This window comes from Cyanobacteria bacterium FACHB-DQ100, from assembly GCA_014695195.1.
Classification (GTDB): domain Bacteria; phylum Cyanobacteriota; class Cyanobacteriia; order Leptolyngbyales; family Leptolyngbyaceae; genus Leptolyngbya.
Genome location: JACJNW010000022.1, coordinates 1 through 57671 on the forward strand (window position 1 = coordinate 1; position 57671 = coordinate 57671).

General features: G+C 48.7%; 51 protein-coding genes (1 of these 51 running past the window's edge). 25 read left to right on the forward strand and 26 right to left on the reverse strand.

Features of this window, described 5'->3' with window-relative positions; genetic code table 11:
* The 3 genes from H6F51_06825 to H6F51_06835 all read right to left on the reverse strand — a co-directional run.
* A partial coding sequence (locus H6F51_06825; GenBank protein ID MBD1822208.1) for a hypothetical protein occupies positions 1–379 on the reverse strand: 379 nt, incomplete at its 3' end.
* Positions 380–403: 24 nt separating this feature from the next.
* Positions 404–1015: a hypothetical protein gene (locus tag H6F51_06830; protein MBD1822209.1), complete on the reverse strand. Its 612-nt coding sequence runs from the start codon at positions 1013–1015 to the stop codon at positions 404–406.
* Positions 1016–1137: 122 nt separating this feature from the next.
* The gene (locus tag H6F51_06835) at positions 1138–1812 is read right to left on the reverse strand and encodes a PTPA-CTERM sorting domain-containing protein (GenBank protein MBD1822210.1); all 675 of its coding nucleotides are present in this window, start codon (positions 1810–1812) and stop codon (positions 1138–1140) included.
* A gap of 1315 nt (positions 1813–3127) precedes the next feature.
* On the opposite strand from H6F51_06835, the gene H6F51_06840 reads away from it, so the two are divergent.
* From H6F51_06840 to H6F51_06850, 3 genes are all read left to right on the forward strand, one after another.
* The gene (locus H6F51_06840) at positions 3128–4933 is read left to right on the forward strand and encodes an SLBB domain-containing protein (GenBank protein MBD1822211.1); all 1806 of its coding nucleotides are present in this window, start codon (positions 3128–3130) and stop codon (positions 4931–4933) included.
* A gap of 4 nt (positions 4934–4937) precedes the next feature.
* Positions 4938–7100 carry a capsular biosynthesis protein gene (locus tag H6F51_06845; GenBank protein ID MBD1822212.1) on the forward strand — a complete coding sequence of 721 codons (2163 nt, stop codon included), beginning with the start codon at positions 4938–4940 and terminating at the stop codon, positions 7098–7100.
* A gap of 190 nt (positions 7101–7290) precedes the next feature.
* Positions 7291–7989: a cistern family PEP-CTERM protein gene (locus tag H6F51_06850; GenBank protein MBD1822213.1), complete on the forward strand. Its 699-nt coding sequence runs from the start codon at positions 7291–7293 to the stop codon at positions 7987–7989.
* 293 nt (positions 7990–8282) lie between these two features.
* Here the strand turns inward: H6F51_06850 and H6F51_06855 are convergent, their stop codons facing one another.
* The 6 genes from H6F51_06855 to H6F51_06880 are packed head-to-tail and all read right to left on the reverse strand — an operon-like array spanning position 8283 to position 15458.
* Entirely contained in the window at positions 8283–10613 is a 2331-nt protein-coding gene (locus H6F51_06855; GenBank protein MBD1822214.1) for a response regulator, read from the reverse strand.
* Positions 10614–10623: 10 nt separating this feature from the next.
* Positions 10624–12753, reverse strand: coding sequence for a response regulator (locus H6F51_06860; protein MBD1822215.1), 2130 nt, complete (start codon positions 12751–12753; stop codon positions 10624–10626).
* On the reverse strand, positions 12750–13751 hold the full coding sequence (locus tag H6F51_06865; protein MBD1822216.1) for a SpoIIE family protein phosphatase: 1002 nt from the start codon (positions 13749–13751) through the stop codon (positions 12750–12752). Before H6F51_06865 ends, H6F51_06860 begins: the two co-directional genes overlap by 4 nt.
* A 34-nt stretch (positions 13752–13785) precedes the next feature.
* The gene (locus tag H6F51_06870; GenBank protein ID MBD1822217.1) at positions 13786–14184 is read right to left on the reverse strand and encodes an anti-sigma regulatory factor; all 399 of its coding nucleotides are present in this window, start codon (positions 14182–14184) and stop codon (positions 13786–13788) included.
* Entirely contained in the window at positions 14171–14587 is a 417-nt protein-coding gene (locus H6F51_06875) for an STAS domain-containing protein (GenBank protein MBD1822218.1), read from the reverse strand. Before H6F51_06875 ends, H6F51_06870 begins: the two co-directional genes overlap by 14 nt.
* A 10-nt stretch (positions 14588–14597) precedes the next feature.
* Entirely contained in the window at positions 14598–15458 is an 861-nt protein-coding gene (locus H6F51_06880; GenBank protein ID MBD1822219.1) for an STAS domain-containing protein, read from the reverse strand.
* A 353-nt stretch (positions 15459–15811) separates the two neighbouring features.
* Between H6F51_06880 and H6F51_06885 the strand changes: the two genes are divergently transcribed.
* The gene (locus H6F51_06885; protein ID MBD1822220.1) at positions 15812–17842 is read left to right on the forward strand and encodes a PAS domain-containing sensor histidine kinase; all 2031 of its coding nucleotides are present in this window, start codon (positions 15812–15814) and stop codon (positions 17840–17842) included.
* A gap of 28 nt (positions 17843–17870) precedes the next feature.
* On the opposite strand, the gene H6F51_06890 is transcribed toward H6F51_06885, so the two are convergent.
* The 6 genes from H6F51_06890 to H6F51_06915 form a co-directional block, all read right to left on the reverse strand.
* The gene (locus tag H6F51_06890) at positions 17871–18059 is read right to left on the reverse strand and encodes a 30S ribosomal protein S21 (protein ID MBD1822221.1); all 189 of its coding nucleotides are present in this window, start codon (positions 18057–18059) and stop codon (positions 17871–17873) included.
* A 146-nt stretch (positions 18060–18205) separates the two neighbouring features.
* A complete protein-coding gene (locus H6F51_06895) occupies positions 18206–18496 on the reverse strand; it encodes an RNA-binding protein (GenBank protein MBD1822222.1) in 291 nt (96 codons plus the stop codon).
* Between the two features lie 181 nt (positions 18497–18677).
* Positions 18678–19802 (reverse strand): RNA methyltransferase, encoded by a 1125-nt coding sequence (locus tag H6F51_06900; GenBank protein MBD1822223.1) that lies wholly within the window; start codon positions 19800–19802, stop codon positions 18678–18680.
* Positions 19799–20416, reverse strand: a complete 618-nt coding sequence (locus tag H6F51_06905; GenBank protein ID MBD1822224.1) for a Uma2 family endonuclease — start codon at positions 20414–20416, stop codon at positions 19799–19801. Before H6F51_06905 ends, H6F51_06900 begins: the two co-directional genes overlap by 4 nt.
* A gap of 10 nt (positions 20417–20426) precedes the next feature.
* Positions 20427–23135, reverse strand: a complete 2709-nt coding sequence (locus tag H6F51_06910) for a zinc-dependent metalloprotease (protein MBD1822225.1) — start codon at positions 23133–23135, stop codon at positions 20427–20429.
* Positions 23136–23334: 199 nt separating this feature from the next.
* The gene (locus tag H6F51_06915; GenBank protein MBD1822226.1) at positions 23335–25689 is read right to left on the reverse strand and encodes a bile acid beta-glucosidase; all 2355 of its coding nucleotides are present in this window, start codon (positions 25687–25689) and stop codon (positions 23335–23337) included.
* A gap of 86 nt (positions 25690–25775) precedes the next feature.
* On the opposite strand from H6F51_06915, the gene H6F51_06920 reads away from it, so the two are divergent.
* Positions 25776–26297: a GIY-YIG nuclease family protein gene (locus H6F51_06920; protein MBD1822227.1), complete on the forward strand. Its 522-nt coding sequence runs from the start codon at positions 25776–25778 to the stop codon at positions 26295–26297.
* A 124-nt stretch (positions 26298–26421) separates the two neighbouring features.
* Here the strand turns inward: H6F51_06920 and H6F51_06925 are convergent, their stop codons facing one another.
* The 3 genes from H6F51_06925 to H6F51_06935 form a co-directional block, all read right to left on the reverse strand.
* The gene (locus tag H6F51_06925) at positions 26422–27474 is read right to left on the reverse strand and encodes an LOG family protein (protein ID MBD1822228.1); all 1053 of its coding nucleotides are present in this window, start codon (positions 27472–27474) and stop codon (positions 26422–26424) included.
* 188 nt (positions 27475–27662) lie between these two features.
* Positions 27663–28016: a thioredoxin gene (trxA, locus tag H6F51_06930; protein MBD1822229.1), complete on the reverse strand. Its 354-nt coding sequence runs from the start codon at positions 28014–28016 to the stop codon at positions 27663–27665.
* Positions 28017–28447: 431 nt separating this feature from the next.
* Positions 28448–29611 carry a GuaB3 family IMP dehydrogenase-related protein gene (locus H6F51_06935; GenBank protein MBD1822230.1) on the reverse strand — a complete coding sequence of 388 codons (1164 nt, stop codon included), beginning with the start codon at positions 29609–29611 and terminating at the stop codon, positions 28448–28450.
* A gap of 169 nt (positions 29612–29780) precedes the next feature.
* On the opposite strand from H6F51_06935, the gene H6F51_06940 reads away from it, so the two are divergent.
* The 6 genes from H6F51_06940 to H6F51_06965 all read left to right on the forward strand — a co-directional run bounded on the left by H6F51_06940 (position 29781) and on the right by H6F51_06965 (position 35706).
* A complete protein-coding gene (locus tag H6F51_06940; GenBank protein ID MBD1822231.1) occupies positions 29781–30098 on the forward strand; it encodes a hypothetical protein in 318 nt (105 codons plus the stop codon).
* 23 nt (positions 30099–30121) lie between these two features.
* Positions 30122–30640 carry a Ycf51 family protein gene (locus H6F51_06945; GenBank protein ID MBD1822232.1) on the forward strand — a complete coding sequence of 173 codons (519 nt, stop codon included), beginning with the start codon at positions 30122–30124 and terminating at the stop codon, positions 30638–30640.
* Between the two features lie 21 nt (positions 30641–30661).
* Positions 30662–31819 (forward strand): iron-containing alcohol dehydrogenase family protein, encoded by a 1158-nt coding sequence (locus H6F51_06950; GenBank protein MBD1822233.1) that lies wholly within the window; start codon positions 30662–30664, stop codon positions 31817–31819.
* A gap of 36 nt (positions 31820–31855) precedes the next feature.
* Entirely contained in the window at positions 31856–33040 is a 1185-nt protein-coding gene (locus tag H6F51_06955; protein MBD1822234.1) for an aspartate aminotransferase, read from the forward strand.
* A gap of 76 nt (positions 33041–33116) precedes the next feature.
* On the forward strand, positions 33117–34751 hold the full coding sequence (locus H6F51_06960; protein MBD1822235.1) for an alpha/beta hydrolase: 1635 nt from the start codon (positions 33117–33119) through the stop codon (positions 34749–34751).
* Between the two features lie 58 nt (positions 34752–34809).
* Positions 34810–35706, forward strand: a complete 897-nt coding sequence (locus H6F51_06965; GenBank protein ID MBD1822236.1) for a DMT family transporter — start codon at positions 34810–34812, stop codon at positions 35704–35706.
* Positions 35707–35754: 48 nt separating this feature from the next.
* On the opposite strand, the gene H6F51_06970 is transcribed toward H6F51_06965, so the two are convergent.
* Positions 35755–37005 carry a methionine gamma-lyase family protein gene (locus H6F51_06970; GenBank protein MBD1822237.1) on the reverse strand — a complete coding sequence of 417 codons (1251 nt, stop codon included), beginning with the start codon at positions 37003–37005 and terminating at the stop codon, positions 35755–35757.
* A 119-nt stretch (positions 37006–37124) separates the two neighbouring features.
* On the opposite strand from H6F51_06970, the gene H6F51_06975 reads away from it, so the two are divergent.
* The 10 genes from H6F51_06975 to H6F51_07020 all read left to right on the forward strand — a co-directional run bounded on the left by H6F51_06975 (position 37125) and on the right by H6F51_07020 (position 47967).
* Complete coding sequence (locus tag H6F51_06975; GenBank protein MBD1822238.1) at positions 37125–37943, forward strand: acyl-CoA desaturase; 819 nt, start codon at positions 37125–37127, stop codon at positions 37941–37943.
* 149 nt (positions 37944–38092) lie between these two features.
* Positions 38093–39676, forward strand: a complete 1584-nt coding sequence (locus H6F51_06980) for a protein kinase (protein ID MBD1822239.1) — start codon at positions 38093–38095, stop codon at positions 39674–39676.
* Between the two features lie 85 nt (positions 39677–39761).
* Positions 39762–40094: a hypothetical protein gene (locus H6F51_06985; protein MBD1822240.1), complete on the forward strand. Its 333-nt coding sequence runs from the start codon at positions 39762–39764 to the stop codon at positions 40092–40094.
* A 109-nt stretch (positions 40095–40203) separates the two neighbouring features.
* Entirely contained in the window at positions 40204–42024 is a 1821-nt protein-coding gene (locus H6F51_06990) for an AarF/ABC1/UbiB kinase family protein (protein MBD1822241.1), read from the forward strand.
* A gap of 94 nt (positions 42025–42118) precedes the next feature.
* Positions 42119–42844, forward strand: a complete 726-nt coding sequence (locus tag H6F51_06995; GenBank protein MBD1822242.1) for a Stp1/IreP family PP2C-type Ser/Thr phosphatase — start codon at positions 42119–42121, stop codon at positions 42842–42844.
* Positions 42845–42985: 141 nt separating this feature from the next.
* Complete coding sequence (locus H6F51_07000) at positions 42986–43450, forward strand: response regulator (protein ID MBD1822243.1); 465 nt, start codon at positions 42986–42988, stop codon at positions 43448–43450.
* 180 nt (positions 43451–43630) lie between these two features.
* A complete protein-coding gene (locus tag H6F51_07005; protein MBD1822244.1) occupies positions 43631–44404 on the forward strand; it encodes a Crp/Fnr family transcriptional regulator in 774 nt (257 codons plus the stop codon).
* 120 nt (positions 44405–44524) lie between these two features.
* Positions 44525–45256 (forward strand): Crp/Fnr family transcriptional regulator, encoded by a 732-nt coding sequence (locus tag H6F51_07010; GenBank protein MBD1822245.1) that lies wholly within the window; start codon positions 44525–44527, stop codon positions 45254–45256.
* Between the two features lie 308 nt (positions 45257–45564).
* Complete coding sequence (locus tag H6F51_07015) at positions 45565–46821, forward strand: methionine adenosyltransferase (protein ID MBD1822246.1); 1257 nt, start codon at positions 45565–45567, stop codon at positions 46819–46821.
* Between the two features lie 186 nt (positions 46822–47007).
* Positions 47008–47967: a glycosyltransferase family 9 protein gene (locus H6F51_07020; protein MBD1822247.1), complete on the forward strand. Its 960-nt coding sequence runs from the start codon at positions 47008–47010 to the stop codon at positions 47965–47967.
* Here the strand turns inward: H6F51_07020 and H6F51_07025 are convergent.
* The gene (locus H6F51_07025) at positions 47964–48398 is read right to left on the reverse strand and encodes a pentapeptide repeat-containing protein (protein MBD1822248.1); all 435 of its coding nucleotides are present in this window, start codon (positions 48396–48398) and stop codon (positions 47964–47966) included. The genes H6F51_07020 and H6F51_07025 overlap by 4 nt on opposite strands.
* A 379-nt stretch (positions 48399–48777) precedes the next feature.
* Here H6F51_07025 and H6F51_07030 point away from each other — a divergent pair, with 379 nt between their 5' ends.
* From H6F51_07030 to H6F51_07040, 3 genes are all read left to right on the forward strand, one after another.
* Positions 48778–49191: a hypothetical protein gene (locus H6F51_07030; GenBank protein ID MBD1822249.1), complete on the forward strand. Its 414-nt coding sequence runs from the start codon at positions 48778–48780 to the stop codon at positions 49189–49191.
* A 138-nt stretch (positions 49192–49329) separates the two neighbouring features.
* On the forward strand, positions 49330–50646 hold the full coding sequence (locus H6F51_07035; protein MBD1822250.1) for a four-carbon acid sugar kinase family protein: 1317 nt from the start codon (positions 49330–49332) through the stop codon (positions 50644–50646).
* A gap of 4 nt (positions 50647–50650) precedes the next feature.
* Positions 50651–51526, forward strand: coding sequence for a 2-hydroxy-3-oxopropionate reductase (locus tag H6F51_07040; GenBank protein MBD1822251.1), 876 nt, complete (start codon positions 50651–50653; stop codon positions 51524–51526).
* On the opposite strand, the gene H6F51_07045 is transcribed toward H6F51_07040, so the two are convergent.
* The 5 genes from H6F51_07045 to accD all read right to left on the reverse strand — a co-directional run bounded on the left by H6F51_07045 (position 51515) and on the right by accD (position 54649).
* A complete protein-coding gene (locus H6F51_07045) occupies positions 51515–51907 on the reverse strand; it encodes a c-type cytochrome (GenBank protein ID MBD1822252.1) in 393 nt (130 codons plus the stop codon). The two genes, H6F51_07040 and H6F51_07045, sit on opposite strands and share 12 nt — an antisense overlap.
* A gap of 94 nt (positions 51908–52001) precedes the next feature.
* Positions 52002–52415 (reverse strand): plastocyanin, encoded by a 414-nt coding sequence (gene petE / locus H6F51_07050; GenBank protein ID MBD1822253.1) that lies wholly within the window; start codon positions 52413–52415, stop codon positions 52002–52004.
* 120 nt (positions 52416–52535) lie between these two features.
* Positions 52536–53039 carry a photosystem II cytochrome PsbV2 gene (gene psbV2 / locus H6F51_07055; protein MBD1822254.1) on the reverse strand — a complete coding sequence of 168 codons (504 nt, stop codon included), beginning with the start codon at positions 53037–53039 and terminating at the stop codon, positions 52536–52538.
* A 23-nt stretch (positions 53040–53062) separates the two neighbouring features.
* Positions 53063–53554, reverse strand: a complete 492-nt coding sequence (locus tag H6F51_07060; protein ID MBD1822255.1) for a cytochrome c-550 — start codon at positions 53552–53554, stop codon at positions 53063–53065.
* 174 nt (positions 53555–53728) lie between these two features.
* Positions 53729–54649, reverse strand: coding sequence for an acetyl-CoA carboxylase, carboxyltransferase subunit beta (gene accD / locus H6F51_07065; protein ID MBD1822256.1), 921 nt, complete (start codon positions 54647–54649; stop codon positions 53729–53731).
* A gap of 379 nt (positions 54650–55028) precedes the next feature.
* On the opposite strand from accD, the gene H6F51_07070 reads away from it, so the two are divergent.
* Positions 55029–56027: a squalene/phytoene synthase family protein gene (locus H6F51_07070; protein ID MBD1822257.1), complete on the forward strand. Its 999-nt coding sequence runs from the start codon at positions 55029–55031 to the stop codon at positions 56025–56027.
* Between the two features lie 77 nt (positions 56028–56104).
* Here the strand turns inward: H6F51_07070 and H6F51_07075 are convergent, their stop codons facing one another.
* Positions 56105–57671, reverse strand: partial view of a flavin reductase gene (locus H6F51_07075; GenBank protein ID MBD1822258.1) — the 3' portion only. The gene runs 155 nt beyond the window's last position; only the last 1567 of its 1722 coding nucleotides appear in the window; its start codon lies beyond the right edge, outside the window — the gene reads right to left on this strand; it ends in the stop codon at positions 56105–56107.

Sequence of the window (57671 nt, forward strand, 5' to 3'; positions counted from 1 at the left end):
CGCTCAGGATCAGAATGAAGATCAATCGTTGCGCCCATTCGGAGAAGAAGCCTAGCGGAGATAGAACAATTCCACAGCTAATTATGATATGCCCGAGTAAGCGATCGTCCTCAGAGGCTCCAAGAACCAAGATTTGCTTTCGTTGCTGCCAAAGACGATAGCCGCCGAGTCCAATCATGGTTGCCATCAACACACTTGCCGAACCGTGAAAGGATCGAACAGTCAAGTTAAACAACCAGACCGGAAAATAAGCAACTCCGACCAGTAATCCTCCTGCAACGAGACGAGTATGTAGAGTCTTGATACTTGTTCGCCAGAGATGGTGCGCGATCGCTTTTAGCTTCACAGAGTTGATTGCGCTTGCTTTTTGCCAGTTCATGATGATTTCCCAAGCAAATCGGGACTAATATTTGCGGCTCAGTTGCAGCCCGATTCGCCCTAAGCCGAGTAATCCTAAGCCCACTACTGCTAGGTTTCCGACGGTCGAAGCTCCTGTTTTAATTACGGTACGCTTCGCATTCTCTTTAACGGTTAAAGCTTGCCCATTCAGTTGATTCGAGACTCGCTTAATGTCTTCTAAGCTGACATTTGCACCGAGCGAAGCTGGGTTTGCTTGAGCGTTGCGGAGTTGGGTTTGCAGTTGGGAAGCTTGGGAGTCGATCGTAGAAACCGCTTGCTGTTGTAAAGATAATGTGTCGCCGATCGCAAGAAAGCAAGACAGTAGATAAATCACACCGATCGCTAAACAAAACGTCGAAAACTGTCTGAGCCGACGACGTGCGCCAATACTACCGAAGATTGTTAGAGCAGCTCCCAGAATGAAAATCAAACTACGATCGCTAAATTGTTGCAGAAATCCAACGCGCCATTCGATGCTGCCGAGTTGGGGTGGAAGCAGGACGATCAGCATATCGATCGTGAAACCCACTAGACAGACGAGACCGACAATTTGAGCGATACCTTTACCTGTCGGAGCCGATGCAAGTTTTTGAGGAGCCGAAGAAAGAGAAGCCATAATAACGATGAAACCAACTGTGGGATGTAGAAGACAAACATTTAAGTGAGCTAAGCTGCTCTGAAAAATCCGGCTAAAAGATTAATCCGACTCTCAGAGCAGCGGCTCAGAAGAGAAAGGGATTAAGCCTTTACCTCTACTGTTTCAGTTTCTGCTTCAGGCGATGTTTCGCCTTTACGCTTGCGAAGAGCGGCAACACCAAAGCCAATCAAACCAGGTAGTAAAGCAGGAGTGGGAACAGTTGCAACTTGAATATTAGTCTCCGATTGACCCCCAAAGCTCAAGTTAGCAATTGTAGCTTCAGCAATCGCAGATCCGCCAGTAGCAGCAAACCTCAAGGTTCCACCAAGGCTGCTACCAGTGTAGTTGAAACCGCTGCGAGTGAAACTTGCATTATTGCCCGAGCCTCCAAGATCAAAGATCACAGCCTCACCACCCAGTTGCAGACCTGTGATGAATTCACTGACTGCATTATTTTTAAAGAGTTCAAGACCAGAAACAGTTCCGAGCGAGGTTAGAATCAGCGGATTGTTTAGCTTAATTCCACCCGATGCCGCACTGAGTCCTGTGAGTGCACCAGACAGTGACGTGAGGTTGAATGTCAGACCAGATAAGTTGAGGGTATCAGTACTGCCGCCTCCTGACCCCACCTCGGTCACAGTAGGGCCCCCTTGAGCTTGCAAAGCGAAACTGCCCGGAGCCAGACTGAGGGCATGGGAAGGAGTGGCTGTCGCGAACGATCCTGCAACTGCTGTCGCTGCGATCGCTGCTCCAAAGCCAATAGACTTGAGATTCATGGTGATTTACCTACATGATCATGGATGGTTCAGTGAAAGATTCAAATTTGCTATCGAAGCATAAGAAGCAGTCAACTACTTCTATTCAGGTCAACGAAGGAGAAGTAAACAGCTTCCTCTCTTTCGACTCCAGGCAGAGCAATTTAATCACTCGCGTCGATAGCGGGATGCACCAGCGGTAGAAGCAAAACACCTGATTTCCTGGGTGGAAATCACGAAGCGCTGCTGATTTCCTTGCCTGAATTCTAGTAAAAAGCTTATAGAGCTTTAGGTAAAACATTGGAAACGCAGGAAAATCTCAATGAATCAGCAGAATCCGTAGCGTCACTCGCTTTTGCGACATCGCTACACTTCCCACCGACCGTATAACACTGAAAACTGCGATCGTAATTCCACTGACACGATTTACGCACCCTTCTGGAGCCGTTCCGGATAGATTGGATGTAGCGTAAAAGATTTAAACGACCTCTCCAGATATTAATCGAACGCAAACGGGACTCAATCAAGCTCTGCAAAACCCAGAGCGCTAGCAAACTATACCTAAGTGAAATCATTACAGTCCGGGGGCAAGAATCGAGGAAGCTAGGATAACCAACTATGTCGTTCGAATGCAGTTGTTTCTATGTTGCTGAAGTTGAGAGCTAGCACTAATTTGCTATTAAGCAACTGAGCAAAAATGCAGCTTGAAACGATCGTTCTGGCTCCTACAAAAGCTAAACGTTGAAAACCCTGAAACTTCTTCTTGTTAACTCTTTGTCGAACACTATTTCTTTTAATTCAAATAGTCTCAACTCAAAGGACAGATGCAGTGAAGGTGAGAGCGATTTAGAACGCTCGACCAAAACAACCCGGAAAACTCTACGAAAGCAATGCGTGATAATCAAATTCATTCCACTCAGCATAGAAATTCACTGCTGCTGATCGAAATCGAGCGATTATCTTATTGTTTGTAGGATTACTTGCGGCTGCTGGAGAATAATGTACAGAACTTTTGCGGTAATGATCCCATGCCGTAGTCTTACACACGGTTTCTTTATATACAGCTTGCTTTTCATAAAAGGCTAATAAAGTCGCAACGGCTTCACGCAGATTTACCCTGATTAGAAGACTTAGAGCCAGTGGAAACAGGACTTTGACGCTGATAAAACTCAAATTAACTTTAACTTCACCAAAGCTTCTTAGTCTCTAAAATCGTGGCGCACGATTCGTCATAATCCGAGTTTTTTACGTAGGTAATCCTGATCCAGACCTCGGCATCTGTATAAAAGAGGGAGCGACTTGCTGTTGTCCCTTCCCTATTTGTCCTTGTATAACGATGCGCCTCCTCACCCTGGTACAGCTTTCTACCGCCGCGACCTGTCCGCTTCTCCTGCTCTCGCTGCCCAAGTTGGGTGCTCAGCCTGTAACACCCTCAGATTCATCTAAACCCGAAGAAAATAACGATTTTCAATCCCCTTTACGTTCTGCTGCGATCACTGCACCCACTCCAAGCGTTGCTCCTCCAAACGTTACCGCCCAAGCGACGATCGCAGCGCCTCAATTTAGTAGAAAATCTAGTACAAAGCCAATTACTGCTTCTCCAGCCGCCACCGCTAAATCTCAAGCGAAGCCTGTTACGAAACCCCTTCCTCCTGCGATTCGGGCTAATTTCACTCAGCGACCCAATTTCTCCTGGGAGCGAATTGTCGAACGCTCTTTACCTGCCTCGCTGCTAAGCCGTCCCATCTCCCCCATTGCCACCAAAAAAGCGATCGTCCCTCCAAATCAAGTCAAAGCTTCAGAACCAAGATCGAAACAAACCCAAACTCCAAATCAATTAAACACACCCTTAATCGCCGCAGTTCCACCTACATCCAATAATTCTTCCGCAGTATTACCCTCGATCAATACCCCTTATGTGCTAGGAGCAGGAGACACCATTCAGATCACTGTCGTTAACGTTCCAGAATTTAGTGGACAGCAGCAAGTTGGTATGGATGGCTCGATATTGCTGCCCGTTGTCGGTCGAGTGCTGCTCACGGGTCTAACTTTGCCCGAAGCAGAAGCTTCGATCGCGAATCGTCTTTCTCGTGAACTTCGCCGCCCCCGGATTCTGGTTACAGTGCTAAAGTCACGCCCCTTACGGATTGGGATTGCAGGAGAAATTAAGCAACCCGGATTTTATACGATCGCGAGCGACTCTATTCAAGCTCCGAGCATTGCCCAAGCCATTCAGACCGCTGGAGGGTTAACGCTATCTGCAAATCTACAACAAATCGAAATTCGTCGCCGAGATCGCACAAAAGGCAGTCAAAGAATTGTCGTCAACCTTTCTGATCTCACTCAAGCTGGAGATTTGGATCAAAATCTTGCCCTGCGTGATGGCGACTCGATCTATATTCCAGCGGCTGATACGATCGATCTCGCAGCAGCCGGACGATTTGCAGATACCAATCTTGCAATTACCGCACAAGCAATTAATGTTGCTTTAGTCGGCGAAGTGACTCGACCCGGTGCTTATAAACTTGAAAGCGCCAAGGATGGCAATCGTGCAACCCTGACGCAAGCGATTCAACAAGCAGGCGGCATCACTCAGCAAGCGGATTTGCGACAGGTTGAAGTTCGCCGTATGACCCGAAGCGGTCAGCCTCGCTTGTTTACCGTGGATGTGATGAAACTAATTCGCGAAGGTGACCTCAACCAAGATGTGCTGTTGCAATCTGGCGATACCATTCGCTTAGTCAAGGCTCCAGAGATGAGTCCTGAAGATCTGCTTCAGCAGGGAGCCGCGAACGTTTCGCCCGGTTCTATTCGGGTCAATGTGGTCGGTGAAATCAAAGGCGGCGGTGCGTTGCAAGTCACGCCTGGTTCCACACTCAACCAAGCGATTCTCGCCGCTGGTGGACTCGATCGCCGCGCGGCAAAATCTGTCGAACTCATTCGCCTGAATTCCAACGGAACAGTGACTCGTCGATCGATTCGAGTCGATTTGAGTCGCGGGATTGATCCGGTTAACAATCCTGTGCTTTGGAACAACGACGTGATTGTTGTCGGTCGATCGGGCTTTACCAGATTCTCTGATGGGCTTTCCGATATTTTGTCACCGGTTTTCCGTTTGCTTCCACTCCAATTCTTGTTCTAACATCATGCAATCTCCCTCGCAGAATTCGTCATCTACCGCGCTCAACGGCAGTGCTCCAAAAGTTCCTCAATCTCCATCACCGACGGGTGTTCCGAGTTCAGAAGAAAAGGACTTCCGGCAGTATTTACAACTCGTGCGACGACGCTGGTTGGCGATGTCTACCGTTGGACTTGCAGCCTTGTCGTTTTTTGTTTGGAGAACAGTCAATACCCAACCGATGTATGAAGGTGGCTTTCGATTATTAGTGGAGCCGCTAAATCAACGCAGTAGTATTTCCGGTCTGACAAACGAGGGTTCTGATCCGCAGTCGTATGACTATGACACTCAAATTCAAGTTTTACAGGGTCCTGAGTTGCTCTCCCGCTCCGCAGCGAAGCTTCAATCTTTTCAACCCGGAATTAACTATGGGACGCTACGCGGTGGCTTAACCATTAATCGTGTTCCCAGAACAAAGCTTTTGGAAGTTCGCTATCGCAGTTCAAATGCAGCCGAGATTCGAGCAGTTTTAGATCAATTGCTAAAGGACTATCTCAACTACAGCGTGAATGAGCGGCAAACTGATTTAAATCAAGGATTAAAGTTTGTCGAGTCTCAAGTTAATTCGGCTCAAGGGCGAGTGGACCAATTGCAGCGACAACTTCAAGCGTTTCGGCAAACGTATAAGCTGATTGAACCGGATACTGAGGGGGGGCGAGTGTCTACTCAAGCGGATCAGTTGAAACAACAACGATCGGCTTTAGAGCAAGAGATTAAAAAAGTGCAGGCATCGTTAGATAGCCTAAGCGGCGCGACGGGTGCGATTGTGACGTTGAACAATAGTGCGACTTATCAGTCTTTGATTGAACAGATGCGCCAAATTGAGTCGAAGATTGCGTTGGAGTCTACTCGATTTGGCGATGGCAGCGTTGTAATTCAGGACTTGAAAGATAAACGCGCGAATTTGTTTATGTTGCTGCGCCAAGAAGCAAGAAATGTGGTGGGTGCGAAGTCGGCGGAAATCTTGACTCAACTTCAAAGCTTAGAAGCACAGCGACAAGCGCTTGCTGCAACAGAACGATCATTAAGTCAAGAGTTTCAGCAATTTCCGGTTCTTTCGCGACAATATACGGATCTTCAGCGGGAATTGAAAATTGTGACGACGAGCCTAGAGCGATTTTTAGAAACCCGTGAAAAGCTACAAGTTGAAGCTTCTCAGAAAAAGATTCCTTGGCAAGTGATGGAACCGCCTTCGCAAGCGGCTCTAGTTTCTCCAAATTCAAGTCAGGAGTTAATGACCGGAGCGATCGCATCGTTAGCTTTAGCGATCGGGACAGCCCTGTTGCTTGAGAAGATAGATACAAGTTATCGGAACCTTGAAGATATAAGAAAAGCAATCAAAGTTCCAATTTTGGGACAGATTCCGCATGAGCCAATGATTCAAACCGAGCGGGAGTGGCGGTTATTTCTGCGAAAGCGGTCTAGGAAATCGAAGAAGGGTGGAAAGCGACCGAAGTTAAAACGGATTGAAACGAGTGCAACAACGCTGCTGGCTCTGCCGATTACTTCACTGCGAGAGGAGATTGATCCGGATGAGGTTTCTGAACTGTCGGAAGCATTTCGAGTGCTACGTGCGAATCTCCAGCAATTAAATCCAACCCACCCAATCCGATCGATTGTGGTCAGTTCGCCAGCGGAGGCAGATGGAAAATCGACGATCGCGCTGTATCTGGCTCAAACGATCTCGGAAATGGGGCAGCGGGTGTTGTTGGTTGATGCGGATTTTCGACGATCGCAGCTTCAGCAACGATTGCAGCTTCCCAACGAAAGTGGGCTGAGTCAAGTTTTGTTTGAAAATGCACCTGTTCAAGAAGTAATTCAGCAACCGTTCGCGGATTTGCCGTTTTTTGTGTTGCTGAAAGGGTCAGAGGTGTTTGATCCGGTGAAGGTATTGTCTTCTCCGAGAATGCCTGAGTTAAAGCAAATGTTTACTCAAATGTTTGATTTTGTTATCTATGATGCGCCGTCCTTGGATGATGTGGCGGATGCGGTGTTGTTGGGACCGCATACGAGTGGATTGCTGCTTGTAGTTCGACTTCAGAAGACAGAGCGACTTCTAGTAACAAAAACACTAAACAATCTATCAACTTCAGGCATCCCCGTTTTAGGAATCGCTGTAAATGATACTTAGAGAGCGTTATTTCTTCTATAGATATGAAAATCAATGAATTTGACGATTGAATTGTTATTCAAAGGCTGTTGTGATGTAAGGTACTAAGAGTTCGCGCCATTCACCTGTTTGATTTTTTCACTCAAGGGTTGTCGCTTTGGATGCCTCACCAAGATTACTCTGTTCAGTCAACAATCTGTATAGGGCAACAATGAAAAGACAACTCTTAACTGGTGTTCTGGCTGCGAGTACCTTAACCTTAGCAGCGTTCTCTCAAGCTACCCCTGCTCATGCGTTAAGCTTCAGCGGTGGTACTGTCAACCTTACTGCCAATGATGTTGGTTCAACTTTCCAGGTTAATTTTGATGGCAATGTGAACGGGAATAACGTTCCTGGACTCTCAGCGCAAGCGCTCTTTACCTTGACGAGCTATGCCACAAATCAGGCTAATTTCACTGTCAACCTGATTAACACAACGACTGTTCCGATTACGTCTAGAATCTCTCGCCTTGGATTCAATACCAATCCTGGTGTGAACGTAGATGCCTCATCTGCAACGGGTGTTTTCACTGATGTTATTACTGGCTCTTTCCCAAATAAGTTTGGTGATGTTGAAGTTTGTTTCGTTCCTTCATCCCGGGGTACTTGCGGGGGTGGTCCAGGTGGTGTCACAACTACAGGCAACTTTACGACCAATTTAGTGTTTACAGGTTCACTCACCAACGGATTAAGCTTGAGCGACTTTGGCGTTCGCTACCAAAGCATTAATGGTGGTGGCTTTGACGATGCTAGTGGAACAGGACGTGGTACTCCCATCCCAACTCCTGCACTGTTACCCGCCGTTCTGGGTATGGGTGCAGCCGTGCTTCGCAAGAAGAAGCAGGAAGCAAAGGTGGCAGAAAAAGTGTAGCGCCGCGCTATGCAATCTAGCTGAGTTCAGCACCGTCGAGTCGTTTCGATTGTATCGGTGTTCGCTGAGTGACTTGATCAATCGATCGTACTTTCTAGGAAGTGCGATCGATTTTTGTAGCGTTGCTGAGTAAGAGTATGAGCTAGATGTGTACACAGTAGCCTTACTAAGGGGAGGTTGGGAGGGATCGGATCTGTCGCGATCATCAATCAGTTTGGTATAACATTGAGCAACGCTTGAATGTTCAAAGATTAAATTAGAAGGGCGGCTTTCTAATTTAAGTCAACGATCGTTCATCGGGCTAACCGCGAGACTGTCGCAACTAGCTCAGCCGGATTAATAGGCTTCGATAAGTGCTTTTGAAACCCAGCATTTAACACTTGACGTTCATTTGCTTCCCCCGCGTAAGCAGTTAGCGCGATCGCACGCACTTGAGAAGCCGGAGCAGGTAGCTGAGTGCGGATCGATTCAATCAGCATATACCCATCGATCTCTGGCATTCCGATATCGCTGACGAGCAAATCCGGCTGAATGTGTAGAATTGATCGCAGCACTTCGCTTGCCGAGGATAATGCCACGATTTCGGCACCGGCTTGCTCCAGCACAAAGGCAACAAAATCACGCGAATCAGGCTCATCGTCTACGACCACGATCTTTAACCCGCTCAGCGAAGCTTCGTCATCTGTTAACCGTGCATCATCAGGGTTAGTGTCTAACTGCATTGATTGCTTCAGGAGCGGCAACCGCACCATAAACGTAGCGCCTTGATCTTCACCTGCACTTTCGACCCTGACTGTCCCGCCATGTAATTCGACCAGTTGCCGCACGATCGCAAGTCCTAACCCTAATCCCCCGAACTTGCGCGTCGTCGCTCCGTCCTCTTGGCGAAAGTATTCAAACACATACGGTAGAAACCCTGGATGAATGCCTTTTCCGGTGTCTCGTACCTGCATTTGAGCGTGCGTTCCAAGCTGTTGTAACTCGATCTCGACTTGTCCCCCTTCCGGCGTGAACTTAATCGCGTTGGTCAGTAAGTTCCAGACCACTTGCTGAAGACGAGCCGAATCCCCCAGCACTTGCCCCACCTTCAAATCTAGATGCGTTTGAATCTGAATTGATTTGGCTTCTGCCGCTAGTCGTACGGTTTCCAGCGCTGCACGAATGATCACCGCGAGATCGATCGGTACTGGATTGAGCTTGAGTTTGCCTTGAAGAATCCGGGAAACATCGAGCAGATCTTCAATCAGTTGGACTTGTAGCTGGGCGTTGCGCTCGATCGTCTCTAGGGCATGAGCCGTTCTTTCAGCATCTAAACGACCTTTGCGAAGCAGACTTGACCAGCCGAGAATCGGATTGAGCGGAGAGCGTAATTCATGCGATAACACCGCCAAGAACTCGTCTTTGATGCGGTTAGCGGTTTCCGCTTGCTGCCGCGCCCCTTGCTCACTCACTAGAAGCTGTTCACGTTCCGCTTCCGCTTGCTTTTGTTTGGTAATGTCGCGTGACACAACTAACAGTTGCGAAACCTGTCCGGCTGGATTTCGCACCGCAGAAACGATCACATCCCACCATCTCGGCTGACCTTTTCTGGTTGGGCAATAGCCGTTAAACTGTCCCACGTTGCCCGCTTGAGCTACCTCGATCGCAGTTCTTGCCTTTTGTTGGTCTTCGCCTTGCCAAAAGGTGAGCCAATCTTTACCCAGAACCGACTCAGGCTGACCAATCTCAAGAAGCTGCAAGCTGCCTTTATTTAAGTACAAGATTCGCCCATCTAAGCCTAGAACTTTGATGCAGTCATGCGTGCTCTCTAAAATTCGCTGCTTTAACTCTTCACTTTCTCGCAGGTCTGCTTCGGCTTGTTTGCGTTCCGCTTCGCGGCGCTTGGCGGCGGTAATATCGGACAGGATGAGAACCGCACCGGTAAACTTTCCCTGCGAATTGAAGATTGGATCAACGGTTTTGGCAAGCCAGCGTCCTTCTGCCCGAAGCTCTGTAACTTGACGCTGATGTGTTTCTCTAGCCAGACGAAAGCAGGCACCGTCACCGACTCCCAGTTCTGCCTGCATCAGTTCATAATGAAGACAGCCAGCAATCTCTTCAGCAGACTTACAAAAAAGCTGGCTCATCGCTCGATTACAGCGCAGAGATCTGCCTTCCGAATCTAATAAACACACGCCATCATTGATTGCATCGAACGTCGTTTGCCATTCTCGTGCCAGAGTAAAGGCTGATTCTTCAGCGCGACGAACTCGCAGCAGCGATCGCACCGTCGCTAACAGTTCGATCGGTTCCACGGGCTGAACGAGGTAGCCATCGGCACCGCTATCGAGTCCTTCGGCTTTATCTTGACTTTTGACAAAACTGGCTGAGAGATGCAGCACCGGAATAAAGGCAGTTTCGGGATTTGACTTAATCTGGCGACAGACTTCAAAGCCGTTGACATCGGGTAGCTTCACATCCAGAATCACAAGCGCGGGCTGATAATCCACGATCGCCTGGAGTCCTGCGGCTCCGGTTTCTGCTTCGACCACGGTGTACCCTGCCTCTTGCAGAACTCGCGTCACGATGTAACGAGTCGTTTCGTTGTCGTCGATATGCAAAATCGTGACTCGTGACTCAATCATGACCTCTCCCTTAAGTATCTAGAACCAGTCTGGCTTTGATCAGTGCCTCTCGAAGTTGGGAGGATGCTGCTTGGGCAATCGTTTCTTTAGAAACAATTGCGATCCCCTGCTTGGTTAAACTGCTCTGCGTTTCCGCATCCAATTGAATAGATGAATGGATGATAACAGGAATCAATTGAGCAGTGGGACTTTGCTGGAGCCGATCGAGGACATCAAGTCCGCTCATATCCGGCAGTTCCAGATCAAGCAGAATTGCGTCTGGCGATTCGAGAGTTGCCAATGCAATGCCTTCTTGTCCACTTACAGCTTCTAAAACTTGCAGTGGAGTATCAGACAATAGTTGCTCTATCACATAACGATGAGAGGAATCATCGTCAATCAGGAGCAGTTTTTGAGTTCTGCCTCGATTAATCAACCGATTTAGCTTATTCAGCATCGGCAATCTATCTACAGGCTTAATCAAGAATCCATCGGCTCCAAGGGCAAGAGCCTGCTTCTCGTTATCAACCACAGTCGCGACGATGACGGGAATCTTGCAGGTGGCACTATCGCCTTTAATTTCTTTGAGAAACGTCCAGCCGTTTTGCCTTTCAAGTAAAATATCCAGCACGATCGCGGCGGGTTGAATCTGCTGTAGGACAGATCTCGCTTGCTCTAGAGAACGGGCTGTAACTAGCTGATAGCTTGAATCTTGCAGGTGCTTTTCATAAATAAACAGCGTTTCGGTGTGGTCTTCGATCGCGAGAATCGGCAGTCGAGCGGGTTGGAGCGGCGCGATCGTTTGCAGTGAAGAGGTGAGTTCGGTAGTGTGGGGATAAACGATCGGGATCGAGGCTGAGAAGGTTGAGCCTTTTCCCAGTTCACTGATTAGTGAAACACTGCCTCCTAATAGCTCTGTCAGCTTTCGGGTAAGCGGCAGTCCGAGTCCTGTTCCTTTGGTTTGCTTTTGCAGATCAGACCCGATTTGCACAAAATCTTCAAAAATCCGCTCTTGGTCGTCTGGAGCAATACCGATTCCAGTATCCGCAACAGAAAAGGTAATCGTTTGACCCGTTTGCGCTGCTGTCACTCGCACTTCCCCTCGATCGGTGAACTTGAGCGCATTCGAGACAAAATTTCTCAGAATTTGGGCGACTTTTCCTTCATCGCTATAGAGCGGCGATAATCCAATCGGTTCTTCAAAAATCAGCGCCACAGAGCTATTTTGCACCAGCAAGGGGCGCAACATTCCCCGCATTGTGCCAAACAAGTCGCTAACCTCAAATGCACTGGGATGGACTTCGACTTTTCCAGCTTCTACTTTTGCTAGATCCAGTAGATCGTTGACTAGAACGGATAATCCGTCTGCCGCTTTTTGGATAAAGGTCACTTGTTTTGCTTGCTCTGAGGTTAAGTCTCCGTCTAAGTGGTTAAGCAGTATCCGAGACAACGAGAGGATCGAATTTAACGGTGTCCGAAACTCATGACTCATATTCGAGAGAAAGCGGGTTTTGAGTTCGTTTGCCTGTTGGAGAGAGTCCGCCTTTTCATCGAGTTCGGCATATAGAGCTAGGACACCGCGATTGGTATCTTCTAACTCTCGGTTAAGTTGAATCAGTTCTTCTTCACGCTGGCGCAGTTCTGCCATCGCTTGCAGCAGTTCTTGATTTTGGCGCTGAATCTCTTCGTAAGGATTCTGGGGCGATCGCTTGATCATCTCGTCCCGAATCTGCTGCAATTGCGCTTCAGTCAGCAGCGTTGATCGCTTCGGCAGCGCTTTGCCCATGACGATCGTAGTCCCGGTGGGCTGCGATTCTATCTCAAAGCGCTCCATCAATCGGCGCGTACCCAGGATGCCAAGCCCCATTCCTGTTTGGGAGGTGTAGCGTCCTGCCAACACTTCTGCAAGATGCGGAATGCCCTGACCCTGATCCCAAATCCGAATCAAAAAGGTCTGAGGATTTCCATCTAGATAGAATTCAACGGTTCCGCCCCCGGCATATTGAAACGCATTGCGGCTAATTTCTGAAACTGCCGTTGCCAGTCGTGTTTGATCTTGCGGATCAAATCCTAAGTGATCGGCAAGTTCGCGGGTTCGTTGCCGCGCCTGTACGACATCTTGTTCGTAGTGAACTCTGAGCGTGAATAAAACAACCCTCATCGTGCTTCTCTTGCCACCAGTACGGTCACGTCATCTCGATCGCGGTTAAAGTCTCGATACAATACCCCCGCGATCAGACTGGGATGTTTTTGGCGCAATCCAGGATAACGATCGAGCCTCCACTGCGTTGCCAATCCGTCAGAGTGCATAATCAACAATCCGTTCGGATACCAGGGATGCGTAAACTCCTGAATTTTGCGGACTTCATGCCCAACCGTGCCATTGTGAGACACCAGATTGTGATGATCCGTAAACGAAGAGATGCTGGTCGCAATGTTACCGATGCCTGCGTAGTGAACTGATCGCTGGTCAAAATTAATTTCCGTGATCGCTAATACTGCGCCGCGTGTACTTCGCAAAGCTTGATGTGCCGCTTCGACGATTTCATGGGGCGATCGCTGATAATTTTCCTCTAAAGTTCTGACGGCGGCTGAAGAAGCACTCGCCGCCGCAGACCCATGCCCTAACCCGTCTGCCACTAGCAATACACTACGATGCGGGTGAATTTGACTTGCCCAAGCATCTCCAGAAACTTCCTCGCCTCGCTTCGGTAAACAGACCGCTCCGATTTCTAATAGGATCTTGGGTGAATGGGAAAGCGGCTCTGACCAAAGTTGCATCAGAATTGCGGTTCCAGAGCCAGGAATCGAATAAATTTCAAACAAATTAGAAAGGCGACGAACCGCGCCCAATCCATTGCCTGAGGTTCCAGCCGTCGAAAAGCCATCTTGTAAGCACTGATTCACATCGATCATGCCTGGCCCTTGATCGAGGGCTAAAACCTCAATGCCGATCGCGGGCTCTTGGATTGCCCGCAGCAGCATCACTCCTCCCTGAGCGTGCTGTAGCAGATTGTTCGCAACCTCGGTCACGACAATCCCGACTCTACCGCGCTCGATCTCTTTGAACCCGAAACGAGTTGCCAAGTTCAGCGCTGCCCGTCGCGCTTCTCCTATTTGACTTGACTCAGTGATTGCAATGGCGATCGATTCTCTCATGCCCTATTCTGACGCATTCCGAATCAAATCATCGCTATTTCCACCGAACGATCGTCACCCGCGTTCCTTGTCCGATCGCAGATTCAATCACAAACTCATTCGCCAATCGTTTAGCGCCACCCAATCCCATTCCTAATCCGCTCCCCGTGGTAAATCCATCTTTGAGCGCTAGTTCAATATCCGGAATGCCCGAACCTTGATCTTCAAAAGTGAGCCGGAGTCCTCTGCGTCCTCCTGCCTCCAGCGTTTCTAGCTTCATCAGTCCGCCACCGCCATAATCTAGGGTGTTGCGGGCAAGTTCACTGGCGGCGGTGACAATTTTGGTTTGATCTACTAAGCCGAACCCAATCGCGATCGCGGACTGGCGCACGGCTTGTCGGACTAAAATCACGTCTGTAGAAGATGCAATCGGTACCGTTTCAATCTTTTCCATCGTCGTGTACACTCCGCCCACGCTCGACGATTGGAGGTTTGGCAGGTTCGCTCAGCGACGATCGCAGCAGCGCCATACCTTTTTCTAGGTTTAACGCAGTCCGAATTCCGGTGAGCGATAATCCCAACTCTACCAGAGTAATTGCCACGGCGGGCTGCATTCCAACGACGACGGTTTCGGCATCCAGCACCCGCGCCATTCTCGCAATGTTGCCTAAAACCCTGCCGATAAAAGAATCAACAATCTCTAAGGCAGAGATATCAATCAGAACGCCGTGCGCCGAAGTTTCGGAGATACGGTTCGTTAAGTCATCCTGTAGCGTCAGGGCTAAACGATCGTGCATATCGACCTGGATTGTGACCAAGAGAAAGTTGCCCATTTGCAGGATAGGAATGTGTTCCATGCGGTTTCTCCTATTTCGCCTGAGTGCGGACGATCGTCGCTCCCACTCGCGTCAGTGCCACTCGAAACGCATCGGCTAACGTGGCTTTTGTGATCACATTAGTTAAATCGATGCCGAGATACACGATCGTTTGAGCAATTTGAGGACGAATGCCGCTGATAATACAGTCTGCCCCCATTAATCGAGCCGCAGTCACAGTTTTGAGCAAGTGTTGAGCGGTGAGGGTATCGACAGTCGGAACCCCAGTAATATCGATAATCGCAACTTCTGATCCAGTCTCCACGATCGCTTGTAGCAGGGATTCCATCACCGTCTGAGTCCGAGCGCTATCAAGCGTTCCAATAACCGGCAGAGCGAGAATCCCGTCCCAAAGTTTTACAACGGGCGTAGAAAGCTCAAGCAACTCTTCCTGCTGGCGCTGAATCACTTTTTCCCGCGACTTTTGATACGCTTCCATCGCCAGTAATCCGAGTTGATCCAGCAAAGTGGTGGCTTGCCAAATTTCCTCACTTAATGCAGCGGAATCTTTGAGATGCTGACGCATTCGATCGAACAGGGGTTGCTTGAACGAAAACACAAACATCGCCGTTTCAGTTGGCGTAAAGCCTTTTTGAGATCGCGATCGTGCCACGCTTTCCACCATTTCCCGCACGTCGCGCCACTCTGAAGCTTGAAGATTTGTCAGATTATTGTGCTGAGCAGCGCTCCGAAGCACATTGAGAAATTCGCGGCATTCCTCTTGCATTTCTGCTTCTTTGATTAGCCCCCCGCGATTGTTCGCGATCGCCAGTTCTCGACTCCACTCTGCCAGTAAGTCTGCTTCATAGGCTTCAAGAATTTCCGGGATCGTACTGCGACTCGTCATATCCATGGGAGCATCTTCTCATAGTCCAAGCTTTAGTGTAGGACTGCTTCAACTCATCGAGATGGAGTGAACCATTTTTCATAAGGTTTCATTGTGATCCAGCCTGTACAAAGTCACGGGCGATTGGGTGAATCGAGACAGCTTAAATACAAGCCCTCAGACCGCAATCTATAAATTTAGACAACGGATAAAACCTGCTCAGCAGCGATCGCGCTCAACACTCAGGTTGATCAACACTTAGAAAGATAACCGTTGCAGCAACCTTCCCTTCCCCGGTGGATGCAGTGTTGTCAAGTACGCCCTAAATTGAGCAATAAGCTTACTCTGCTCGTTAAGCAAGATGCGTTGTGTAGACCTTTATGACAAACCTTGCCCCTCTGCATCAAACCGCGCATCTCGATCTGACCAAACTCTTTCAGCGAGCCGCGATCGCCAGTAGCGCGATCGTGTTCTGCATCGGTTTGAGTGTCCTCATGGGATGGCAACTGCACATACCCTTACTGATGGGCAGCTTTGCCGATGACCTTGCCCCCATGAGCATCCAGAGCGCGATCGTGTTTATGATCGCCGCCCTGTCGTTGGGTTGCTTAAAATGGCGACCTCGGCATCAAGTCACGCAACGGATTTCGCAAATATTGGCGATCGTCGTGATTGCTTTCGGGCTTTTGAGCTTAAGCACAAGCCTCTCAAACTGGCAGCTTGATCAACACTGGATGCTGCCTTTTGTAAACTTCCAACTTAGTAACAGCATTCGTCCAACGGCGGTTAGCACTGGACTAAACTTTGCCCTAATTGGCAGTGCGCTATTGTCTTCGAGTCGAACCGATCGCACCTGGCAGCGTGTCGCTCAAGTGCTCACCTTGGCTGTCGCACTCATCGCAGTCAATGCACTCGTCAACAATGTGCATCCGATCGGCTTACCCCCGTTGTATCCCGCCCCAAAAATGGCATTGACAACCGCACTCACGTTTCTGATTCTGGGTGCAGGAATTCAGGCATTGCACCTGGATGAAGCCGTGATGCAAGTGATCCAAATCAGCGAGGGATCAAGCGAAGTCATGGTGTGTCAACTGTTGCAAGCCGCGATCGCGCTGGCAATTCTCGAAGCGTTTGTCACACTCTGGGGACAACCCCAAACCCCAGAAGATACGATTTTCAATTTGTCGTTGCTGACGCTAAAAACGGCTGTCATCTTTACCTTGCTGATCGGCTGGAGCATTTCGCTTTTAACTCGCATTCGACAAGATTATCAGCAAGCGGAAGCCGTCGTCGAAGACCGGGAAGTCTGGCTAGAAATGGCACAGGAGGCGGCTCATTTAGGGTGCTGGGATTGGAATGTGCACCAGGATCTGCTGCAATGGTGCGATCGACAAAGAAAACTCTTTGGTATTGCTGCTGAAGTGCTTAGTGGAACGCGTGAGACATTTTTATTGCGCGTTCACCCAGACGATCGATCGCGAGTGCAGCACCATCTAAATCAAACGATCGAGGCACAACAGAACTATTACGATGAGTTTCGGATTGTCTGGGCGGATCAGAGTGTGCATTGGATCGCCTCGAAAGGACGGTGTTTCTACAACGAAACCGGACAAGCCATTCGCATGAGTGGAGTCAGTTTTGAGATTACAGAATATCGCCAGATGCAGGAGGAGCGAGATCGATTACTTCAGCTTGAACAAGCTGCCCGAACCAAAGCCGAAGCCGCCAACCGCACGAAAGACGAGTTTCTAACCATTTTGTCGCACGAGATCCGGACTCCGCTGAATTCTGTGTTGGGCTGGATTCGCTTGTTTCGGTCTCGATCGCTCAATCCTGAGATGGTGGCACGCGGCATGGATGCGCTCGAACGCAATGCAGAAGCACAGGCGCAAATCTTGGAAGATATGCTAGACATGGCGCGGGTCGTGCAGGGTAGACTCCAGCTGCAAATGTCGCCAACCGATGTCAGCACTGTAATTACAGCCGTTATTGATACCATTCGTCCGGCGGCTCAAGCGAAACGCATTCATATTCACACTCAGCTCGATCCGACAGTCGATCGACTCATCTGCGATCCCAATCGACTGCGCCAGATCGTGTGGAATTTGATGTGCAACGCGGTGAAGTTTACGCCGCCTGAAGGCAAGATAGAAGTGACCTTGATGCGAGTAGATCAGTTCATTCACATTCAGATTAGCGACACTGGAAGAGGAATTGATCCAAACTTTTTGCCGTATGTCTTCGATCGCTTTCGTCAAGAGGACAGTACGCTGACTCGAAGTTACGGCGGATTGGGGCTAGGGTTAGCATTAGTGCGCTATCTGGCTGAGCTACATGGAGGAACGGTTGAAGCAACAAGCCCAGGCATCGATCAGGGTGCGACCTTTACGCTGAAGTTGCCCTGCGGTTAGAGCAACATCGAAGCCGCAGCTAATCTGATTAATACCGGGGCTTTCTCTTAAACTGTCGATGCTTTGCCAGCGCCTTGCGCTTCCGTTTTTCGATCGGCGTTTCAAAAAAGCGATGTTTTCTCATATCTGGGAAAATGCCCGCTTTAGAAACCTCGCGCTTAAATCGACGTAGGGTTGACTCAATTCCTTCATTCTCACCCGGAATAACTTGGGTCATCTAATGTCCTCACTAATATTGAACAAATGCCGATAAAAAAGGCTACTCACGATTAAGTAGCCTCTTACCAGTCTTAACTTTGAGCATTCAGAGCACTACTCACGCACAGCACAAGCACACTCTTTAAACTGGTTCAGCTCCGGGGCTTAGTAACGCCGAGAGAATCCGCCTCTACCGCCCGAATCACCTCTTTCTTCGCGAGGTTTAGCTTTATTGACCTTGAGATCACGCCCCATCCACTCAGCTCCGTCAAGAGCCTCGATCGCTGCCGCTTCCTCGTCATCGCTTGACATTTCGACAAAGCCGAATCCGCGTAAGCGTCCCGTTTCTCGATCGGTGGGGAGTTGAATTCGCTTGACTGTTCCGAACTCAGCGAAAATTTGTGCAAGATTGTCTTGCACGACTTCGTAGGACAGATTACCCACGTAAATTGACATAAAACATTGCTCCAAAATGGATGTAGAGAGATTTAGATTCGGAGCAACACTTAACGTAATGGAAAGGAATTACACAGCCGAAGAAAGTCTCTTGAATCTACAACATAACACAATCTTGAGCAGCGATCGCCATAACTTGGGCATATCTCGAAAAGTTTGATTAAGCGTAACAAAAGGGAAATCAGTACAGTTCGTACTTCATCAACTGACACGGCAGCGCTCCGTTATACACCGGGAATCTTTGCGCCGATCTTAGTCCGATCGATTGAGAGAGTTCCTTATTTCCACTCAATACAAATGCTGTCCACCCTTTGAATTGCTGCTTCAGCACATCGCCTAAACGCTTGTAAAAAGCGCTCAAGTCACTCTCTCGTCCCAATCTTTCTCCATACGGGGGATTGCAGAATAGCACTCCACTGTTTGCGGGAGCAGCAACTTCCGATAAGTCGAGTGTCGCGAAATAAACGTGATTTGAGACTCCACAATGAGTTGCGTTGACGATCGCTTGCTCAATCACTGCGGGATCGCGATCGCTCCCCCAAATTGGTGCAGGAAGCTGCTCTCGCTGACTCGCTTCTGCGGCTTGAATCAAGTCCTCTAATAAGGTCAAATCTGCATCCAGCCACGTTTCAAACCCAAACCGCTCCCGAAATAATCCTGGAGCAACATTTAATGCCTTTAAACTGGCTTCTAAGGGTAATGTCCCCGACCCGCAGAGGGGATCATAAAAAACCTGCTCCGGTTGCCAACCAGAGAGTTGAATTAGCGCTGCTGCCAAGGATTCCTTGAGCGGTGCGGAGCCGACGGCTGGACGATAGCCTCGACGGTGTAAGCTCTCACCCGAACTATCGAGGCTTACGGTGCAGTGATTTTGATCAAGATGCACATTAATCTGAAGATCCGGGGCTTGAAGTTCAACATTAGAGCGATCGCCCAATCTGTCTTGCTGCTGATCTACGATCGCGTTCTTAACTTGAAGGGCTGTGAAATGCGTGTGATTAAGCTGTTTAGTTTTACCCGTGGCATTCACGGCTAAGGTCATATCCGGAGTGAGATACAGCGACCAGTCGATCGATTGCACACCCTGATAGAGATCTTCTGCATCCTGGCAGGGAAATTCATGCAGCTTCATCAGGATGCGAAACGGTAGCCGCGCCCAAAGATTGACGCGATACAGGAGCGCCAGATCCCCTGTGAATGCGACTCCACAAAATCCTGGCTCGATCGCGATCGCACCTAATTGCTCTAATTCTTGTGCTGCAAGCGTTTCTAGTCCTCGAGCAACAGTCGCAAAATACTGATTCATGAGTGAATGCGATCTAGAACCTGATTCAAGCTTAGCTGTAATTCGGGAAAGACTTTTGATGTGATCGCTTGCTCTCCCCGAAATTGTCTCACTTCATACTCTCCGGCTTCATTGAGTTGATACACCGAAAACGTGGGCTGTTTGGGTGAACCAATATACCGTTTTCCTCCTAATCCCAAGTAATCACAGACCCAATACTCCTCAATTCCCAAAGCTTCGTAGTCCTCTAGCTTTAAGGCATAGTCATCACTCCAGTTCGTACTTGTCACTTCAATGATCAACTTTGCCGATTTGCCCTGAGTGATTGTTGATTCTTTTTCCCATCGTGGGTCATCTCCTAGCGTTTGTTCATTCAAAACGATGACATCTGGCTCATATCCAGAATCATCACACTTAACAACACATTCCTTTGGCACAAAGTAAGGCAATTTTAAGCGTTCAATCTCATTCCCCAGTCGCAGCGCAATGTACCCGCACACCTTCGAGTGCTTACCGGTAGGCTTTGGCATTTCAATGATTTCTCCACTATGTAACTCATAACGATGCTCTGAGTGTTCGGGATACCAAGCGATAAACTCATCAAACGTGATTTGTTTGGGAAGAGATTGAACCATCGGAATTACCTCACTGGGACTGTAATTGGGCATCTAGTGCTTTGGCAATACGATCGCGTGCCTCCTCTAAGTGTGCTTTGGTGTAAACTTCCTTCTCACTGACTCGACCGAGCGCACGATCGATAGACCGTCGAAGTTGTCTCAGTTCATACCGCGCAACCGTCCGAGCATCTTCGGGAACTGGCGCTTGTCGCAACAACATCGAAATCATTGCCTCCATGTATTGTCGTTGTAGGGCACGACGCAAGCCAGAGAGCTTGAGATTATCCTGTGGCTTAATCACATCGCCCCAAATGCTCGACTGGAGACTATCAAACAACTCAGGAATTGTTAATCCCTGTCCGGCTTGGGTTTTAAGCTCAGAATCTCGCAGACGAGCTAAGCGATCGTAATCCAGCAGCGAATACAGTACAACACTTTGCAGAAATAGAATATTGTCATGAATCGGATAGTCTAGGTTTGGGGTCGGATCTGCACCCCAGTGCGCCCAGCGCGACGGAGCTAATTTGTTGAGAAAGTCCGGTGAGAAGCGGAACGGGTCTTCGCTAAACACATACTTCTCGATCAGGGCTAAGGCTTGGCGCTGTTGCTCGATCGGCACTGGCTCAAACGGCAATCTTCCTTTGGCATCCCCCGCCTTAAATCGATTAAAATACTGTCCTCCAATGTACTCGCTCAAGAAAGTCGAATACTGGAAGTAGTATTCAAACACCGCATTAAAAGCCACTCTGACTTCATTAAAGCCATCGCCCTCGAATGGATAGCGCTGATCAACGCGATTCCACATCTGGCGAGCATTGTTCAATTGCCACTGAGCGTAAGTCAGTAGATCACCGCTCATGTCGAATACATTGATTTTAGGGTCGAGATAAGTCAGGTCTTCATCCGTCGCGTAGGTCAGTTCGGGAGCAGGAGCGCGTTGAGCAATTTTATCTAACTCACGCTTTTCCGCGAGTGGAATAATTGCAGTGATCGGTTTGTATCCGTATTCGATCGCCCATTCGTCGTAGGGGCCAACTGTATGAGTGAAATAATCACCTTGCTTGGTTCCTTGGGGTGCAAGATTGACTGGAGCATATTCCATCACTGATCCAACCAAGCCCTTAGATCGAGTAATCGCAGTATTGTTGAGTTCTTCAGGTTTGAGCATTGAACTCGCGCGGAAGTTGTGCCGTAAACCGAGCGTATGTCCAACTTCATGAGCAATTAAGCTCCGCATAAATTCTTGAGCAAACGCTTTCATTTCGGGACTGCTTGGCAAAGTATTTTGCATCAGTGCCAGCGAAAGATTTCCAACTGCGTATTGTTTAGCCGTATCTACACCAAAGCAAAGGTCTTGGTAGTTGCCTAAGTGAGAACCAAATCGGAGCCGCGCTGTGTTTTTCTTTTCGTCAGCTTTGGCTTGTTTACGAAGCGAATGGGCTGCCATGCCATAGTTACAAAGGTTGGCATTACCGGTGAGCTGTGCGGCAAATGGAGCCGATCGCATCTGATTTTGTTCAACGATCGTGCGATAGTCCTCTTTCACCGCTCTGGTAAAGTCAGCAGAAACAATAATATCTGCATCGAGAATTTCGCCTGTGAGCGGATTAACGCGAGAAGGCCCCATTGCAAAGATGGCATCATTGGTATTGAACCAGCGAATAGTGTTATATCGAACATCCGCCGGGTCCCAATCCGCTTTATCCGGCATCTGTTTGACTTCGATCGCGTCTTTGAAGCCAATTTTTTCAAAGGCACGATTCCACATCAAAACGCCATCTCGAACTGCATCGCGATACTCTAACGGGACACTGTTTTCAATCCAGAAAACGATCGGCTTTTTGGGTTTAGAGAGCGGTGCAGCGGGGTCTTGTTTTTGTAAGTTCCAGCGATTGATGTAGCGAACAAACGGTCGTCTAGCGTTGTCGTTGGTGTAGTCTTTGTAAGCGGTGATGAAATAGCCGATGCGATCGTCTGCAAGTCTTGGACGGTAATCGCTGTTCTCAGGCAGTTGGGACAAGCTGTAGCGTACCTTTAGAGTAAATGCCCGACTATCTGGCAGGGTTTCGATATAGGTGGGAAGGCTTTCATCGTTGCCGCTACCGATAAAGCCAAACACTGTCTCAACTTCGATATTTTGTGGGAAAGCTTTTACTCTATCAAAGTACGAATTTTCTATATCTGGGCTGTAGTCGCCGCCGAGTGATTTTCCAAGAACGGGTAACAATCCTGGTAAGTCTGATAACAATAAGGGATTGAGTTCGACAAGAAAGCTCTTGCGCTCTGAATGAATACTACGGATTGGCAAAGTTTCTAAAATCGAATCACTGAACGATCGCTGGATCGATCGCTGAATCGGTAATCCCTGTTCTGAGCGGAAATAGATATTCGGGACAACAAATTGAATGGAGTCTTTGTTCCGTCGGAGTGTGAAGAGAAAGTCTCCGATCGGTAAACCACTATAGATTCCACGCTCCCCGACCCCGGATTCCAGCGTCATTGCCGCAAAGAAATTACGCTCTAGCTGATTCGGCATAATTTCTGCAAACAGTTTGCCGCTCTTTTCGTTGCGATATAGCGTAAAGAGTCCTTTGAGCGGTGTGGCATCTTTGATCACTTCATCGAAGGGGCGAAGTTGCGATCGATCCACTTCAGTTCTAGATCTTTGGGCTGATCGGGGGGATTCAGCGACTCCAGGTAACACCCAGCTGATGCTCACAGGCAACATCACCAGCATAAACCCCAATAGGAAAGCCAGGAATCGCGATACTCGTTTCATTCTATTGTTCTACTCAGTGAGATTGCGGGTAATCGGTACTATGAAGGCAGTGGATCGATACTAGCTTGCAGACAGAAGAGTGAATAAAATTTCAGACATTCTTAATTTGTGGGTCAAGTGTACACGCATTGTCTGAAGTTAGCGTGACATTTTGATTTCAAGCGCGATCGTAAACCAGCAGAATTGCCCAAATTGCCATTGCTCTAAGATAATGACTGGCGCGAAATGTTCCTGCTGCTGTGATCGCTTCGGGTGTCCTAAATTGCAGTCCGTGATTGTAGATTTGTTGTACCACTGATTCAGTAAGTGTCCAAGCTTGTGTTTTCATTTCCATTTGCATCAAAAACGCTGCCAATCCAAAGTTGATGCCTGTCCAAACTTCAAGAGGATGGGTTGCGTTTGGATTTTCGGGAGATCCATTGGGGCGAACTCCATTGGCTGCACCGATTTTAACGCCCATCTTTTCACTGAACTTCACAAAGCAAGCGTCATAAACGGTTTGCAGTGCGGATCGAGCGCAGTCGATCGGAACAATATCCGGTAAGTTCAACAACTTTGCATAGAACTGTCCACAGAGTTGATCCGCCATCACCACATCTGAGCCGCTACCACTATCTAAGCGGTAGTAAGTTCCATTCCAGAGCGTGTCTTGATAAACCTTGCGTGATTGTGTGAGCCAAGATTGATACAGTTCCACAGGTCGATCGAGAATATTTCCAATGGCGATCGCGCTTTCTAATGCTGCAATCCACAATCCACCACAATAAGCACTAACACCTTGTAATCGCCAGTCATCAAAGGTTTGATCCGGTGCGCCTGAGTTTTCAGGAATGCCATCCTCGTCGAGATCAAACTGTTTGAGATACTGCAAGGTTTCAACGATCGCATCCCAACATTCTTCTAGAAATTCCGTGTCAGTTGCGCCCGTTAATAGATAATCCCGATAAACCTGCAACACAAAATCTGAGCCAAGATCTTTCCATAAGTTGCAGTCTTGGTAAGCGGTATAGTTCGTTTTCTCCCAAACGTGCTCATTTGGTGCGCCTAAATCATGTGGCGTTGCACCTTTGACTTTGCGAAGTGCCATCGGGCTTTCGGCTCCGATCGTATAGTAGTAACCAATCACACGAGTTCGATCGTCTTGCTGTGGAATAGCGCGGGCAAACGATCTCATCACCGCTTTTTCTAACTCTGCCCACAGCATCAACAATCCAAACGAACCATACAACCGCACATCTAAGCTTTCATACCAGCGATAATCAATGCACTCTAGCACTGCAAATTGTCCGACTGGATCGTGCTCATCTGCTGCGCTCCACAATGTTCCACCTTGAGTTAAATCGTAGAGTTCATTGAACAATGCCATCTTGAACCAATCCGGTAGATCAGTTCGATCGAGAATGGGTTGTTGCCAAGCCTGAATCTTTTCTTGCCACGAGCGATGATGCTTCAATGCCGTTCGAGCAATTGACCAAGCGTTCTGCCCACTGCGACCGAAAAAATCTGTGTAACGCCGAAAATACTCAACACCTTCAGCAAACTCTGTAATTGGAAGATCCCAGCTCAGAACAAAGGGAATTTGCAGCGTTTGACCGGGTTTTAAGGTAAATCGAACGGCGATCGCGCTACCAATTCGCTCACCTGCTGAGGGTGTTTCGTCGTCTCGATCGTTCAATGATCCATCCCACGAAAAGCTTTCCCACAGCTCAGAGCCATCTTCAGGATTCCATCGCGTGTGATAGAACACTTCCCACAGATAAGGATTGATCGATGTTGCGATCGCCCATTGTCCGTCGCCTTCTTTCGGTTGATCCACAGCGCGAGACATGACGATCGCTAATTGATGTTCATTTCCCGTAAGTTGATTAAAGTTTCCAGCACTCTCGCCCAATCGTGGCTGATATTCATACACTGGACTTCCATCGTCTCTGAGGCGAATTTCCGGCGATTTGAGCGCATTGGTGAACCAACCGACCATATTCTCCCAGGTCAGCATAATGCTCAGGGTAATCGGCTGATTTGTGGGATTGTGTGCTGTCCATTGGAACACAGCAACCGGATAGCTCGTTTCTTGATAGTTGTTCGCAACGATCGGCGAGAATTGCTCACAGGTTAACTGTGCTTGGAACACATTCTCATACTTAAACCAGCTACGCGGATACAGTGCTGCATAAGTTCCAGATTGTTCGGGATACGATCGCCAACTCTCTAATGTTTGATCAGTTGTTAGCGCATACGCTTGGGATTGTTCACCCACTTGCTCAAACACACTAAATTGACAAGCAGGCATCGATGCAAACAGATGCTCACCACCATCAACGTGCCACAGATTAAAATCGCCCCTCGACGATCGACCAATACACCCCGCTCCAAATCCCCCTAGCGGCGCACCATGCCAAGCCCCATCATCTAAATTACTGGGATAGCGCACTGTGTAAGGCTTTTCCCACCCTTGCCCGATCGAGCGCTGCCAAGCACAAGCGGGAATTTGAACGGAATTAGATTGAGTCATCGTTAAGTTTGGCGAACGCGTAGCGCGGTGCAAGCATCGGCAATGCCCAATATACTACGATCGAACAACGTCGCCCGCCGAATCCTATGACCGAAATTCCTACCTTAGCCGATTTAGCCTTCATTCCCTACGTTGATGAGAATGGTCAACTGCCCGAACAATTTCAAGGGAAAGTCGGCATTTATGCCATTTTTGATCAATCTCAAACGCTAAAATTTATTGGCTTTTCGCGGGATGTTTTTCTCAGCTTAAGACAGCATTTAGTTCGATGCCTTTCTGAGTGCTACTGGATCAAAGTGCAGACCTTCGATCGACCCAACCGCACGCTTCTCGAAACAATTCGCGCGGCTTGGATTGAAGAGAATCATTTATCGATCGCCAACGAAGCCAAATGGACAGAACCAATCCAGGTCAAGTCTTTGATGACTGACCAAGAGCGATCAACCTACGAAAGTGCGATCGATGAATTCACACAGGGAAAAGCACTAAAGAACGTTGCTCGCCGCATTGAAGCTGAGATCATGGCTCAACTGAAAGCGCGAAATGTTCAAACAGAAATCCGATTCAATCCAAAACTCAAGGAAGAAGGCTTACTCGACCTGAAATAGCAGCATTAAAAATTTTTGAGTACAAGAGCCCTCTACATTGCAAAAAATTGCAACTCTCAAAGTCCCCCACTCGTGGGGGATTTAGGGGGCAGCCCAACGCTACAAACGCAGCCCCCAATCCTTCCTACTTCCGCTCCGGATGAGCAGAAATCTCTGGCGGTGGATTCCCCAGCATATTAATCGCTGCAATCAGTTGATACAGCTTGCCTAAATCCCGCTGATTAAAGTTCATCATCAAGCGCGGTAAAGCATAAGTCTCATCTTTAGCCTCTTGTGGAAGCGGTTTCGTCTTCTCGATCCGACCTGTGACGAGAATATCCCTGAACCGATCGTTCAACTCATCCACCGCCGCATCACTCAGTTCCGTCTTCAATCGCAGCACTAGCTGGCTGCCAACATAACGACTGGAGTGATACACCTGATAGAAATTAGAGATCGCCGCACAAGCCACATCAATATCATCGGTAATCGTGAACAGGCTCGGATCATCCGCGCTAATCAAGCCGCGCTTCAGCAACTGCTTATCAATGTACTCCGTCCAATCGTCCCAATATTTGCCGCCCGGCTTATCCACCAGCACCAGTGGCACCGGAGCCGATTTCCCGGTCTGCGTCAGCGTCAAACATTCAAACGCCTCATCTTGAGTCCCAAACCCACCCGGAAACAGCGCTAATGCATCGCTTTCCTTCAGAAAGAACACTTTACGCGTGAAAAAATACTTAAACGGAATCAGCTTTGGATCGCCTTGAATAAATTGATTTGCACCTTGCTCAAACGGCAACTGAATATTTAAGCCAAACGATTTTTCTGCTCCTGCGCCCTCGTTGCCCGCTTCCATAATGCCGCCGCCCGCACCCGTGATCACCATGTATCCCTGCTGCGTTACACATTGGGCAAACTCTTTTGCAAGCTGATACTCCTCAGTATTCGGCTTAATTCGAGCAGAACCAAAAATCGCAATCTTCCGCACATGACGATACGGATAGAACACAGTAAACGCCCGCTCCATATCTTGCAGCGACGCATTCAAAATCTTCCAGTCCAGCCGATCGATCTCATCACCCGACATTCGCGCAATCAGGTTCAGCGCTTGGGCAATTAACGCCCCGTGCTGCATATTTGGGAGATGATCGAGTAGGTCGTTCAGCGTCGATCGCAACGGCTCGACATTCAACATCGATGGGGACGGTTGGGACGGGTCAACAGGCATGAGCGATTCCTCACAAGGGCATTCTATTTTAGCGAGATTGGGCAGAATGCGATGCCCTCATCAATACTGAAAAACGCCCCAGAATTTTACTCCGGAGCGTTCTCAGCACTGTGACAAATGAGTTTAGCAAATGAGACGAATCCAGGGACGTAACCTTAAAGAAGATGCTTGTCAAGTGTGCTTGCAAGCGTCGTTTTCGGGACAGCACCGACGACCATATCCACCCGCTGACCGCCCTTGAAAATCATCAGCGTGGGAATGCTGCGAATTCCAAATCTGCTAGCAACTTGGGGATTTTCATCCGTGTTGACTTTGACCACTTTGACTTTGCCTTCGTATTGCTCTGCAATCTCATCGACTACAGGTGCAACCATTCGACAGGGACCACACCAGGGTGCCCAGAAGTCTACCAGGACTGGGACCTCACTCTGAATCACTTCCTGGTCAAAAGAAGAATCGGTAACTTGTGCGGTTGCTGACATTCCTGAAAATCCTTGCCTTTGTTTCATTTGACGAAATTCTAACATAGCAAAAACGACAGGAAGTATTCTCAGCCCAGACATAATTAGATACAAATCGGTGGCTCGTTCGGTTGAGAAATCTCTAAAACTTGAGAAATCTCTAAGAGAAATGGGGAGTAGGAAGTTAGGAAAAACTGAAATGATTAGCCCTGCTTCCGCTCCTCATTTCCCTACTTCTCGCTTTAAAAACAAGGAACCGCCTAAACCGAAGTCCAGGCGGAGTGTGGTGTGAGGAGTGAACGGAAACTTGCGTCTCCGCTTCCTCTATTCTAAACGACGGATTTGGATTTACCCGCCAATATTGCAAGTCGTGGCAAAACTCTTAAGCTTTTAATAAAAACTTTATTTTGCGGTCACGACTTCGTGTGCCAAGGGTATCGCGGCTGGTGAATTTAGAGGCTGCGATCGCGCCTTCGCGCTTATTTGCCCATTCCAAGCTGCTGGGCTTTCTGGTAGACTTTGCCTTCGGTTAATAGGGATGGAGCAATCACGACATCGACCTGCTGCATCTCCTTAATATTCTTCGCGCCTAGCGTTCCCATACTGGTTTGCAGCGCTCCGAGAAGGTTGTGCGTTCCATCATCTAATTGAGCGGGACCGCGCAAGATTTGTTCCAAGGTTCCGGTCGTGCCCACGCGAATCCGGGTTCCTCTGGGAAGGACGGGGCTAGGCGTTGCCATTCCCCAATGGAATCCGCGTCCCGGTGCTTCTTTGGCACGGGCAAACGGCGATCCAATCATCACCGCATCAGCACCACAAGCAATACATTTACAGATGTCGCCACCTGTGATCAGTCCACCGTCAGCAATCACAGGAACATACCGCCCCGTTTCGCGCTCGAAATCGTCGCGAGCGGCAGCACAATCTGCAACGGCGGTCGCTTGAGGCACTCCGACACCCAAGACTCCGCGAGATGTACAAGCGGCACCCGGCCCAATTCCAACGAGAATAGCGGCAGCTCCCGCTTTCATCAGATTCATCGTGACTTCGTAAGTGACGCAGTTTCCGAGAATTACGGGAATTGGCATTTCTTCGCAGAACTTCGCTAGATCCAAAGGAGCGATCGATTCCGGCGACAAGTGCGCGGTCGAAACCACGGTTGCCTGAATGAAGAACAAATCTGCTCCCGCTTTTGCGGCAATCTGTCCGAATCTGTCGGCACCCGCAGGAGTCGCACTCACGGCAGCGATTCCACCTTGGGATTTAATTTCTTGAATTCGCTTTTCGATTAATTCGGGCTTAATCGGTTGCGAATAAAGTTCTTGCATCAACGGCACAAATTCTGTTGTCCCGACTGAAGCGATGCGATCGAGAATCGGATTGGGGTCATCGTAGCGAGTTTGAATGCCTTCCAAGTTCAGAACGCCAAGTGCGCCTAACTGTGAAAGTTTGACCGCCATCTCGACATCGACGACTCCATCCATTGCCGACGCGATGATCGGAATTTCGCGATCGATGCCGCCGATCGTCCAGCCCGTCTCTGCCAGTTTCGGATCGAGTGTCCGCGCTCCAGGAGAAAGCGCAATTTCATCGAACCCATACGCTCTTCGAGCTGTTTTGCCCCTGCCGATTTGAATATCCACGCCAATGTTCCCCAAGCACTAATTGGATAAGAGTATCAAATTTCAATCCTAGTTGTGTGAGAAAAACAAGGGGCGATCGCGGTTCATTCTGTCAAACCTCTAGGAATTGCAAAACCCGTTAAACCAATCACCGGGACTTATAATTTTGAAATATTGGATTTGTCTTGCCATGTCACAAGAGTCTCAAGAGAATTGGCGTGATCGAATGGAGCGCCTAGAAGCAAACCTTGATCAATTTATCGATTTCGTTTCCCAGAATCAGCGTAATCAAGCCGTACAACTTCAAATTCATCAAGAACTGCTTGCATCTCATCAAGAACAAATTAATGAGATTAGGGAACTCTCCCGGCGGCTTGCCGAAACTCAGATTGCGACGTTTGCTCGCATTGATGAGATGCAGGCTGAAATTCGTGGACGTCAAATCGAGACTCAGCGAATGCTCGCCCTTTATTTGAACCGAGACCCCGATGAAGACACCCAAAACTAAATTCACCCTGACCCATCACCATCATGTTTGAAACCGCACAGTTAATTGAAAAAACTCAATGGTTAGGCATTGCGACGATCGCGTTTGCCGTTCTGACGATCGTTGCGTTTCTGTTCAAATGGGGAATTCGCTTCCGACTCGTCGGCGTGACCGGATTTACCGCCGTTCTCACCGGAGGGGTGTTCGCGCTCAGTTTAGGACTGTACAACCGTCCCAATATTCCTGGAAATGTTCATTACTCGCGGGTGTTTGATGCCGGAGCAGCTCAGGTCGTCATCGCTGTGCCTCCAACCATTACCGAATCTCAACTCGAAGCGACCCTCAAACAAGCTGCGATCGATATCTTCTCCTACGGTCGTCTTGGACAAGGATCAAATCAAATGACCATTCGGGCGCGAACCATTTTGCATCCTCAAGAGGGGATATCCCAACCTTTATACTTAGGTGAAATTCAGCGATCGCTCTCGATGCGCGAGGATGAAAACGCTACGATTAAGCTGTATCGCGAGAACTTGGCGCAGTTACCGCAGCCAACCGCATAAAGTTTGTTTCTTATTCCAAATATGTCTACTCAATCAAATTCTGTGGTTTCGTTGATGATTGCTCCTGCCCAAGTGGTACGCGGTTCAGGAGCGATCGAGCAAGTCGGAGATTGCATCGCTCGCTTGGGAACTCGTCCGCTCTTAGTTGGTGGAGAACGATCGCTTGAGGTGGTTAAATCTCGACTGAAATCAGTGTTTAAGTCGCACTCGCTTCAGGCTGCAAAAGCGTCTTACGGCAACGACTGTAGCGAGATTACGCTGGCAAATTTGAAAAAGGCAGTTGCAGACCATCAAGCCGATTTGATCATCGGAGTCGGAGGCGGTAAAGCGCTCGATACGGCAAAGCTTTTAGCCTATCAGTGCCATTTGCCGATCGTCACGATTCCGACTTCCGCCGCCACTTGTGCCGCTTGGACAGCGTTATCGAACGTATATTCTGAACAGCACGCTTTTCTGTACGATGTCGGATTGCCGCGCTGTCCGGAGCTGCTGGTGTTGGATTACGATTTGGTTGCAACCGCGCCCCAGAGAACATTAGTTGCTGGCATCGGAGATGCGATCGCGAAATGGTACGAAGCTTTGGTCAGTAGCGGTCACTCTGACAAAACCTTACTGATTGCCGCCGTTCAACAAGCGCGAGTTTTGCGCGATATCCTATTCCAGAAATCCGAAGCCGCTTTGCAGAATCCTTTAGGAGCAGAGTGGCAGGAAGTCGTGGATGCTTCAGTGCTGATGGCGGGTGTAATTGGTGGAATTGGTGGAGCGCAATGTCGAACCGTTGCGGCTCACGCGGTTCACAACGGATTAACTCACCTGCTCGAAAGTCATCACGCTTTACACGGCGAAAAAGTTGCGTTTGGAATTTTGGTGCAGCTTAGACTTGAAGAAATGGTTCAAGGCAATCAGCTTGCTGCGACCTCCCGCCAACAGTTGCTGAAGTTTTATGACCAAATTGGCTTGCCGAAGACGTTGGCGGACTTAGGACTGGGGAATGTGACGATCGCGCAGCTTCAACAGGCGGCGGAGATTGCTTGTAATGACACTTCAGACATTCATCGCTTACCGTTCCCGGTTGTTCCGAGTCAGCTGATGGCAGCAATGGTATCAACCACAGCACCGACAATATCGGCCCGCACTGACCTGAGTGATTTATCTATGGTTGGATCTGCGGTAGAATAGCCAACTCAGTCATTATTTGTCGATCGCTTCACACTCATGAATTTGCCCTGGATTTCTCCTGCCAATCGCTTAACAAAGCTGCCTCAATATGTGTTTGCGCGTCTGGATGAGCTAAAAGCCAACGCCAGAGCGCAAGGAGTTGATCTAATCGATTTGGGCATGGGAAATCCAGACGGGGCGACTCCAAGCCCGATCGTTGAGGCGGCGAGCAATGCGATTAAAGATTCTAGAAATCACGGATATCCGCCTTTTGAGGGCACAGCCAGCTTTCGCAAAGCTATTACCGATTGGTATCGACGACGCTATGGAGTTGATCTCAATCCTGACGGTGAAGCCCTGCCACTATTGGGATCAAAAGAAGGACTGACGCATTTAGCCTTGGCATATCTCGATCCGGGTGATGTTGTTTTGGTTCCGAGTCCTTCCTATCCGCCCCATTTTCGAGGGCCTTTAATTGCGGGTGCAACGTTATATCCACTAATGTTGAAAGCTGAGCAAAATTGGCTTATTGACCTCAGCGCCATTCCCGAAGAAGTGGCTCAGAAAGCGAAGATTTTGTATTTCAACTATCCGAGCAATCCCACAACTGCAACTGCTCCACGCGAGTTCTTTGAAGAAATTGTTGCCTTTGCGCGTCGGTATGAAATTTTGCTGGTACATGATCAAGCCTATGCAGAATTAGCGTTTGACGGATATCAGCCCACAAGTTTATTAGAAATTCCAGGCGCGAAAGAGATCGGAGTTGAGTTTCATACGCTGTCAAAAACGTACAACATGGCAGGCTGGCGCGTGGGGTTTGTTGTAGGAAATCGCCACGTGATTCAAGGATTGCGGACGCTGAAAACGAACCTTGATTACGGCATTTTTTCCGCCATTCAGACCGCAGCAGAAACCGCTTTGAACTTGCCCGATCGCTACCTTGTCGAAGTGCAGGAGCGCTATCGAACTCGCCGCGATTTCTTAATTAATGGACTTTCTGAATTAGGCTGGTCGATTCCGAAGCCCAACGCCACGATGTATCTTTGGGTTCCTTGTCCGCCGGGAATGGGTTCAACTGATTTTGCGCTGACCGTTCTGCAGAAAACGGGGGTTGTTGTCACTCCTGGAAATGCGTTTGGCGCAGGGGGGGAAGGCTATGTGCGAATTAGCTTAATTGCAGAGTGCGATCGCTTAGGTGAAGCCCTAAACCGATTAAAGCAAGCCAACATCCGTTTCGCTTAAAACAACTCAAACTTTCTCAGCAAAATCGCGATTGCAAGCTATTATATTGCGGCAGATTAATGCTGAGGAAATGACGATGAGCCGCCATCTACTGTCGATCGAGCCATTTGATATGAATGGGTTTCGCTTTCCGGGGTATATGGTGAGCAGCACTGCTCCGATCAATGTTGAAGATAAAGACGAAACGACTATCGATCGAGATCCCAGCGAGGTTTTGAAGGAGATTGCGGATTACCTACAGCAGCATGAAGATGCTGAAATTTTGATTGCAATTCACGGTTATAACTCCAGCAAATCAGGAGCAAGATGGTGGTACGAAGAAATCCGCAGATATGTTAATCAAAACTTCGCAAACCATGTTTCACCAGGCTTGATGGTCATTGGTTACCGATGGTCTTCAGAAAACGTATTTCCGAATGAGTCGGGTCAGAAATCTTCGAGCATTCTTAAGGTTTTGCCAGGAACGATTAAGGCATTCAAAGCTTTACCAAAACCTCTAGCGATCGCAGGTATTTTTGGAGTATTACTTGCGGTGATTGGTGGCATTTTTAATCTTGTCATTGCGCTATTCAATCTTGTTGATAGTCTTACTATTCTGATTGCTTCCTCTTTGGCACTAACGCTCTCTTTATCGATTGTTGTGGTTATTTTGACAATCTTTATTCTGAGAATCTCAGGATATTTTCGAGATACTTATCGTGCAGCAAATTTTGGTGTTTCAGATTTAGTTGAATTTATTCGACAGCTAGATAATCAATTGGTAGGGCAATCGACAAATCGGCAAAAACGAGTCCGTCTTAGTTTCATTGGGCACAGTATGGGTGCTTTTGTAGTGACAAATACGGTGCGAATTTTGTCAGATGTATTCGATCGAGATTCGATCGGAAATCTACACATCAAAAATCAGAAAAAGCTTCCTTCTTCAGATATTGGTAATGCCTTTCGGTTGAGCCGATTAGTATTAGTTGCACCTGATATTTCTGCTGAAGCGATCATCTCAGGACGAGGGAATCCGTTAAAGTCTTCGTTGCGTCGTTTTGATGAAGCTTATCTCTTCAGCAACGAAGGCGATATGGTGCTGAAAATTGCTTCAACTGCGGCAAATTACTTCAGTTTTCCGACAAGCACCCGAGATGGAGGATATCGCTTAGGAAATGTGATTGTGAGAAGTCCGGGGAAATTTGGACTTGAGAAAAGCGGCATCGTGAATCTAGATAATTCTGGGCAATTAATTCCGTTATGTGGAATTGAGTTTTTAGAGCGTTTGTATCTACGAGAAGGAATGCCACTGTCGAAGCGGCAAGAACAAATTGACTTGGAGAGCGATCGTTTTATTGCAGAATTATTTACTTATTTCGATTGCACAAACTACCAAGAAAACGGTAGAGGAATTGTTAGTCAAGCGCTTGGTAAATCCTTCCTAAATTTCAAAGATTATGTTGCTTTGATTCTCTCTGGAGCAGACGGACACGGTGGATTTTTATTTGCTAAAGATGCGAATTTTAGTCGTCGCTTAATTTACGGATTGAGCAGTATTGGACTTGAAAAGTTGCTCATGACGATCGATGCAAATCAGGGAGATCACCAGGTTTTACTCAAGCTTTTTTCTCAACAATGCGGCGAAAAAGGCATTCAAGTTTTGCTTGCGAATGAGCGGTACGATCGTCTTGGTTTAGCTAGTGGAAAGCTGAGCGATCGAAAAGCATTCTAGTTCAGCCCTTATCTTCGGAGAACTCCTGCTTCGAGGTAGTCTTTAATTTTTAAGGACAATGCGATCGAATACGCTCACATTAGCGATCGTTCTGACGATCGGAATTCTTTCAGTTTCAACGGCTGCAATTCTGATTCGACTGGCGACAACCGTTTCAGGTGTTTCAGGCGTTGGGTTTAGTCTTGTTTTAGCAGCATCCCGCTTGTCGATCGCAGCGCTGGTTCTGGTTCCAACTTGGCGGTCTTTTCAGACCGCTTCACCGAGTGCGACCAAATTCGCGATCGGTGCAGGGATTTCGCTGGCGGTGCATTTTGCGACCTGGATTTCGTCGCTGTCTTATACGTCGATCGCAGCTTCGACAACGCTTGTAACAACGAATCCACTCTGGGTTGCTCTGCTTAGTTGGGCTTGGTTTCGAGAAAAGCCAACTCGTGCAACGTTTTGGGGAATTGGAATTGCCATGATTGGGGGCATCTTAATTGGATTTGATCAAACCAGTCGAGATGGTTCAAATCCACTGCTGGGAAATGGATTAGCGATCGTCGGCGCGTGGGCAGCAAGTTTATATCTGTTATTAGGACGAGAAGCACAACGGCAAGGATTAAACGTAAAAATTTACGTCACGATCGCCTATAGTGTTGCAGCAATCGTACTGTTTCCCTTGCCGTTCCTATTCGCCTCATCTTACATTGGCTATCCCATTCTCACTTATGTTTACATTGCATTGATGGCAGTGTTTCCACAACTGATTGGACATACCAGTTTCAATTGGTCAATGCGACATCTACCACCAACGATCGTGACGCTGATTATTTTGCTAGAGCCAGTTGGATCGACGATTTTTGCGATCGCACTATTTCAAGAAATTCCTGGAACGCAAGTGATTGCAGGAGCTTTGGTCTTATTAATCGGAGTCGCGATCGCAATTTTAGGAAATTCTGCAAAAGTATCCTGATTTACCCGAATCTCTGAGTAAAGGGGAATGGTAGATGCACCCTGATAATTACCCCTGGCTTCGGTCGGGGGTTTTTTGTTCCAGCGCTTCGATTGCCGCTTCGAGCGCGATCGCTACATGCGTCCAATGCGTTCCACCTTGGCAAAACACAACATAAGGTTCACGTAAAGGGCCATCGGCAGAAAATTCCGAAGTGCTGCCATCGATAAAAGTTCCACCTGCCATCACCAACTCACTCTCATAGCCAGGCATTCCCGACGGAACCGGATCGAGATAAGAGCCGATCGGTGAATTCTGCTGAATTGATCGGCAAAACGCAATAATCTTTTCCGGCGAACCTAGCTTAATCGCTTGAATCACATCGCGCCTCGGAGCCATCGGAGCCGGATTTACCGGATAGCCCAACTTGTCAAACACATAAGCGGTCAGATGATTGCCTTTCATCGCTTCACCCACCATTTGAGGTGCAAGAAACAAGCCCTGAAATAACAAGCGATTTTGATCAAACGTCGCACCGCCGGAACTGCCAATTCCCGGAGCAGTTAACCGACAAGCTGCCATTTCTACCAAATCAGCTCGACCTGCAACGTATCCGCCCGTCGTGACGATCGTCCCCCCCATATTTTTAATCAAAGACCCCGCAATCAAGTCTGCTCCAACCGCCGTGGGTTCTCGATCTTCCACAAACTCTCCATAGCAGTTATCCACAAAGCAAACCGTATTCGGATTCTGTTCCTTGACGATCGCAACGATCTTCTCAATTTCGACGATCGACAAACTCGGTCGCCACGAATAGCCACACGATCGCTGAATCGAAACTAATTTTGTATTCGCTCGAATCGCCGTCCGGAGCGCGTGCCAGTCGATTAACCCGTCCGGCGTAAGTTCCAACTGCCGATACGAAACGCTAAGATCTTTGAGAGAGCCTTGCTGATGTCCCCGCAAGCCAATCACTTCTTCTAAGGTGTCGTAGGGCGCACCCGCAACGCAGAGCATTTCATCACCCGGACGTAACACTCCGTAAAGCGCCGAGGCGATCGCATGAGTTCCAGACACAAACTGCACCCGAACGATCGCAGCCTCAGCCTGAACGATCTCTGCAAAGACCCGATCGAGCACTTCTCGTCCTAAATCATCATGACCATAGCCGGAGACACTGGCAAAATGATGAACTCCCACTCGATGATGGCGATAAGCAGCCAGCACCCTTTGTAAATTTTTCTTGACCTGAGAGTCAATACCAGAAAAAATTGCAGATAGCGCCTGTTCTGCTTCTTTTATCAAGATCGAGCCGTCCATCGTCTGCCTCGTTCATTAATATTTACAGTAGAGATTGCGCTAACCCGAATAACTCAGTCGGTTAGAGCGGGTTCTATTGTCGCGCAAATTGGTATCGTATTCCGTTTAGAGATTCTTTCATGACTATTGCAACTTCCGAAAAACTGAAAATAGACTATCCCACGCTAGGCTTCATGGTGGCGATTCACATCGGCGCACTGTTCGCCTTTTTGCCCGGAAACTTTAGCTGGAGCGCAGTCGGATTAGCAATCTTCCTTCACTGGCTGACCGGAGGCTTAGGAATTACCCTCGGCTGGCACCGTCTCATGAGTCACCGCAGCTTCCAAGTCCCAAAATGGCTCGAATACACCCTAGTTTTCTTTGGTTCATTGGCAATGCAGGGCGGGCCAATCTGGTGGATCGGGCTACATCGTCATCATCATCTTTATTCTGATCAGCCCAACGATCACCACGATTCGACCAAGGGATTCTGGTGGAGCCATATGGAATGGATGCTGCGGGATGTTCCGGCTGAAAATGAAGTTCCTAAATTCACAAAAGATATTGCCGACGACAAGTTTTATCAGTTCTTAGAAAACTATTTTGCACTGCTGCAAATTGCATTAGGCGTGTTGCTGTATGCGATCGGCGGTTGGTCATTCGTGGTTTGGGGAATCTTTGTTCGCTTGGTGCTGGTTTACCACTGCACTTGGCTTGTCAACAGTGCAACCCATAAATTCGGCTACCGCACCTATGAATCCGGTGACAACTCCACAAACTGCTGGTGGGTAGCGCTTCTGGTTTACGGCGAAGGCTGGCACAACAATCACCATGCGTTTCAGTATTCCGCCCGTCACGGTCTGAAATGGTGGGAAATCGATATGACTTGGATGACGATTCGGCTACTGCAAGTTCTTGGTCTTGCAACCAAGGTGAAACTTGCAGAAGAAAAAGCTTAGAGTCAGATTTCAATAAAAAATCCCGGACGATAAACAGCGCGATCGTCCGGGATTTTTTATTAGAGAAGGGCTACTTCGCGCCCTCCGGAAACTTGGGAATTCGACCCGAAAAGGTTAGCATGATGGGATTGTGGGTAGGAGCTTAGCGCATGAAATTACGGATCGGTGCAAGTCTTCAGAACGGAAAGTACCAACTCAATCAAGTTCTAGGGCGCGAGAGCTTAGGCGCAACTTATCTAGCAACGCAAACGCTCCTTCAGCAATCGGTCGTAATTAAAACGATCGACCCTAGCCTGCAAGTGATGCAAAGCTTCCCCCAACTCAAAACTCGATTCATCGAAGAAACTCGGCTTCTCGCTCGTTCCCAGCACCCCAGTATTGTGCGAGTTCTCGACTTTTTCCAAGAAGATGGTCTACCGTTTCTGGTGATGGAATACATTCCGGGTCAGACTCTGCACGATCGCATTTCTACGTTTAATGCACCACATCTAACCGAAGCCGAAGCGATTCACTATCTGCGGCAAGTCGCCTCAGCGCTCAGCGTTGCTCATCGTAACGGACTGATTCACCGCAATATTCGACCCGAAACGATCGTGCGTCGTCAAGGCACTAATTTAGGCGTTCTCGTCGGCTTCGGGTTTGCTCACGACCTTGCACCCCCGGTTGAGAAAAGCCCCTTTCTTCCTCTTGATGCCAATTGGAGCCAAGACAATCGATTCGCGATCGACCTCTACTCGCTGGCTGCAACTCTTTACTTTATCCTGACCGGACAATTCCCGAACGGCTCACCGTCGCTTGAACACCACTCTTGGAGTCCTGCAACCAAGCAAGCCATCTTTCGAGGACTGACCCGTGATCCCCAGTGGCAGCTTCAAACTGCGGATGAGTGGTTGCGCCTCCTTCCCAACACAACGCTCCCACTGATGGCAACGAACCCCACCAGCAATGGTGCAAACAGTGCAGCCAATAATATTGTTCAGAGTACTCCGACAACTGGCAATTCCACATCGTCTCAAAACGGTCGGGGACGCTCGATCGAGCCAGAAGTCACGCTGGCTTCATTCCCGGTACAGAACGGACGCTCGGCGGCTCCTCCCACTAAAGCTCCTACCGCGCCACCCGCCCCAACCTTGACGGCACTTCCCACAACTGCCGTAGAAGCGACTCCGGCATCAGCAGTCCTTGTATCCCCGACCCCTCGCTTGCCAAAATCTTTAGTCCTAACGATGGTGACGGCTGGCGCGATCGGCGTAGGATTCGGATTAGCGCTGCGAATTAGCGCGACCAAAGCACCCGGAACGACTTTGCTACAGCCTGTACAGCCTTTTCCCGAAAAAGAATGGAAAGGCACACTCAATCCAAATGATAAGGATGCCGCCGATCTTCCCCTTGAATCCAGCAGCGCCAATTCCAACAAAACACCCTTAAAACCCGTTACCCCAGAAGTCGATCGCTCTATCTATACCCCCCCAAAAATAGAAACGCCGTCGCCTGAACCGATTCGCCCGCGCCGTCATCCACTCACCGAGGAGATCGTACCCACCAACCCTGTGAAACCCAAGCCCTCAGTTGAACCGAGCGAACCTGAGATCGAGCCAACTGAGCCTTTACCCGAAACGAGTACAACCCCTGAACCTGTCGTTCCGCCGGCAACCGCTCCGGCTCCCGTTGCGCCTGCACCTTTGAAACCCAGTTCTCGCGAAGTCACGCCGACTCCACCCACAACACCCTAACGGTCGATCGCGGAGATTCTCCCTCCGCCTGGGTTGTCCTCTCGACGGCTCACGCTATAATTCAGGCAGCGCTAGGAAAAATTTTATGAGTACCCCCTTAGTTCATGCTTTCTTTGTAGGTCGAGCGATCGCTGAAATTGCTTACGAGCGGCTTGAAGCAGGTCTTACCGATGCCTTGAGCGAGCTAGGAAAATTCGATGCCGAACAGCGAGAAAACCTGCGGCAGCTTGTCGATGAAGTGATGGCACGGGCAGAGCGTGAAGCCACGATCGCCACCCAAGCTCAAACGACGACCGCGATCGTTCCGTTAGACTTACAAACAAGCGGCGACCTGCAAGCGACGATCGACGATCTGCGGGCAGAAATCGCGGAATTGCGGTCTGAACTTCAGCGCTACCGGACGCGATCGACTCAGTAAGATTCGCGTTTGTAATAATAAAGTTGAGTTTAACATTCAGTGTTAGTTGAGAAATCGCGTGTCTGTTTCTTCCAATGACTCCAGCCCTTCGGCATTCTCGACGGAGCCAATCGAGTCTGAGCGCTCCGAAAACGTGACCGACCCCGACCTGCCTAGTGTTGAGAAGGTAACTTCCTTGCCTGAACCAGCCCCCCATGAGCCTGAGTTTGATGGAGCAGCCAGAAGCATCACGCGGCGGCGCAAAGCTCCAGAAATTTTGCATTCCAATAAAGCGTATCGTTGGAACCGGGAGAAATACTCGCGGCAGCGCAGATTTATCGATATTTGGTCGTTCGTGCTGAAGTTGATGGGCGCGCGCTGGCTGTACACGAAGCGCTGGAGCTACAAGGGCGGAATCAGCGACGCGAAAAAAGCGGCTCGACGCAAATCTCTTGCCATCTGGATTCGAGAAACCTTACTGGATTTAGGTCCGACCTTCATCAAAATTGGTCAGCTCTTCTCAACGCGGGCAGATCTGTTTGCGAGTGAGTTTGTCGAGGAACTGTCTAAACTGCAAGATCGTGTGCCTGCATTCAGCTACGAACAGGTCGTTGCGATTATCGAACAGGATTTGGGCAAGTCGATCGAAGAACTCTATCGCAGCTTTGACCCGATTCCGCTTGCGGCTGCCAGCCTCGGTCAAGTACACCGCGCTCAACTGCACTCCGGCGAAGAAGTCGTTGTAAAAGTGCAGCGCCCTGCATTAAAGCAGTTATTTGAAATCGACTTGCAAATCCTCAAGGGCATCACTCGCTATTTTCAGAATCACCCAGAGTGGGGCAAAGGACGCGATTGGATTGGCATTTACGAAGAATGCTGCAAAATCCTGTGGGAAGAAATCGACTACCTCAATGAAGGACGTAACGCCGATACATTTCGCCGAAATTTCCGGGGTCACGAGTGGGTTCATGTTCCGCGAGTCTACTGGCGCTACGCCTCTCCGCGTGTTCTGACCCTGGAATATATGCCCGGAATTAAGATCAGCCATTACGATGCGCTGGAGGCAGCAGGACTCGATCGCAAACTCCTCGCCCAACTGGGAGCCAGAGCCTACCTGCATCAACTTCTTGATGATGGCTTCTTTCATGCCGATCCGCATCCGGGAAATATTGCGGTGAGTCCCGATGGCGCACTAATTTTCTACGATTTCGGCATGATGGGACAAATCAAGCCCATTACTCGCGAACGATTGCTCGATACATTCTTTGGAGTTGCTCAAAAAGACGGCGATCGCGTGGTGAAGTCGCTGATCGATCTGGGTGCGCTGGCTCCGACTGATGATATCGGCCCGGTGCGGCGCTCGGTTCAGTTCATGCTAGATCACTTCATGGATAAACCGTTTGAGGAACAATCGGTCAACGCTATCAGCGACGATTTGTATGAAATTGCGTATGATCAACCCTTCCGATTTCCTGCAACGTTTACCTTCGTCATGCGGGCATTCTCAACCTTAGAAGGAGTCGGCAAAGGACTCGACCCGGAATTTAACTTTATGGAGGTTGCAAAACCATTTGCAATGCAGCTTATGAGCAACGGAAATTCCCCGGATGGTGGACTTTTGAACGAATTAAGTCGTCAAGCAGTACAAGTCAGTAGCACCGCATTCGGGCTACCGCGTCGAATTGAAGATACCCTCGACAAGCTAGAGCGCGGCGATTTGCGCGTCAGAGTTCGATCAACCGAAACCGATCGCATCTTGCGGCGCATCGGCGGCGTAAATGTAGGGACAAACTACACACTACTAACTTGTGCGTTTACGATTTCCTCAACCATTTTATTGGTGAATCAACTTTATTGGGTTGCCGGAATTGTCGCGATCGCTGCGGTAGTTAGCGGAATCGCTCTGATTCGATTGATGATGAAGCTCGATCGGTTCGATCGAATGCCTTAAATGAATGGTGTGTTTGTGGGGCGAGGTGTGAATACTTAGACTCAGAGTAAATTTAACTTAGCTTCGACGCTTTTTACCCGATACGCTGAACACCATGAAACGCTTCTTTACTGCAGGGATGACTGATACCGGACTGATCCGATCTGTCAACCAAGACGCTTATTCTGTCGATCCAGATGAGCGATTTTTCATTGTCACTGATGGTATGGGTGGACACGCAGGCGGACAAGAAGCCAGTCGCATCGCGATAGAGACGATGCAAGCAGTTCTGACGCAGCAGTGGGAAACCGATCTCGATTCGGAAACGCTGTTGCAGCAAGCAGTCTTAGAGGCGAATCAAGCCATTCTCAAGGATCAGCGCCTCCACCCGGAACGAGCAGATATGGGAACTACGGCAGTTGCGGTGATTTTCCGGGATGACCAACCGCTTTATACCCATATTGGAGATTCGCGACTATATCGACTGCGAGGAGCTAAACTCGAACAAATCACCGAAGACCATACTTGGGTCGCAAGAGCAATGCGCCTCGGTGAAATTACGCCGGATCAAGCGCGAGTCCATCCCATGCGCCACGTCTTAGCTCAATGTTTAGGACGACCTGAATTAGAAACCGTAGAAGTACGATCGCTCTCCGTGCAGTCGGGCGATCGTTTGCTGCTCTGTAGCGACGGACTGACCGAAGAACTCTCTGATCAACTCATCGCGAACCATCTGAAATCAATTCGAGCCTGCGAAAAGGCAGCCACTGCGTTGATTAATGCAGCAAAAGATCGCGGCGGACGAGACAATATCACTGTGGTGATTGTCGCAATTCCGTAATCTGAATCTGCTTTATCACCATCACTCTAAAGTAAGATTCTGGCAATCTGTGTACGAAACCGTACAGACAGAAATTCACGCTGCCCGATACCGTAGCTCTTAGCGAATGTAAGCAGCGAGAGTATTTACTCTGCCTGGACTATGGCTCTTTCTCCTCAGCGGGTTCAACTGATTGGCTCAAAATCTTACATGGATACCTTTCCCCTACAAGCCCTGCGGATCTTGGTCGTAGATGATAATCAAGATTCGCGAGAAATGATGATCGCGGCACTTGAAGCAGAAGGAGCAGAAGTCATTGCGGCTGAGTCTGTCCAAGCAGCCTTGATCACCTTATCGACTTGGAAACCCAATCTTCTCATTAGCGACATTCGGATGCCCGATGCTGATGGATATAGCTTTCTAAAAGCGCTACGATCTCGATCGATTACTATCCCTGCGATCGCGGTGACTGCATTTGCCCGCGAAGACGATCGTCAAGAAGCCCTCGCCGCCGGATACCAATCGCACTTATCGAAGCCAATTGATCTCGAACTGCTCTACAGCACAATCGCCACGCTGATTCGGGAGTCTGGTGCTCAATGTCGCATTTGCGACCAAAAGGAATAGCTAAATCTCGGCTAGTTCCTCAACTCTGCCCATCTATAGAGAGGATAGAGAGATAGATACGATACGATAGCGGTCATATTCACTGAAGCAAAATTTTATAAACAACAGGCGTGAGACGCTAGCATTTTAGCCCGCTCTTTTGAGCTACCGTCCAGTCGTCTCTTGTTGCTCGATTTACCCATGACTAGAGATTTCACCGATTCTGTAGCTCCAGATGTTCAACGGGCAACCAGTCTACGGTGGCTCCTGCAAGCCATGTCTCCGCCCTGCAACCAACTCCTAACCGCACTTCCTTCAGGCGATTACGAGCGTCTGACTCTACTTCTAGAACCTGTTACCCTGTCCTTGGGCCAAGTTCTTTATGAACCGAATCAATCCATTGAGTACGCCTACTTTCCCACCACCGCTGTTATTTCCCACTTGAATGTGATGGAGGGCGGGCGAGAAGTCGAAACTGTCACGATCGGCAACGAAGGAATGATTGGCGTTCCGCTCATTCTGGGAACCGATCACATTCCGACGCGAGCGATCGTTCAAATTCCTGGTACGGCGCTTCGTGTTTCTGCAAAAGCCATTCAAGCTGAACTCAGTGTGAGCCGATCGCTGCAATTTCTCTTGCTGCGCTACATTCAGACGCTGATGAATCAGATTGCCCAAAATCTTGCCTGCACTCAATTGCATTCGAGCCAAGAACGCTGCTGCTACTTGTTGCTATTAACGCATGATCGTCTGGGAGAGCCAATCTTGCCGCTTACCCACGACCTACTTTCCCGAATGGTGGGAGTGCGGCGCGATCGCATCGGCGAAATTATTGACACGCTAGAGCGGGCTGGATTAATTCAGCATCAGCGCGGTCGTTTGACCCTTTTGGATCGATCAGGCTTAGAATCTGCGGCGTGTGAATGCTACCAAATTTTACGATCGCAGTTTGACCAACCGTTTGAAGAGCTGTGATAAACCACCCTGATCCTATGTACGGTAAGGGACAGACAACGGTGACACAAGACTTATACCTTAGAAACCGCATTCGGATTGCGGTCTGAGTGGTTGTGTGTCGCGGGTCTGTTGGCTTTCATGCCTCAAAATCGTTCTCGTCCTACTCAAAATAAACTCTTACGCGCTCTGTCCCAAGAAGAGTACGAGCAACTGTCGCCGCATTTGGAGTTTGTCACACTGCCGTTCAAGCACGTCTTGTATGAGCCGCATCAGCCTGTTGATTATGTGTATTTCCTCAATCATGGTGTTGTTTCAATGGTGACGATTACCGAAGAGGGAGAAACGGTCGAAGCGGCGACGATCGGCAATGAGGGCATGGCGGGCATTCATGTTTTACTGGGGGTGAATCACCTCTCGCTACAAGCAATCGCGCAAGTGGCAGGCAACGGAATGCGAATGCGAGTCGATGCGTTCCGCCGAGTCGTCACACCTGACACTCGGTTATATGAGCTACTGTTGCGCTACATTCAGGCGTTAATTAGCCAACTGTCCCAAACGGTTGCCTGTAATCGGTTGCATTCGGTTGAGGAGCGCTGTTGTCGCTGGTTGCTGATGTGTCACGATCGCGTCCCGACCGACGAGTTTTTTCTCACTCAAGAATTATTGTCTCAGATGCTGGGAGTCCGGCGGGCGAGTGTGAGTGTTGTGGCAGCGATTTTGCAAAAAGCGGGACTAATCACCTACAGTCGCGGCAGAATTCGGATTCTCGATCGCCAAGGACTCGAATCTGCCTCTTGCGAGTGCTATCACTTAGTCAAGATAGAATTCGATCGGTTGTTAGGCGACGAGCTAAGAGATTCGGAAGATTAAACTGCAAAAACCGAAATAATTCAGAAGAATTTCAAAGACTCGATAAAGATGTCCTTAGTGGAATAGTCGAGGTATCCGTAAGATTGCTAGGATGCCCCCACGGAGATTAGAACTATCATGTCAGAGCGCGGCGATTGAGAAAATGCTGCCCAAAAGGACTGCATTTGTTTGAAAATAGAGAAAAAAGGTTCCGCTTGCGTTAATCTCTATCTCGCGTTCAAACCTCCTTCCCAAAGCTGAGTGATATAATTCCCGCACCTGTATTCAGGCTGACTGTTTCACACCTTTAGATAGAAAGGAGATTGCCCTTGTCCCGTCGTTATTTTTTTACGTCTGAGTCCGTCACTGAAGGACATCCAGACAAGATTTGCGACCAGATTTCTGACACGATTTTAGATGCGCTTCTAAGCCAAGATCCGAGCAGTCGGGTTGCGGCTGAAGTCGTTGTCAACACAGGGTTGGTTCTCATTACAGGTGAGATCACCACCCAAGCAAATGTCAATTACATCGATCTTGCTCGCAAAAAAATCGCTGAAATCGGTTATACCGGAGCCGAGAACGGATTTAGCGCCAATAGCTGCGCTGTGATGATCGCACTTGATGAACAATCCCCGGACATCGCTCAAGGCGTTGACACCGCTCAAGAAAGCCGCGAACATCTCAGTCAAGAAGCGCTCGATGCGATCGGGGCTGGCGACCAAGGCATTATGTTTGGGTTTGCCTGCAACGAAACGCCAGAATTGATGCCGCTCCCAATTTGTTTAGCACACCGGATTTCTCGTAAGCTTGCCGCCGTTCGCAAAACGGGTCAACTGCCCTATCTGCGTCCCGACGGTAAAACTCAAGTCACTATTCTTTACGAAGACGATCGACCCGTTGGCATCGATACAATTTTAGTTTCGACGCAGCATACCGCCACGATCGGCGACATTAGCGACGAAGTTGCGATCCAAGAAAAGATTAAAGCAGATCTCTGGGCACTCGTAGTAGAGCCTTGCTTTGCGGATATCGACGTGAAGCCTGACGAAAACACTCGATTCTTGGTGAACCCCACAGGCAAATTTGTCATTGGTGGGCCTCAAGGCGATTCTGGCTTGACCGGGCGGAAAATCATCGTTGATACTTACGGCGGTTATTCGCGTCATGGTGGCGGTGCATTCTCTGGAAAAGATCCCACCAAAGTCGATCGCAGTGCTGCATATGCAGCACGATATGCCGCGAAAAACATCGTTGCAGCCGGTTTAGCTGACAAGTGCGAAGTTCAGTTAAGCTATGCGATCGGTGTGGCGCGCCCCGTCAGCATCATGATCGAAACCTTCGGCACCGGCAAGGTGAGCGATGAAGTCTTGCTGTCATTGGTGCAGGAGAATTTTGATCTGCGTCCAGCAGGCATTATTCAGGCGTTCGGCTTGCGGACGCTTCCTGGAGAGCGCGGTGGTCGTTTCTACCAAGATGTTGCCGCCTACGGTCATTTTGGTCGTCCTGATCTCGAACTGCCTTGGGAGCAAACGGATAAGGCTGCACTGTTAAAGGAAGCTGCTTTATCGACGACCGCAATTAGCTAAAAGGTTCGATTCAATCTGCCCCCAAGAGACTGCTCTCTGGGGGCTATTTTTTGTTCCAAGCTGAAATTCTGATGGAAACTGCACAATTAAACAGAATTTACGATCGTCCCCTAGTTTCTTTGGTAGGAGTCTTCCCTTAAAATTAAGGCGGAATTGCACTGTGAAAAAGCGTAAATTACTAGCCCTATGAGAATTCTTGCCCTCGTTCCTGGTGGAATAGGCGATCAAATCCTATTTTTTCCAACCTTAGACGATCTAAGAGCGACCTATCCCGATGCTCAAATCGATGTTGTTGTTGAGCCAAGAGCGAAGGCAGCCTACCGCATTTCTAAATCCGTTAACGATATCATTCTGTTTGATTTCAAAGGCAGTAACAGTCTGTCGGACTGGAGCAATTTGCTTGGGGTACTGCGAGATCGCGAATACGATGTCGCAATTTCTCTCGGTCAGCGCTGGGGGATTGGCTTCCTGCTGTGGCTGAGCGGCATTGAAACTCGTGTTGGATACGACAGCGGAGCTAAAACCTTTTTTACGAGAACCATCCCGCTTAATCAAAATCAGTATGCGGCGGCGATGTATCACGACTTGCTGAAGGGCATAGGCATCGATCGTCCCGTCTCTGACATTGCAATCAGCGTTCCAGCAAAAGATTTGGAGTGGTCGGATGCTGAGCGCAAACGGCTTGGGCTGCAAGATGGCGGATACGTTTTGATTCATCCTGGAGCAAGCCAACTTTCCCAGCGTAAGGGAATCGATAAGATTTATCCGGCTGAAAACTGGAAAAAAATTATCCAGGACTTTCAGCAAAAGCAGCCAGATTTACCGATCGTTCTGATTAAAGGTGAGGAAGATGCAGCGATCGTCGCTCAATTAGCGGCGCTATGTCCTGGAATTAAGGTGACTGCACCCGAAAATACTGGGCAACTGGTTGCAATGGTGGCAGGGGCGAGCTTGATGCTTTGTACTGATAGCGCACCGATGCACATTGCAATCGCAGCTCAAACGTTTACCTTGGCATTGTTTGGCGCAACTGATCCAGAGAAGCTTCTACCTAAGAGCGATCGAGTGACAGCGATCAAATCTCCAACAGGCAAAATGGCAGATATTTCACCGCAAATGGTACTTGATCGCGTTTGGGGCGGTTAGTATTCGCCACCTGCCGAAATGCCGCTACCGTAAATCTCCGCGTTTCTGATATTGATGCCATTGAGAACTGCGCCGAGCGTCTGCGCGTTAATCAGGCTAGCACCAGATAGATTTGCATCGGTAAGATTGGCATAATCAAGGGTGGCATTGCTCAGATAGGTAGTCGTGAGATTTGCATTTTTCAAATTTGCGCCTGTTAAGTCTGCACCCTCAAGATTCGCACCTGTGAGATTCGCACCTTCAAGATTGGCGTTTCGCAAATCAGCGCCCAACACATGGATTTCTTTCAAGTCTGCGCCTGCAAGATTACAACCGGAACATTCTCCGGTTGTGAGCAGTCGTTGAACGTGCTGAGGATCGGCTGCTTTCCCTGGTGCTGAGATCGAGACGACAGCGAGACAAGCGAGTGTAATTCCAACTTTTGCAAACATAAAAGTATCCTCCAAAAATTGAGTGGAGCGAGCCTATCAACAAGGTAAAGTAGCAGTCTTATTTATTACTTCAAGCGTAGACAAACGAGTTCCAGAAAACCTCATTCTCTGGATGTCATTCGATCGGATGAATTGTGGAAAAAGTACGAACACCCTGATCGAGACAAGACAAATTCTAAGTTTTGTTGAAGCTGCTAAGAATTTGGGCTTATCTTTATTTTGGCAAACTTTTTCTGCGGTGGCAAAGTCCCTCAGCTTCTTCTAACAATTCTTCTTCTAACAATTGAAAGTGCAATCAAAACCGCACTATGACACTCATAAATTTGATAAAATTTAACATCATCACTATTGATGTTACGCTCAGCAGTTAGGAGACCTCATGACCGGATTCATTCGAGGATTATTTTCAAAATCTAAATCGAACGAGACAGAAGCACCCGTAGAACGTCCGAAGAAAGAGAAAGCCGAGCGTCCGAAAAAAGAAAGCGCTGCCTTCTTTCTGGAAGCTACTGAAGCTCAGACGTTTGGCAATTCGGAGTATATGAAGGCATCTAAAAGGATTCGACGGACTTTCCCTAAAACAGTGGACAGTCCAGACGAGAAGGAATACATCCAAGAGCTTTCTGCTATGGGTCGCGTGACTCCGGGTAAAGCCAAAGTAGAAATTGTTGATCCGAAGCAAGAAGCTAAATCGTCTCCAACTGCTCCGATCGAGGATGCGGCTGCTCAACGTCGAAAAGCTGCGTCGGATATGGATATGTTCCGCAAGATGGCGAAAGACATTCGTAAATAGTTCGGGTGCTTGTGGTGTTATCATCTCCAGTTTCCTTGCGAAATTGGAGATTTTTATTGTTTGACGATCATTGATTCAATCAAGAGAGATCCATTTTCCTGGTAGATTGAGCGATGTATAGCGCTTAGAGGCAGGAAGATGCAGCCAAAAATCATTGTTTTAGATGATGATCCAACAGGGTCGCAAACTGTGCATAGCTGTCTGCTTCTAATGCAGTGGGATGTCGAGACTTTGCGTGTGGGATTGCGCGATCAAGCGCCGATTTTCTTTGTGCTGACGAATACGCGATCGCTGGCTCCCGAAGCTGCAAAAAGCGTGACTCAGGAAGTTTGTCGCAATTTGAAGCAGGCGATCGCGCTTGAGTCGATTCAAGATTTTCTGGTGGTAAGTCGATCCGATTCGACTTTGAGAGGACATTACCCGATCGAAACGGATGCGATCGCGGAAGAACTCGGTTCGTTTGATGCTCATTTCCTCATTCCTGCATTTTTTGAAGGCGGACGAACGACTCGCGACAGTGTGCATTATTTGAAAGTCAATGGTGTCGATACGCCAGTTCACGAAACTGAATTTGCTAAAGATTCTGTGTTTGGATACAAGTACAGCTATTTGCCGGATTATGTGGGAGAAAAAACACAGGGTCGCATTCATGCCGATCAAGTCGAGCGATTTCTGCTAGCAGACATACGAGCAGGAATTCAGCCGAGATTAAAAAATTTACACAATAATCAATGCTGTGTGGTTGATGCAGAAACACAGGCAGACATGGATCAATTTGCATCAGATGTATTAACTGTTGCATCGGAAGGAAAACGCTTTTTATTCCGTAGTGCAGCAAGTCTGCTGACATCGCTAGCAAATTTGGGAGCGCAACCGATCGCACAAGCAGAAATGGCACGTTACGTCCGGGGAGGCAAACCCGGAGCCGTAATCGTTGGATCGCACGTAAAGAAGACCACCGAGCAGCTACAGAAATTACTCGAAGCTCCTGGAGCGGTTGGCGTTGAGATCGAGGTTGCACAATTGACTGGATCAGATGAGGCGCACGATCGTTTACTGAGTGACGCAGTTGAAAAAATTAGCGAAATTCACAACGCTGGAAAAACTCCTGTCGTCTTTACCAGCCGTAAAGAATTGACCTTTGATGATGCCCAAACTCGCTTGGATTTCGGCGAATCTGTTTCAACACTTTTGATGGACATTTTGCAGCAGCTTCCAGCAGACATCGGTTTCCTGATTAGCAAAGGCGGCATCACCTCAAACGACACCCTGAGCAAAGGATTAGCGCTCCGAACTGCGCGACTTTTAGGTCAAGTTTTGGCAGGCGTTTCGATGGTTAGAACCGCAGAAGATCACCCACAGTTCCCAAACCTTCCCGTCGTTCTCTTTCCCGGAAATGTCGGAGATGAAGCCGCATTAGCAACCGTTTATCAACGCTTAAATCAACACATCTAACCCCATGGAACGCATCGGATTTATTGGACTTGGCATCATGGGAAAGCCAATGGTGCAAAACCTGCTGAAAGCTGGTTATCCTGTGACGGTGTTTAACCGATCGCCCTCCCCCATTTCAGAACTCGCCGCTCAAGGGGCAACCCCCGCAACTTCCCCCAAGCAAGTTGCTGAACAATCCGACGTTGTGATTACTTGCCTGCCGGATTCTCCAGACGTTGAATCCGTTGTACTAGGACAGGACGGAGTTTTAACCGGATCGCGATCGGGACTGTTGTTTATCGATATGTCTACGATCGCGCCTGCAACCTCTAAGAAAATTTACACAGAACTGCAAGCCCGCGGAATTCAGGCGCTGGATGCGCCAGTTTCAGGGGGCGATATTGGTGCACAGCAGGGAACCCTATCAATTATGGTCGGGGGAGAAAAAGCGGCGTTCGATCGTGCCCTCCCCGTTCTGCAAGCAATGGGAAAAAATATTGTTCACATCGGCGAAGCAGGCGCAGGACAAGTCACGAAAGCGTGTAATCAAATCGTGGTTGCAATGACGGTTCAAGCGGTTGTAGAAGCACTAACGCTAGCGAAAAAATCAGGCGTTGATCCGGCAAAAGTTCGCGATGCCTTACTGGGTGGATTTGCTCAGAGCCGAGTGCTAGAAGTTCACGGGCAACGCATCTTGGATGGCAGTTTTCAGCCTGGATTCAAGCTCGATCTGCATCGAAAAGATATGAATATTGTTTTGCAGACTGGACGAGAAGTGGGAGTCCCTTTGCTGGGAAGCAGTCAAGTGACTGTTTTAATGGATTCCCTGATTGCTCAAGGCAAGGGAAACCTTGATAACGCTGCGATCGCGCTCCTTTACGATCTGCTTTCAAATGCCTGAGATCTGCTCAGTTGGCTCCACTCGCGCGGTTGACCAACCCGCCTCAGCCTGTCCTAAAACGTAGGTCGCGATCGCTTCGATCTCTTCTTCGCTCAAGCGTCCCCCAAATGCAGGCATCGCATTTTTACCGTTGATCACTTGATGCCGAATCGCCTCTAGAGACTTCATTTCATACTTCTCTAGGGCTTCCTTTTTCAGAGTTTTGTGCGAAATGATCACATTGTTACCGCCAATGTGACAGGCAGAACAATTTGCATTAAACAGATGTTCACCATCTGATGATTCTGCTGATGCTGGAGAAATTGTCATAAAAATTGCGATCGCGCACATCAAAAGCGCGATCGCATTCCGAAACCAAGACGTTTGCCAATTTGAGTTCATTCTCCTTAGTCCTGCGCCAATATGGGTAAAAGCACTGATTTCATTGTAAGCCGAGATCAAAGTGCAACCGTAGAACCAAGGAGAATAGCGGAAATTAACCTTGGACGACAACTTTACCGACCATGCCCGCGCCACGATGAGGCAAGCAGTAATAGGTGTACTCTCCAGCAGGAGCGTCAGCCGGAATCGTAATTTCAAAGCTCTTCTTCGCACCTTCTAGAGCTTTGTGCGATAAGGAAGCAGCCAACTCTGCATTCCCACCAGGAACTTTTGCAGCATCAAAGATCACGTTATGAGGAGGCAATTGACCTACCGCAAATTCAATCGTGTCTCCAGGCTTAACGGTGACAATTGCGGGTTCAAACACTAGACCCTTTGCACCGCCCATTTTCACTTTCACGGTATCTGCTGAAGCAGGAGCAGCAGAAAGGAAAAGGCTACCCATAATTAGTAGAACTGCACAGAACGCCAGGGTCAGTCCCCGGATAGCAGAAGCGATCGATTTCATAGTTCACTCTCGAATCGAAATGGTTTTCTAGAGGGGTTCTCTAGATTGTTTTTACATTTTACAGCCTGTCGTACTCACATTGACCGGGTTCTAACCGAAAATCATTTCCAGAAATCCGCTCTAAAAATTCGCGATCCCCCATCCTTTTGCTTTTTCGGCAGCTCTTAAGATAAAGCCTGCAAGATTTTCGACTTCAGTCTGAGAGAGCCAGGACTCTGGCACTTCACGACAGAGGAGGCTGTCTTCGCTGCCATCATAGGTCATCGGTTGCCGCATGAATTTTACTAATTGTTCCACTGTGTCGCGGGGTGGTATCGCGTGTCTTAGCGCTGCTAACGATAAAGAGACAGTAGGGTTCGGTAAGGTTGCACCGCCGACATGACAGGAAGCACAGTGAAGCTCAAATAGGTTTTTTCCTTTAATTAAGTCCTCAGCGGAAAACGATCGCGTTTCTCCTCGATCATTCATCACCACTGGAACCGGATCTGTCACTTGTAAATAATTTCTAACGTATGGATTAACTTTGGCATACGCAGGAAGGCTGATCGCTCCCCAACTGAACAAAGCAAAACAGAAGATTAGAAGGCAGCGTTGCCAGAATGTTCGGAAAGCTTGTATCAGCATCAGAGGATCAGCCTAAATTTGGGTTAGTAGTAGATTTTGCCGCCGCCCCATTTGTCGCCAACGACTTTGGGTTGCAGCAAGATGTGACCTGCGATCGCAGTTAGATCTTGATCGGTCAGGTTCCGCATTGCCGGGAAGGTATCTTTGCTCTTGAGGCTCGGATGTACTTCCGCGATCGATGTGGTTCCGTCATAGCTGGTCGGATCTTTCATGTAATCGACTAGCGCGTCAATGTTATTGCGAGGCGGGGTCGCGAGTGAAAGCGCTTCAGGGTCAAGCCCAACGTTGGGGTCGGTTTTGGTAACACCGCCCACATGACATTGAGCACAAGCGTATTGAAACAGGCGCTTGCCTTCTTTTACTTGCTTGGGGGTGAGGGTAACAGTACCCCCGCTCGCATCTTTTACCACCGTGCGGGTTGCGGCATCAAGTTCAGCAGCATTGGCAGACGGTGCAAAGACCTGAAAAGCAAAAAAGACAGTGGCAACAGCAAGCCAAAGAAATCTTTTAAGCATGGTTCTCCTTAAATGTGGCTCAGTAATCGGACTTCACAACACAACAATCGATAATGGCAGCCCGAAGGCAATCGGCAAATCGCTCGAATCGGCTTTGCTGATGATGAGAATAGACCTCTTTAATACCAATATCATGCCGTTGTGACAATGCTTTCACCAATCTTGAGATTCCACCTAGTCAGGAGTCGTGGTAAAGGTTTTTATCCCTGGAATCTGAACGCCGTGAGCGGTCGGAATGACAGGCTGATGCAGGCGAATCAGTTGCGCTAAGGTCTTTTTCAGTTGGGTGCGCGGCACGATCGCATCAACAAATCCATGATTTAGCAAATATTCCGCCGTCTGAAAATCATCGGGAAGTTTTTGGCGTAAGTTCTGTTCGATCACTCGTCGCCCAGCGAACGCAATCATGGCTTTCGGTTCTGCCAGAATGATATCTCCCAGCATGGCAAAACTCGCCGTTACACCGCCAGTCGTTGGATGAGTTAGGACTGGGATGTAAAGCAGGCGGCTTTCCCGGTGACGCTGTAGCGCTCCGGAGATTTTTGCCATCTGCATCAGGCTCAGCATTCCTTCCTGCATTCTCGCGCCACCAGAGGCGCACACAATTACAACCGGAAGGCGCTGCTGAGATGCGCGTTCAATCAGACGGGTAATTTTCTCACCCACGACCGACCCCATACTCCCCCCGATGAAGCGGAAATCCATTACGCCGAGCGCAACTTGGCAACCATCGAGTTGACCGATTCCGGTTTGTACGGCTTCAGTCAGCTTGGTTTTCTCTTGGGTATCGCGCAGGTAGTCACTGTAAGATTTGCGAGCGCGGAATTTTAGCGGGTCGGTCGGAAGGATATCTTCATCGATCGGGACCCACGTGTCTGCGTCGATCAATTGTCGAATCCGTTCTGGACTAAAAACACGCATATGATGGCTGCATTCTAGGCAGACCATCTGATTTGCTCTGAGGTCTTTGGTGTAAGTCAATACACCACACATTTCGCACTTTTTCCAAAGTCCATCAGCAATCTCTCGCTCTTGAGCCTGAGGAACTTTCGGATCAGATTTTCGCCGATTTGCAAACCAATCAAATAGTGACATTAGTGAATCTACCTACTACCACGAATAAAAGTTAACGGCTTATATAAAAGCGAGTAACATGTCGCTAGTTCAATCAAATCGTATTAAAAAATGCGTTCTTTTCTATACTCTACACGTACTAAATTTGACTACCTTAACAGTATGAAAGCTTGTACGTAACCCATCTCTGATGAGAAATCATTTTTGTCGCTGTATTCTCTCGTACCTCATTTAACCGCTCGATTGAGAAATATTTTCTCGACGCGTTCTTGGTTTATCCAATTCCCAAGACTTTGGCAACTCTTATCTTAAATTGTTGTCATTGACATCCGTTAATCCTACCAAAATCTGGGAATTCTAAGCGCGAGTGCCGTGGCAAGTCCGAAATTTACCTGTTGATATGAACACGTCTACTGCTGAGTTGTTTGGGTCGTCTCATTATCGTGCCATTGCGGATGATGCTTTGAAAGACGAAGATAATGCTGCTTGGGTGATGGAGTTAGATCCAGACGTTCGACAAGCTTGGATTGAGCGGATTCGTTGGATTCGTTTAGCAGATCGTTTAGCGGAAAATGAACTGATTGAGGAGAGATCTGGACAGTTTCAAGCATTTTGTAATTCGTGGCGCTGGCTGAGCGCGACTGGAACGGTGCAGCCGACGGGAGATCATCGATCGCTGTTTGAGTCGATGCGAGACTGCTGGTTTGACCAGGCTGATCCAAGTAGTCAATTTTCCCGGCAGGCTTGGCAGCAGTATTTAACGGCGCTGAATCGGTATAGCCAGAAGAATTTAGTCTTTGATACGATCGCTGAGTTTGAGACGATGCTGCGGGAGTTAGCTGCATCATTTTTTCAGGTTTTACCGTTTTTGTCCGATCAGACTTGCCAGGTGGTTGGCGCGTTCGGGGTCGTCGATCAGTTTTACAATACGCTACGAGATTTACGTGAGGATGCAGAGCAAGGAATTTGCTATTTGCCCAACGAATTGCTCGATCGCTTCGCTGTGACACGATCTGAGATTCTAGACCTTAGAGCCTATGACAATCCGGGATTTCGATCGATGATGCAGTTTTGGATTTATGATTATTTGCCAACCCTACAGCGTCGCACTTATCCATTTCTTTTGTCGTCTGATTTGCATCCGTCTTGGCAGATTTTGCGCGATTGGTCGCTGAATCGGTACCGTCGCATTGAGCGGGTGATGCGCCATTGCGATTATGATTATGTGCGATTTCCGCAAGTCTATTGGCGTGAGGTGCAGCGCGATTTAGTGCTGTTGATGCCTGCAAGATGGGGGAACGCAACCGCGCCGAAGCAGTCTAGCAAAGCGGTATCGTTTCACGATCGACATTGTAAGCTGCGGAAATTTGTCGCAACCGATCTTTCACAGTGCGGGTAACTTCAGAAGATTCTGCCGAACAGCAATACTCTCGCTGCTTCAACTTAAAGCGGTTAGACAGCGAGAGCAACTCGCCTTTAATAGGCGCTTGCGGTTTTACGGTGCTGAACTGCGGTTACGCCTGTGGGTTCAAGCACTTTACCATTCTCAATCGTGGCATAAAGCAGCCAGTGGTCGCCGCAATCCATCCGATTCTCGATTTTGCATTCGAGGTAGGCAAGAGCATCTAAAAGAATAGGGCAACCATTAGAGGCGTGATCGGTGCTGAGTTCAGCAAAACGATTTTCACCGGGAGCGGTTGCTTTTAAGAAGGTGCGCCGAACGTTTCGCCCTTCCTTCAGAATGTTGAGCACAAAGGGAATTTCAGGATGGTCTAGAACGCCTTCTGCTCGATCTTTCGGTAAGGCAACCGTAATTCCAGGAGGGTTAAAGGTCGCTTGCGACACCCACGAGGTTAGAATCCCAAACGGTGTTTCTCCCTGATTTGCAGTCACAACACAGAGCGAACCGACAACGCGCCCGATCGCTTGCTCGGTACGATCGGTTTGAGCTTCGACGGCTCCTTGACGCGGCGCTCTGATTTTTTTCATTTTTTTCAGAGCTTGAGCGAATTCGGCTCCGGCGGCTTCACAGTGTTGCAGCACTTCTTCTGAAGGTGTGAATTTGACGCGAATGGTGTCGAAGCCAAAGGCAAATCCGGCATCTTGCAGTCTGCCTTCGAGTAGGTCGATCGCTTCACCACTCCAGCCGTAAGAACCAAAAACACCTGCAATTTTGGTTTTTGAAGCGGTAGAAAGCACTAATCCTAGAGCAGTCTGCATTTGGGTTGGAGCGTGTCCGCCCAGCGTTGGAGAGCCGATGACGAATCCGTCGCATTGCTCGATCGCGGCTGTGATTTCGCTGGGGTCAACGAGTTCACAATTAATCAATTCGACTTTGATTTCAGCATCGGTGAGTCCTTTAGCGATCGCGTGGGCGACGGTTGCGGTGTTGCCGTAAGCAGAGGTATAAAGCAGCGCTACAGAAAGTTCTTGATTCTCTTGCTGTTCGCACCATTCGAGGTATTCGAGCTTGAGGCGGCTGAGGCTGTAGCGCACGATCGGGCCATGTCCAACCGCGTACCATTTCGGACGAAACCGAGCCATCTTGTCGATCGCGTCTTCGACTTGTTTTGACTGTGCTGCGTGGAGGCAATCGAAGTAGTAATGGCGATCGTCGTCGAGTTGCTTCCAGTTCTCGTCGAAAATGGCATCATCGCAAACGTGAGCGCCGAAGAATTTATCAGTATAGAGAATACGGGTTGCCGGATCGTAAGTGCAGAGTCCATCTACCCAGCGCGGGGTGGGCGTAAAGGCAAACTGAAGCTCGTGCCCTTTTCCGAGGTCGAGGACTTCTTCACCTCGAACGGGGTTGATGTTTAGGGGCTGATTGGAGAATGCAGCCTTGAGGCTATTGGCGGCAGGGCGAGAGCAAACGATCGTAATTTGTGGCGCAATTTCGAGCAGGCGTTTGATCGTTTCGATCCGATTGGAGTTGACGTGACCCAGAATTAGGTAGTCGAGCTTTTGGAAATACTGGTGGTCGTGGAGTTCCTTGAGAAAGATATCGGTAAAGGAGCCGCCCGGTGGGTCAAACAGCGCACTT

What these genes read in the sequence shown, in the direction of transcription:
- H6F51_06830 (MBD1822209.1), bottom strand. Translation starts at nt 1,015, where the DNA reads ATGGCTTCTCTTTCTTCGGCTCCTCAAAAACTTGCATCGGCTCCGACA.
- H6F51_06835 (MBD1822210.1), bottom strand. Translation starts at nt 1,812, where the DNA reads ATGAATCTCAAGTCTATTGGCTTTGGAGCAGCGATCGCAGCGACAGCA.
- H6F51_06840 (MBD1822211.1), top strand. Translation starts at nt 3,128, where the DNA reads ATGCGCCTCCTCACCCTGGTACAGCTTTCTACCGCCGCGACCTGTCCG.
- H6F51_06845 (MBD1822212.1), top strand. Translation starts at nt 4,938, where the DNA reads ATGCAATCTCCCTCGCAGAATTCGTCATCTACCGCGCTCAACGGCAGT.
- H6F51_06850 (MBD1822213.1), top strand. Translation starts at nt 7,291, where the DNA reads ATGAAAAGACAACTCTTAACTGGTGTTCTGGCTGCGAGTACCTTAACC.
- H6F51_06855 (MBD1822214.1), bottom strand. Translation starts at nt 10,613, where the DNA reads ATGATTGAGTCACGAGTCACGATTTTGCATATCGACGACAACGAAACG.
- H6F51_06860 (MBD1822215.1), bottom strand. Translation starts at nt 12,753, where the DNA reads ATGAGGGTTGTTTTATTCACGCTCAGAGTTCACTACGAACAAGATGTC.
- H6F51_06865 (MBD1822216.1), bottom strand. Translation starts at nt 13,751, where the DNA reads ATGAGAGAATCGATCGCCATTGCAATCACTGAGTCAAGTCAAATAGGA.
- H6F51_06870 (MBD1822217.1), bottom strand. Translation starts at nt 14,184, where the DNA reads ATGGAAAAGATTGAAACGGTACCGATTGCATCTTCTACAGACGTGATT.
- H6F51_06875 (MBD1822218.1), bottom strand. Translation starts at nt 14,587, where the DNA reads ATGGAACACATTCCTATCCTGCAAATGGGCAACTTTCTCTTGGTCACA.
- H6F51_06880 (MBD1822219.1), bottom strand. Translation starts at nt 15,458, where the DNA reads ATGGATATGACGAGTCGCAGTACGATCCCGGAAATTCTTGAAGCCTAT.
- H6F51_06885 (MBD1822220.1), top strand. Translation starts at nt 15,812, where the DNA reads ATGACAAACCTTGCCCCTCTGCATCAAACCGCGCATCTCGATCTGACC.
- H6F51_06890 (MBD1822221.1), bottom strand. Translation starts at nt 18,059, where the DNA reads ATGACCCAAGTTATTCCGGGTGAGAATGAAGGAATTGAGTCAACCCTA.
- H6F51_06895 (MBD1822222.1), bottom strand. Translation starts at nt 18,496, where the DNA reads ATGTCAATTTACGTGGGTAATCTGTCCTACGAAGTCGTGCAAGACAAT.
- H6F51_06900 (MBD1822223.1), bottom strand. Translation starts at nt 19,802, where the DNA reads ATGAATCAGTATTTTGCGACTGTTGCTCGAGGACTAGAAACGCTTGCA.
- H6F51_06905 (MBD1822224.1), bottom strand. Translation starts at nt 20,416, where the DNA reads ATGGTTCAATCTCTTCCCAAACAAATCACGTTTGATGAGTTTATCGCT.
- H6F51_06910 (MBD1822225.1), bottom strand. Translation starts at nt 23,135, where the DNA reads ATGCTGGTGATGTTGCCTGTGAGCATCAGCTGGGTGTTACCTGGAGTC.
- H6F51_06915 (MBD1822226.1), bottom strand. Translation starts at nt 25,689, where the DNA reads ATGACTCAATCTAATTCCGTTCAAATTCCCGCTTGTGCTTGGCAGCGC.
- H6F51_06920 (MBD1822227.1), top strand. Translation starts at nt 25,776, where the DNA reads ATGACCGAAATTCCTACCTTAGCCGATTTAGCCTTCATTCCCTACGTT.
- H6F51_06925 (MBD1822228.1), bottom strand. Translation starts at nt 27,474, where the DNA reads ATGTTGAATGTCGAGCCGTTGCGATCGACGCTGAACGACCTACTCGAT.
- trxA (MBD1822229.1), bottom strand. Translation starts at nt 28,016, where the DNA reads ATGAAACAAAGGCAAGGATTTTCAGGAATGTCAGCAACCGCACAAGTT.
- H6F51_06940 (MBD1822231.1), top strand. Translation starts at nt 29,781, where the DNA reads ATGTCACAAGAGTCTCAAGAGAATTGGCGTGATCGAATGGAGCGCCTA.
- H6F51_06945 (MBD1822232.1), top strand. Translation starts at nt 30,122, where the DNA reads ATGTTTGAAACCGCACAGTTAATTGAAAAAACTCAATGGTTAGGCATT.
- H6F51_06950 (MBD1822233.1), top strand. Translation starts at nt 30,662, where the DNA reads ATGTCTACTCAATCAAATTCTGTGGTTTCGTTGATGATTGCTCCTGCC.
- H6F51_06955 (MBD1822234.1), top strand. Translation starts at nt 31,856, where the DNA reads ATGAATTTGCCCTGGATTTCTCCTGCCAATCGCTTAACAAAGCTGCCT.
- H6F51_06960 (MBD1822235.1), top strand. Translation starts at nt 33,117, where the DNA reads ATGAGCCGCCATCTACTGTCGATCGAGCCATTTGATATGAATGGGTTT.
- H6F51_06965 (MBD1822236.1), top strand. Translation starts at nt 34,810, where the DNA reads ATGCGATCGAATACGCTCACATTAGCGATCGTTCTGACGATCGGAATT.
- H6F51_06970 (MBD1822237.1), bottom strand. Translation starts at nt 37,005, where the DNA reads ATGGACGGCTCGATCTTGATAAAAGAAGCAGAACAGGCGCTATCTGCA.
- H6F51_06975 (MBD1822238.1), top strand. Translation starts at nt 37,125, where the DNA reads ATGACTATTGCAACTTCCGAAAAACTGAAAATAGACTATCCCACGCTA.
- H6F51_06980 (MBD1822239.1), top strand. Translation starts at nt 38,093, where the DNA reads ATGAAATTACGGATCGGTGCAAGTCTTCAGAACGGAAAGTACCAACTC.
- H6F51_06985 (MBD1822240.1), top strand. Translation starts at nt 39,762, where the DNA reads ATGAGTACCCCCTTAGTTCATGCTTTCTTTGTAGGTCGAGCGATCGCT.
- H6F51_06995 (MBD1822242.1), top strand. Translation starts at nt 42,119, where the DNA reads ATGAAACGCTTCTTTACTGCAGGGATGACTGATACCGGACTGATCCGA.
- H6F51_07000 (MBD1822243.1), top strand. Translation starts at nt 42,986, where the DNA reads ATGGCTCTTTCTCCTCAGCGGGTTCAACTGATTGGCTCAAAATCTTAC.
- H6F51_07005 (MBD1822244.1), top strand. Translation starts at nt 43,631, where the DNA reads ATGACTAGAGATTTCACCGATTCTGTAGCTCCAGATGTTCAACGGGCA.
- H6F51_07010 (MBD1822245.1), top strand. Translation starts at nt 44,525, where the DNA reads ATGCCTCAAAATCGTTCTCGTCCTACTCAAAATAAACTCTTACGCGCT.
- H6F51_07020 (MBD1822247.1), top strand. Translation starts at nt 47,008, where the DNA reads ATGAGAATTCTTGCCCTCGTTCCTGGTGGAATAGGCGATCAAATCCTA.
- H6F51_07025 (MBD1822248.1), bottom strand. Translation starts at nt 48,398, where the DNA reads ATGTTTGCAAAAGTTGGAATTACACTCGCTTGTCTCGCTGTCGTCTCG.
- H6F51_07030 (MBD1822249.1), top strand. Translation starts at nt 48,778, where the DNA reads ATGACCGGATTCATTCGAGGATTATTTTCAAAATCTAAATCGAACGAG.
- H6F51_07035 (MBD1822250.1), top strand. Translation starts at nt 49,330, where the DNA reads ATGCAGCCAAAAATCATTGTTTTAGATGATGATCCAACAGGGTCGCAA.
- H6F51_07040 (MBD1822251.1), top strand. Translation starts at nt 50,651, where the DNA reads ATGGAACGCATCGGATTTATTGGACTTGGCATCATGGGAAAGCCAATG.
- H6F51_07045 (MBD1822252.1), bottom strand. Translation starts at nt 51,907, where the DNA reads ATGAACTCAAATTGGCAAACGTCTTGGTTTCGGAATGCGATCGCGCTT.
- petE (MBD1822253.1), bottom strand. Translation starts at nt 52,415, where the DNA reads ATGAAATCGATCGCTTCTGCTATCCGGGGACTGACCCTGGCGTTCTGT.
- psbV2 (MBD1822254.1), bottom strand. Translation starts at nt 53,039, where the DNA reads ATGCTGATACAAGCTTTCCGAACATTCTGGCAACGCTGCCTTCTAATC.
- H6F51_07060 (MBD1822255.1), bottom strand. Translation starts at nt 53,554, where the DNA reads ATGCTTAAAAGATTTCTTTGGCTTGCTGTTGCCACTGTCTTTTTTGCT.
- accD (MBD1822256.1), bottom strand. Translation starts at nt 54,649, where the DNA reads ATGTCACTATTTGATTGGTTTGCAAATCGGCGAAAATCTGATCCGAAA.
- H6F51_07070 (MBD1822257.1), top strand. Translation starts at nt 55,029, where the DNA reads ATGAACACGTCTACTGCTGAGTTGTTTGGGTCGTCTCATTATCGTGCC.